Origin of the sequence: Bordetella sp. (assembly GCF_051960075.1) — a bacterium.
Taxonomy (GTDB): Bacteria; Pseudomonadota; Gammaproteobacteria; order Burkholderiales; family Burkholderiaceae_B; genus Bordetella.
This window is the reverse complement of record NZ_JBQCER010000023.1, coordinates 1-49,241: the sequence shown is the minus strand read 5'-3', so window position 1 is coordinate 49,241 and position 49,241 is coordinate 1. Positions and strand designations below refer to the sequence as shown.

Genomic DNA, 49,241 nt, shown 5'->3' with positions numbered 1-49,241 from the left:
CCTTCCCTTCCCGAACAGGACCGTGAAACGAGACCGCGCCGATGATAGTGGATGTACATCTGTGAAAGTAGGTCATCGTCAGGCTCTTATCCCTCAAAGCCCCTCAAACTCTACGTTTGAGGGGCTTTGTTCTTTGTGCGGTAAGATCACCACGTTCTACATCATTATGGAGCCGCTACCGTGAGCGATCAGAACACTTCCACACCCTCCGCTGGGCCTGATCTGCGTTTGTTGACGCAGGCGGCTTATGGACTGTTTGCGTTGGGCTTCCTGACCAGTGGCTTCCTTGGCGTGGCCACCTTGGCGGCGGTCGTACTGATTTATATCAAAAGAGCCGACGCGGCCGGCACGCTCTACGCCCGGCATTTCGACTGGCTGCTACGCACTTTTTGGTGGTCAATACTGTGGCTGTGCCTGAGCGCCGTGCTGACGCTGATCTTCATCGGCTGGCTGGGCGTATTGGCCACGATCGTTTGGGCCTTGTATCGCCTGATCAAGGGCTGGCTGGCATTCTTACAGGGAACAGATCCCTCTGCCTATGCGTGAGCCGTGCTAGCGTCGGGCCGCCTTAGGCCGAAAGCCCGACATGCCAAACAAAAAAGCCGCGTTCAACGCGGCTTTTTTGTTCTGAATCGAGGAGTCGTCGCGGGGCGGTTGAAAGCGTCCGCTCGATCCTTGCCTGATTACTTCAGATGCGCATTGACCAACTTGGTCAGTTCGAACATCGTGACCTGGTCTTTGCCGAAGATGGGACGCAGCTTGGCATCGGCGTTGATATTGCGCTTATTGGCAGGGTCTTGCAGGTTATGTTGCTTGATGTAGTCCCAGATCTTCTTGGTGACTTCGGTGCGCGGCACTGCTTGAGCGCCGATAACGGCGGCCAGCTCGGGGCTCGGGGTCAGGGGCTTCATGAACGCGGCGTTGGGTTTGCGCGCGGTCGCGGTCTTGGAGGTAGTGGCCATGATTCCGGCTCTCCTTCTGCTAGTTGGAAAATTTGTCCTGCGGGCCGCAGCATAACGTGTATACCCTCTAAAGACAAAGCCATTTATCCTCTGTAGCAACTAAAATAAGGGGTCGTTCTCCCTCTCAATCGTTGCCGACCCATCTCTCAACATGTACGCGCGCACAGCTCTTGAATCCATTCGACTCTTCCATGACGAACTCACCGCGCTGCGGCGCGACCTGCATGCGCACCCTGAATTGGGATTCGAGGAGGTTCGCACGTCCGGCATCGTCGCAGGCGCTCTGGAGGCGCTGGGCATCGAGGTTCATCGAGGCATAGGCAAGACAGGTGTGGTGGGCGTGATCCGCGGCAAGCATTGCGACAGCGGTCGAATGATAGGGCTGCGTGCCGATATGGATGCGCTTCCCATGGGCGAGGACAACACGTTTGCCCACAAATCGAGCAAATCCGGTCTTATGCACGCCTGTGGCCACGATGGCCACACCACAGTGCTGATCGGCGCGGCCCGTTATTTATCGCAGTCGCGCAATTTCAACGGTACGGCGGTGCTGATCTTCCAGCCGGCAGAAGAGGGCACGGGCGGCGCGCAGGCGATGATGGACGACGGCTTGTTCGAAATGTTTCCCTGCGATGCGATTTATGCGTTGCATAACTGGCCCGGCCTGAAGCCGGGGATGATCGGTGTGAATCCCGGCCCCATGATGGCCGCAGCCGACCGGTTCGAAATCGTGATCGAAGGGCGCGGGGGACATGGTGCGCACCCCTATCAGACCATAGATCCGGTTACGGTGACGGGACATCTGATCACCGCGCTGCAGAGCATCGTGTCGCGCAATGTGAACCCACTGGACTCCGCTGTGGTATCGATAGGCGCAATGCAGGCCGGCAATCCGGATGCCATGAGCGTTATCCCCGGCACAGCCAGGCTGGTGGGCACGGTGCGCACCTTCCGCAAAACGGTGCAGGAACTGATCGAGTCGCGCATGAACCAGCTGGCCACATCGATCGCGGGTGCCTTTGGCGCCAAGGCCACGATCAAGTACGAGCGACTGTTTCCGGCCACGATCAACACGCCGCAGCATGCCAACCTGGTGGCGGACATTGCCACCGAGCTGATCGGCAAGGAAAACGTGGTGCGCGACCTGACACCGTCCATGGGATCGGAAGATTTCTCCGTGATGCTGCAGCAAAAACCCGGCGCCTATTTCCGTCTCGGGCAGGGTGGCGCCGAGGAAGGCTGCGTACTGCACAATCCACGCTTCGATTTCAACGACGCCGTGATTCCGCTGGGCAGCGCCATGTTCTGCGCGCTGGCCGAGCGCGGCATGCCGTTGAACGAGTGATCATCCCAACAGCACGCGCCATCCAACTACCAAACGACAGATATCCGGATATCCCATGCCTGCTGCTTCGACCCTGACTCTCACTCGTCCTGATGATTGGCATTTGCATCTGCGCGACGGCGCGGCGCTGGAAGCGGTGGTCGGCGACAGCGCACGCCAGTTCGCGCGCGCCATCATCATGCCGAATCTGAAGCCGCCGGTGACCACGACGACGCAGGCGCTGGAATACCGCGAACGCATCGTGCAGGCGCTGACAAAGGCAGGCGTCGCGCCTGGCACGTTCACGCCGTTGATGACGCTCTATCTGACCGACAACACATCGGCGGACGAGATCGCGCACGCGCACGCATCCGGCATGGTGCATGCCGTAAAGTTGTATCCGGCGGGTGCCACGACCAATTCGGATGCCGGCGTGACTGATTTGCTGGGCAAATGCGGGCCTGCACTGCAGGCGTTGGAAAAACTCGGGATGCCCCTGCTGGTTCACGGCGAGGTGACCGACGCCACGATCGATGTGTTCGACCGCGAGGCAGTGTTCATCGACCGCGTAATGATCCCGTTGCGCCAGGCCTATCCGGGCTTGAAAGTGGTGTTCGAGCACATTACGACTCTGGAAGGCGCACATTATGTGCGTGATGCCGACGGCCCTATCGCGGCGACGATTACACCTCAGCATCTGCTGTACAACCGCAATGCGATATTCCAGGGCGGCGTGCGGCCGCATTGGTATTGCTTGCCCATTCTCAAGCGCGAGAAGCACCGGCAGGCGCTGATTGCCGCCGCGACCAGCGGTAGTTCGCGGTTTTTTCTGGGAACCGACAGTGCGCCGCATGCGCGCGGCACCAAGGAAAATGCGTGTGGATGCGCAGGATGCTACACCGGGCTGCATGCGATGGAGCTTTATGCCACGGCGTTCGACGGTGTGGGCAAGTTGGACAGGCTCGAGGGTTTTTCCAGTTTCTACGGACCGGATTTCTATGGTCTGCCGCGCAATGCCGGCACCATGACGCTGGAGCGCGGAGAGTATGCGATTCCCGCGGAAGTGGCGTTCGGGGATGGGACGCTGGTGCCGTTGGCAGCGGGGGAGTCGCTAAAGTGGCGGGTGGTTTCGGGTGTCTAAGTCTCATTGGTTGAGTTCTTGAGACACCGAGGCTGCCCTGCGCAATTTCGCAGTCTTGGCGCCGACGGCTCAAGAACGCAAACTCAATGCGACGACAAGGCTCACGACGCTTCGCGCTTGGCTTCCAGCATTTCCCAACGAGCGAACTTCTCTTCCAGCTCGCCGTGCAGCGTTTCCAGTTCCGCATTGATGCGGGCGGCTTCTTCGGGCGCCTGGTGGTAGAGACTGCCATCGGCAAGCCTGTCCGATAGTGCGGTCTGCTTGGCTTCGATCGCCGCAATGGCGTCGGGCAGTTCGTTCAACTCCCGTTCTTCCCAGGAGCTCAGGCGAGCCGAGCGAACAGATTTGGCGCGCGGTTCCGTCTTGCGTGCGGAATCCGGCTTGTCGATGACGATCTTGGCATTGTCGTCGACGCGTGCCGGCCGCTGCGCGATCCACTCGTCGTAGCCACCCACGTAATCGCGCCACTCGCCATCGCCTTCGCTGGCGATCGTCTGCGTGACCACGTTGTTGAGAAACGCGCGATCGTGGCTGACAAGCAGTACGGTGCCGGTGTACTCCTGCAGCAGTTCTTCCAGCAGTTCCAGTGTCTCGATGTCGAGATCATTGGTAGGCTCGTCCAGAACCAGCACGTTTGCGGGGCGGGCAAAAAGTCGGGCGAGCAGGAGGCGGGCGCGTTCGCCTCCCGACAGGCTTTTGACGGGGGAGCCGGCGCGCGCGGGTGAAAACAGGAAATCGCCCAGATAGCTCATGATGTGCTTGCGTGTTCCGCCGATTTCCACCCATTCGCTGCCGGGGCTGATGACGTCGGCCAGGACGGCGTTTTCGTCTAGCTGGTCGCGCATCTGGTCGAAATAGGCGACCGAAATGTTGGTGCCGAGTTTTACCGTGCCGCTATCGGGCTCGAGCAGGCCCAGGATGATGCGCAGCAACGTCGTCTTGCCAGCGCCGTTGGGGCCGACCAGGCCGATGCGATCGCCGCGCAGAATGGTGGTGGAGTAGTCGTGGACGATGCGGCGATCGCCATAGAATTTGGAGACGTGCTTGAGCTCGGCCACCAGTTTGCCCGAGCGCTGCCCCTGGGCCAGGGCGAGGTTGACATTGCCGACGCGTTCGCGGCGTTCGGCGCGCTCGACGCGCAGCTGTTCCAGGCGGCGTACGCGGCCTTCGTTGCGGGTGCGGCGCGCTTCGATGCCTTTGCGTATCCAGACCTCTTCCTGGGCCAGGAGCTTGTCGAAGCGGGCCTGTTCGAGCCGCTCGGATTCCAGCCACTGCGCCTTGCGTTCCTGCCATTGCGAAAAATTGCCGGGAAAGCTCAGCAATTTGCCCCGGTCGAGTTCGACGATGCGGGTGGCGACAGCGTCGAGAAAGCGCCGATCGTGCGTGATGATGACGGCTGCACCTTTCCAATTTCGCAGCAGAGTTTCGAGCCAGGCAATGCCGTCGAAGTCCAGATGGTTGGTCGGTTCGTCGAGCAGAAGCAGATCGGGATCGTCGGCAAGCGCGCGTGCCAGGGCCACGCGCTTGCGCATACCGCCCGAAAGGCCTGAGACGACAAGCTCGCCGGGCAGGCCCAAACGCTCGAGCGTGGCGCGCACACGTGCCGGCCTGGACCAGTCTTCGGCATAGGTCTCGGGTTCGCAGACTGCGTCGTAGATCGTGGCGTCTTCGTCAAGATCGGGCTCCTGCTCGACCGTGGCGACGCGCAAGCCCGAACTGCGGGCCAGGTCGCCGTCGTCGGGTTGCGTGCGGCCGTCGAGCAGTTTCAGCAACGAGGATTTGCCGGCGCCGTTGCGGCCGATGAGACCGATGCGCTCACCTTGCTGGATGGCAAAGTCGGCATGATCGAGCAGCGGATGGTGACCATAGGCCAGTTGGACGTCGGTGAGGGTGATGAGGGTTGCGGCTGCCATGTCGTAAGTCGAGTTGTTCAGCCCCTGGCTGTCTCCGGGCTTAGACCCTGTCGGGGCAGCAAACCGTAGGCATGGCGTGGGGCGTGTGAGGCGCTATTGTAAAATCTCTCCCGCAGAACAGATCGGGCAATCGCGGTAGGGCAACCTATCGAGGAAGGTCCGGACTCCTCAGGGCGGGATAGCGGCTAACGGCCGTCCGTTCGGTTTAGGCCGTACGAGGAATAGGGCCACAGAGACGAGTCTGCGAAGCGGGCGCGCATGCCATGCATGTGCGCACCGGCACGGCCATCTCCGTGCTGCGCCGACCGGCAACGGGCGGCGGCATTGCAGGGTGAAACGCGGCAACCTCTATCCGGAGCAACATCAAATAGGCATGCGCACGGTTTCGGCCGGAAAGGGCGGCTCGCTCGAGCATGCGGGTAGATGGCTAGAGCCAGCCAGCAATGGCTGGCGCAGAGGAATGATTGCCCGCCGGGGAAACCCGACGTACAGAATCCGGCCTATAGATCTGTTCTGCTTTTTCGAAACACGCCGCTGACGCGGCGTTTTTTCTGAGTTGCCATTTTCTTTATGCGGTGCGGCGAGGCCGCAGGTGGTCGGCGATGCGCACCATGGCCAGCCATTGTTGCCCCAATACTCCCTTGCCATAGGAACGCCCTTTGCCTTGGGGCGCGGGCAGTTCTTCGCGGATGCCCGTAGGGTCTGTGCCGTGAGTCCAGTCGGCCGAACCGAAGATCATGTCCCACCAAGGGAAGAGGATGCCGAAATTCCATCCGCCTTTTTTTCCCAGAGGAATGTCCAGGGCATGGTGGCGGCGATGGAATGACGGGCTGACCAGTACGCGCTCCAATGCCCGACCGAAAGGCAGGCGGGTGTTGGCGTGCTGCACGCTTTGCAGGAAGTTGCCCACGGCCACCAGGACCACGTATTGTCCGGGCTCCACGCCGATGAACAGCGCGATTGCGGCAAAGAAAGTCGCCTGCAGAATGCTGTCGAGGAAGTGGTTGCGGTCGTCGCTCCACAATGAGAGCTGCCGCTGGCTGTGATGCACCGCGTGCAGCTCCCACCATACGCCGATGCCGTGCTGCAGCCGGTGGTACCAGTAACCCGCGAAATCCAGCGCAACCAGGTAGATCAGGAAGGCGACAAGCGGCTGGTCGGTGATGCCGGGCCAGAGTCGGTCCAGTTCGACATTAGGTATGTTGTAGACCGAAACCATGCTTTGCAGATGGTTGAACAGGGGCTGCAGCATGAAGAAGAACACGATCTTGAGCAGGCCCAGCTTGGCGATCCAGGTGTAGAGAATGTCGGAGCGGGTCTGTGTGCGATCGCGCCAGGTTTCGAGCGGACGCCAGGCTTCCAGGGGACGCAGCAGGGCGTAGCTTGCCAGGACTTGAAACACATTGACGATGACCCAGTAGAGCGCGTCATAGGTATCTTCGTCGTAACCCATGAACCCGAACTTGTACATGACCGGCTGCACCAGGTCGACGAACGTCCAGGTCTGTACCGCGCCGACGGCGTCATCGAGCAGGGAGATCAGGCTGTGCATGCGCGTGCAGGTTCGATCAATTGGCGTTCGGGCTCAGGAACGGGGCTTGATTGTCAAAATAGATACCGTGGGGGGAACGCCCGACCTTGATGGTGGCGATCAGCTTGCGCGTACTCAGGTCGATCACGCCCACGTGGCGGGAGAATCGGAAGGTGACCCAAAGATAGCGTTTGTCAGCCGAAAGCGCCATGTCGTCCGGACCGGGCATGAGGCCAGTAATGTCGCCGGTCTTGGTGAGCGTGTTGTAGTCGATGATGCTGATGGTGTTGGATACCCGGTTGCTGACGGCAACATGCTGGCCGTCGTCCAGCCAGCGGAAGTTGTGCGCGGCACGTCCGGTTTGGATGCGTTTGACGATTTTTTGATTGCGCCAGTCGACCACGACGACGTCGTCCTCGCCGGTCATGCCCACTAGCAGATATTTGTCGCCCGGCGTCATCCAGACGCCGGCCGGCGCTTTGCCCAGCTGCATGCGCCATTTCACCGTCTGGGTGGGCAGATCGATGGCCGCGAGTTCTCCCGAGTCTTGCAGAGTGACGAACACATAGCGCGAGTCTGAGCTGAAGGTCAGGTGGCTCGGGGTCTTGCTCAGGGGAATGCGCTTGGCGATAGTGAAGTTTTTGCCGTCGTAGTGATAAATGTCGACGCGATTAAGGCGCAATGCCGCGGTGGCGAACCATTTGCGGTCCGGCGAGAAACCCAGCTGATAGGGATCGTCGATGCCTTCCAGCGTGCCCTGCAGCTTGCCGGTACGCGGATCGAGGAACATCAAGCTGTTGGAAACCGAATTGGCCACGATCAGGGACTTGTGGTCCGGCGTGATCATGAGGTGGTGAGGTTCCTTGCCAGTGGGCAGGGTGCTCACGACCTGGCGCGTGTTCTGATCGATGAGGGTGAGTTGAGCCTCGGCCGAGTCCAGAATAATGACGGGGTTTTCGATTGCCTGGGCCGTCGCGTGATACGACAGCGTTCCCAGCAGCAGGCCGGCCAGCAGATATTTGGCGGCTCGGGAAGAAATGAAGCGCATGATGGGCGCGTTTGACCAAAAAAATGAAGCAGTCAAGATTTTAGTTCCGTTCGATGCGGGATGGCCCCGCGTTTTTGCGGTTTTGCCGCGCTATGGGTGCGACAAAATGTCGCGCAGGCGCGCCAAAGGCACGACTTTGGCCATGGCGGCATAGCCCGCATCGCTGGGATGTATGCCGTCGCCGCTGTCATAGGCCGGCAGCAATTGGTTGGGGCGCCGCGGATCGCGCAGCGCCGCGTCGAAATCAACGACGCCGTCGAACCCCCCACCGCGGCGTATCCATTGGTTGACCGTTTCGCGCAAGGCTTCCCGCTCGGGAGGCAGCGCAGCGGGCGTCAGCGTGCCGCCGAAGATGCGCAGTCCGCGCCGATGCGCGTCCGCAATGATCCGCTTGTAGCCCATGATCAGGTCGTTTGCGGTGACTCGCGTATGCGGCGCATCGCAATCGAGACCGCGGCGCGCCGGCGTGGCCGCAAAGTTGATGTCATTGATGCCGATCAGCAGGATGACGGCGCGTACGCCGGGCAGCTCTGCCGCGTCATGGTCGAATCGGCCCGCAAGGCGCTCGCCATAGCAGGGCGAGTCGGACAAGAGGCGGTTGCCGCTGATGCCGGCGTTCAGGACGGCCACGGGCGGCTGGCCGTCGGCGGCGGCGCGCCTGGCCAGATCTTCAGGCCAGCCGTGCCTGGCGCCGAAGGTCGAGCGCAGTCCGTCGGTAATGGAATCGCCGATTGCGACCAAACTGCCTGCTGCGGTACCGGGAACCGAGAGCTGCGTGATCCAGGCGTAATGCGTGGTGCGTGCGCGAAAGTCGGCCGACGAAGCCGTCGCGGCGTGTTCGCCCGGGGTTGAGATGAAATTGACGCGATTGGCGATTCGGTGCCAGGCCTGCATGGTCTGACGCGTACCCAGGGTCAGGCTGACGGCCAGCGCCTGCCCGTGCACGATGGGGAAGGCGATGGCGTCGCTGTCGGCCTCTGCACCTGGCGGCAGGGTCAGGCTGGCGTGGCCGCCAAAGGTAACGGCCGCGACCTTGCCCGTGGCCAGGCCGGCGGCCCCGTCAGATCGTGCGAGGGTGGCGCGTTCGACGACCAGCGGCTGGGAGCCGTAGCGGTTGCTGACGCGCAGGCGCGCTTCGCTACCGTCCAGATCGGAATGAATGATCTGCCTGAACGTACGTCCGGCCACCTCGGGTCTGGCGTAGAGACCGGGAGGATTGGCCAGATCGGGAACGGATTGCAGCGAGGTGGCCCAAGCGGCCTGCCAGACCGCCGCGGCCTGGGCCGATGGGGTGACGGACAGCGCAGCCGCGACGGTCAGGGCGGCGGAGAGGGCAGGAAGGATCTTCATGGGGAACACGCTGTGCACTTGAGCGGCGCAGGCTGAGATGATCGCGCCGAGGATGGTAGCCCGGGGCGTTAAAGGATGCCAAATATATTTTAGGAAGGACTTTTAGTTATTGCCACAACTCGCTGATTTTTCAGAGAGTTTTTTCCCTGGGTTGAGTTCAAGATACTCACAGAAAGCTGTCTAAGTCCTTGTTGTAATTGAAAAAAATACAACCTGACACTTGACCGGTCATGGTCATTCCCGTAGAGTGGGAAAAAGTAGAATTTTGTGCAATTAAGTGGGTTGGAGCGGTGTCATGACGCTCCATCGAGCGGCGAAACCAGGGGTAGGGCTAAGGGTGTTTCAGGGAAGCAGCGCACTCACGTTGGATGCCAAGGGGCGGATTTCGATTCCGACCCGGTATCGCGACGCGCTCGCCGAGCAGGCAGGCGGCAGCCTGACGCTCACCCGGCACCCCGACGGCTGTCTGCTGGTCTACCCCAGGCCCGAATGGGAGAAGAAGCGCGAGCAGATCGCGGCCTTTCCTATGACGGCCCGCGCCCTGCAACGCTTGTTGCTGGGCAATGCCCAGGATGTCGAAATCGACGGCTCCGGTCGGGCATTGATCGCTCCCGAGCTGCGTACTGCCGCCAATATGACGCGCGACGTGATGCTGCTCGGTATGGGCGCTCACTTCGAACTCTGGGATGCCGCAGCCCTGGCCCGCCGCGAGGCGCAGGATCTGGCGCAGGGCATGCCGGAAGTGTTGAACCAGTTTTCGTTCTGAAACCCCTATGGAATTCGAACATCGGCCCGTGCTGCTGGAGCCGACTGTGAACGCGTTGGTGCAAGCCGATTTCGGCGGCCGTGGCGCGGCGCGGCCGGCGAGCGGGGCCGACGACGCTGCTGGCGCAGCGCATGCTGCCGCGGCGCGTCTGCAGAAGGGCATCTATGTGGACTGCACCTTCGGTCGCGGCGGTCACAGCCGCGAGTTGTTGCGCCGCTTGGGGCCGCAGGCGCGCCTGGTGGTGTTCGATAAAGATCCGCTGGCCATTGCGGCGGCGCGCGATCTGGCGGCCGGCGACGGCCGCGTGAGCGTAGTGCACGGGGGCTTTGCTTCCGTGGGCGAGGAGTTGGCGGCGATGGGCATTGCGCACGTCGACGGAATGATGATGGATCTGGGCGTGTCCTCGCCCCAGATAGATGATGCAGGACGTGGTTTTTCGTTCATGCGGGAAGGTCCGCTGGACATGCGGATGGATACCAGCCGCGGTGTCACGGCGGAACAATGGTTGGCGCAAGCCAGTGTCGAGGAAATGCGGGAGGTCATAGCAGATTATGGCGAAGAACGGTTTGCTTTTCAGGTTGCAAAGGCGATTGCTGCTCGCCGCGCAGCAGGGCCGCTGCGCACCACGCTCGAACTTGCCGAGTGCGTCGCCGGCGCCGTCCGCACGCGCGAAAAGGGGCAACATCCGGCCACACGTACCTTTCAGGCTTTACGGATTTACCTCAATCGGGAACTCGAAGAGCTCGCTCGCGCCCTCGCGTCAGCTCTAGCGTTGCTGGCCCCGGGGGGGAGGTTGGCCGTGATCAGTTTCCATTCGCTCGAAGACCGTATGGTCAAGCAGTACATTGCCGCCGCGGCCAAGCCAGGCGCGGCGCAGGCGCGGCTGCCTCTGCGCGAGAGCGAAATGCCGCAGCCCTTGCTGCGCCCGCTGGGGCGCGTGCTGGCCGACGATGAAGAAATCGCCGCCAATCCGAGGTCGCGTTCGGCGGTGCTGCGCGCGGCCGAGCGCACGACGACGGCGCTCACTGTCGACGCGGCTTCTTTCGTGCCCGCGCTGCCCGGCGCGCATCGCGCCAGTCGGGCCGCGTCTCACGGTGGCAAAGCGCGGCGCGCCAAAGGAGCGCGCTGATGGGCCGGCTGAGTTTCCTTATGGCTATCGCGCTGATGGCCTCGGCGGTATCGCTGGTGACCAGCCGCTATCAGGCCCGGCAGTTGTTCATCGAATTGGACCGCGGTCAATCCCAAACGCATCAGCTGGACAATGAGTGGCGGCAGTTGCAGCTCGATCGGGCGGAGCTGGCGCGCAATGCGCGAGTAGACCGCACGGCGCGCGATGTGCTCAAGATGATCTCCATCTCGCCCGACCGCACGATCTACCTGAATCAGGCGCAGGCGGCCGACGCGGCGGGGGGCGCGCAATGAAGCGCCTGCCGTTCTTCGACAACCCGGTGCTGCGCGGGCAGTTGCCGATGTGGCGTGCGCGTCTGGTGCTGATCCTTGTTTTTATCGGGTTTGCTGCGCTGGCCGGGCGCGCTCTGTTCCTGCAGGGCATCTCCACGCATTTCCTGCAGCAGCAGGGCGAGCGGCGCTACGAGCGCACCTTGGTCCTGACGGCCACTCGCGGCAAGATTCTGGACCGCAATGGCGTGGTGCTGGCTTCCAGCGTGCCGGCGCGCGCGATCTGGGCCATCCCGGACGACATCAAGCAGGCCGGTGCGCAGCAGATCACGGCCCTGGCCGGTCTGCTCGAAATACCCGAAGCCGATCTGCGGCGTCGCCTGAACGACGACCGCAACTTCGTCTATCTCAAGCACCAGGTGCCGATGGACGTGGCCGACAAGATCAAGGATCTCAAGATTCCCGGCGTGCATCAGCAGCCCGAGACCATGCGCTACTACCCCGAGGGGGACGTGACGGCGCATATCGTCGGGTTCGATAACATCGAGGACCAAGGCCAGGAAGGCGTCGAACTGACTTTCAACAAGCAGTTGTCCGGCAGGGACGGCAGCCGCCGCGTGATCAAAGACCGGCTGGGGCGGGTGATCGAAGACGTGCAGGCGGTGAACCCTCCGGTCAACGGCCGCGACCTGACGTTGTCCATCGACACGCGCATACAGTATTTAGTCTACAAGGCGTTGCAGGATGCAATGGCCCGGCACCAGGCGCGTGCGGCTTCGGGCGTAGTCGTGGACGCGAAGACGGGCGAGATCCTGGCCATGGCGAGTCTGCCTACGTTCGATCCGAACCATCGGGAGACGTTGCCGATGGACGCATTGCGTAACCGGACTGTCACGGATACCTTCGAACCCGGCTCTATCATGAAGCCCTTTACGGCGGCGCTGGCCTTGGACCTGGGCCGCATCACCACAAGCACGATGTTCGCGACGGGCAATGGCAGGTTCCAGTATCAGGGCAACACGATTACAGACGTCGAACACGGCGGCAATGGCACGATCAACGTGGCGGATGTGTTGCGCTTTTCCAGCAATATCGGCATGACGCTGATATCTGAAAAGCTGGAACCGCACGAAATGTGGGATTGCTTTACCGCGCTGGGCCTGGGCCAGGCGCCACAGATCGGCTTTCCGGGCGCCGCGCCGGGCCGGCTGCGTCCCTGGGCGCGCTGGCGCCTGATCGAGAAAGCCACCATGGCCTACGGCTATGGACTGTCCGTGTCGCTGCTGCAGGCTGCGCATGCCTACACGGTTTTTGCGCGAGACGGCGACATGGTTTCGCTGTCGCTGGTCAAGCGCGACAGCGCGCCGACCAGCATGCGCGTCTACTCGTCCAGAACGGCCGCGCTGATCCGCTCGATGCTGGAGGCGGCCGCGGGCCCGGGCGGCTCCAAGATTTCGGTGCCTGGATATCGTATCGCGGGCAAGAGCGGCACGGCCCGCATGATCGTCAACGGCCGCTACAGCCTGCAGAGCTACCGCAGTTCGTTCGTGGGCTTTGCCCCGGTTTCCGATCCGCGCATCATCGTGGCGGTATCTGTCGAAGACCCCAAAGTTGGCGGCTATTACGGAGCCGTCGTATCGGGCCCCGTATTTGCACGTGTAGTCGGCGGAACTTTGCGCATGCTGGGCGTGCAGCCCGACGCGCCGCTTGATTCGACCGTCGCGATGGTCAACTCGGAGACGGTGCGATGACCGACCGCCGGACCAACATGCCTAAGCCCGCGACCGATGCGGTGCAGGTGCTGGCCTGGTTGCATGCGCAGGCGGCGGCCGGCGCGCATTTGCGCCTGGATTCGCGAGAGATCCAGCCCGGCGATGTGTTCGTGGCCTGCGCCGGCTTGCGCGGCGACGGGAGGCATTACATTGCCCAGGCCCTGGTTCGAGGCGCCGGCGCCGTGATCTACGAAGCCGAAGGCGCGCCGGCGGGCGAAATGCCTGAGGCCGCATTGCCCGTGCTGGGTCTTCGCGCCATGCTCGGAGATGTGGGCGACCAGTGGTACGGGCGGCCTTCCGCGACGCTGAGCGTGGTAGCCGTCACGGGCACCAACGGCAAGACGTCATGTGTGCAATGGATCGCGAGTGCGTTGACGCGCCTGGGCCGGCCTTGCGGCACTCTGGGCACCCTGGGCGCGATGTTGCCCGATGGGCGGCTGTTGGGCGGCACCTTGACTACCCCCGACGTGCTATCCGTGCACCGCGTACTGGCGGCGATGCGCGATGCCGGCGCCGCCGCCGTTGCGCTCGAGGCCTCGTCTATCGGTCTGGAGCAGGGCCGTCTGGACGGAGTTCGCATCCAGGTGGCCGGATTCACCAACCTGACCCGCGATCATCTCGATTATCACGGCACCATGGAACGCTATGAGGCGTCCAAGGCCTTGCTGTTTCGCCACGAAGGCCTGAAGACCGCGATCATCAATATCGACGATGAGGCGGGTCGCAGAATCAGCTCAGGCTTGCCCGCGAGTATCGTGCGCACCTATGCGTTGGATGACGGCCAGGCAGATATCCGTGCCAAGGATCTGCACACGGTCGCGCAAGGCCAGGTATTTGCGCTCGCCATGCCGCACGGCGAGGCGCAGATCATTACGCGGCTTCTGGGCCGGCACAACGTCTACAACCTGCTGCTGGTGGCCGGCGTGCTCTCCGCCTTGGGTTTCCTGTTGGCGCAGATATCCCGCCAGTTGATCGAATCCGCGCCGGTGGACGGCCGCATGCAGATCGTCGAGGCCTTGCCTTTGCTCAAGCCGGCGGCGAGCCCCATGGTCGTGGTCGACTATTCACACACGCCCGATTCGCTCGAGCGCGTGCTCGCCGCGCTGCGGCCGGTGGTTCAGGCGCGCGGCGGCAAGCTGGTGTGCGTGTTCGGTTGCGGCGGCGATCGCGACGCGGGCAAGCGGCCGCAGATGGGCCGTATCGCCGCGGTCGGCGCCGACCGCGTCATCGTCACCAGCGACAATCCGCGCAGCGAGGCGCCACACGCCATCATTCAAGAGATCATGCTGGGCGTGCCCGTCGGCAGCGCGGTCTCGACTCAGGTCGATCGCGCCCAGGCCATTCTGCATGCGATCTGGTCCAGCGCCGTTGAAGACGTGGTGCTGCTGGCCGGCAAGGGGCATGAAACCTATCAGGAGATCGAAGGCCGAAAGCTGCCTTTCGACGATCGCGAGTGGGCGCGGTTGGCCATGCTCCTGCCGAGCGTGCCGGCCTTGTCGACGGATACGCGGCGCATCGGCCGGGGCGAATTGTTCCTGGCCTTGTCCGGAGATAATTTCGACGGCCATGCTTATCTGGCGCAGGCACAAAGCGCCGGCGCGTGTGCCGCGGTGGTGGCGCACCCCGTAGCCGGATGCGATCTGCCGCAGCTGGTGCTGGGCGATACGCGCCTGGCGTTGGGTCGTATTGGCGCCGCATGGCGAGCGCGATTCAGGCTGCCGGTAGTCGTGGTAACGGGCAGCAACGGCAAGACCACCACCAAGGAAATGGTTTCCGCCATTTTGGCCGCGTGGCAAGGCGAAGAAAATCGCCTGGCGACGGCAGGCAATTTCAACAACGACATCGGTGTGCCGCTGACGCTGTTGCGTCTTAACCCGCGGCATCGCGCGGCGGTGTTCGAGTTGGGCATGAATCATCCCGGCGAGATCGGCTATCTGGCCGAGATGGCCGCGGCCGACGTGGCACTGGTAAACAATGCTCAGCGCGAGCACCAGGAATTCATGCATGGCGTCGAGGCCGTGGCGCGCGAGAATGGCGCGGCGATCGCCGCCTTGCCGCCCGACGGCGTGGCGATCTATCCGGGTGACGACGCTTACACCCGAGTGTGGGACGAGTTGGCCGGCGCACGTCGCAAGCTGCGCTTCGGCCTGACCCCGGGTGTCGAGATCTACGCACAAGAGATCGAGACCGATGCTTCGGGTTCGCGCTGCGAGCTTGCGACGCCGCTGGGCCGGATCCCGCTGACGCTGGCTGTGCCGGGTTTGCACAATTTGCGCAATGCGCTGGCCGCTCTGGCCTGCGGCCTGGCGGCAGGGGCGCCGCTCGAAGTCGCTGCGCGTGCATTGTCCTCGTTCAACGCGGTCAACGGCCGCATGCAGCGCAAGGCCATGGACGGCGGAGTGGTGCTCATCGACGATACCTACAACGCCAACCCCGATTCGGTGCGTGCCGCCATCGATGTGCTGGCGGCCCTGAACGGGCCGCGGGCGCTGGTGTTGGGCGACATGGGCGAGGTGGGCGAAAACGGCCCGGCCATGCATCGCGAAGTGGGTGAATATGCCCGACGCTGCGGCATCGAATCGCTGTTTACGTTGGGCGACGCTACGCGCCTGAGCGCCGAGTCCTTTGGGCAAGGTGCGCAGGCATGCGGCACGGTGGATGAAATTTTGGCGGGGCTGCGCAATCGGGCCTACGCCAGCATTCTGGTCAAGGGTTCGCGCTTTATGCGCATGGAGCGAGTGGTGCAGAGTTTGACTGCCCAGGGGCAAGACGCGGGAGGCGCGCATGCTGCTTGAGATTTTTCGTCTCTTGTCCGAGAAGTTGCGCTTCCTCGCGGTATTCGAGTACATCACTCTGCGCGCGGTGCTGGCCTGTGCGACGTCGCTGCTGATCGGCCTGATCGCCGGGCCTCACGTGATCCGCAAGCTCACCGAACTGAAGATAGGCCAGGCGGTGCGCAGCTACGGTCCTCAGACGCACCAGGTCAAGAATGGCACGCCCACCATGGGCGGATCGCTGATCCTGATTTCGATCGCCATCAGCACATTGCTTTGGGCGGATTGGACCAACCGCTTCGTCTGGGTGGTCCTGCTGGTCACATTCGGCTTTGGCTGGATCGGCTGGGCCGATGACTATCGCAAGGTCGTGCATCGCGACCCCGAGGGCATGCCGGCCCGGAAAAAGTTTTTCTGGCAGGCGCTTATCGGCGTCGTGGCTGCGGTGTATCTGGCTTTCGCCGTGTCGGCGCCTGCCAACACCGAACTTTGGCCTTTGTTCAGGGCCTGGGTGGAAAGCGGCTTCAGTATGGCGCTGCCCACGCGCGCCGACTTGATCGTGCCGTTTTTCAAGAGCGTGAGCTATCCGCTGGGTGTGCTGGGTTTCGTGTTGCTGACCTGGTTCGTCATCGTCGGCACCAGCAATGCGGTCAACCTGACCGACGGTCTGGACGGCCTGGCCATCATGCCGACGGTAATGATCGGTTCCGCATTGGGCATCTTTGCCTATGTGGTCGGGCGCGTCGATTATTCGCGCTATCTGTTCTTTCCCTATATTCCCGGCGCGTCCGAGTTGATGGTGCTGTGCGCGGCAATAGGCGGAGCGGGTCTGGCTTTTCTATGGTTCAACACGTACCCGGCGCAGGTGTTCATGGGCGACGTGGGGGCGTTGGCCCTGGGCGGAGCGCTCGGCACCATCGCCGTGATCGTACGCCAGGAGATCGTGTTCTTCATCATGGGCGGCGTGTTCGTGGTCGAAACGCTGTCGGTAATGATGCAGGTGACCTGGTTCAAGTACACCAAGCGGCGCTATGGCGAGGGCCGGCGGATCTTCCGCATGGCGCCGCTGCACCATCATTTCGAAGTCGGCGGCTGGAAGGAAACTCAGGTCGTCGTGCGGTTCTGGATCATCACCATGATGCTGGTGCTGATCGGTCTTTCCACCTTGAAACTGCGTTGATCGCTGTAATGAACGAAATTCAAAACGCCCGTGACGACGCGCCGCTTGTCCTGATCCTCGGATTGGGCGAGACGGGTGTGGCCGCCGCGCGCTGGCTCGCTCGCGAGGGCGCCAGTTTGCGCGTGGCGGACACGCGCGCCGAGCCGGGCGGGTTGGCCGAACTGCGTGCGGCCCTGGAGAGCGGCGGTCACGATGTCGAATACCGGCTGAACTGCGGCTCGGCGTTCGATGCGACGCTGCTGGACGGCGTGAGTCAGTTGGTGCTCAGTCCGGGCCTGGTTCCCGGCGAGGAACCCACGCGATCCCTTTTGGCTGCTGCGCGCGAGCGCGAGGTCGAAATCGTAGGTGAGATCGAACTGTTCGCACGCGCGCTGGCGATGCTGGCGCAGACGCGCGAATACCGCCCCAAGCTGCTGGCCGTGACCGGCACCAACGGCAAGACGACAGTGACTTCGCTGACCCGGTATTTGGTTCAAGCCGCCGGTCTGTCGGCGCGCGTAGCGGGCAATATCAGTCCGGCTGCCCTGACGGCGTTGCTGGAAGCGATTGACGGCGACGATCTGCCGCAAGTGTGGGTCATCGAGCTGTCGAGCTTCCAGCTCGAAACAACGCGCTCGCTCCTCGCCGATGCGGCCGTGGTGCTCAATGTGACGCAAGACCACCTGGACTGGCATGGCAGCATGGAGGCTTATGCGCAGGCCAAGGCACGCCTTTTGGGCATGGCCCGCGTGGCCATTGTGAATCGCGCCGACCCCCTCACTACGGCCATGGTGTCTTCGTTGCAGGGGCGGGCGGTGCGCAGCTTCGGCAGCGATCTGCCTGAACTGGTGGGCGATATGGGCTTGGACCTGGGGCAGGGCGTAGCCTGGCTGGCCAGCTGCGAAGCCAACGATTTCGACGAGCCGGCCGCCGCGCCGGCGCGCCGCAAGAAGGATGCGCCCGAGCCGGTACGTGCGCCCGGACGGCTGAACCGACTGATGCCGATGGACGCGCTGCGCATCCGGGGTCTGCATAACGCCATGAATGCCCTGGCCGCGCTGCAATTGGCGCGCGAATTGGGTCTGGGATGGGGCGCCATGCTTCGCGCCTTGCGCGATTACGCCGGAGAGCCGCATCGTGCCGCTTTCGTGCGCAATGTCGGGGGCGTGGACTATATCAACGATAGCAAGGGCACCAACGTGGGCGCTACGGTTGCCGCGCTGGAAGGCCTGGGGCAACCCGTGGTGCTGATCGCCGGCGGTCTGGGCAAGGGGCAGGATTTCTCGCCGCTGCTGGCTCCGGTGTCACGTCACGCTCGCGCCGTTGTGCTCATTGGCGAAGACGGCCCGGAAATCGGCCGGATTCTTGCCGCGAGCGGCGTGTCTTGCGTCGTTGCGAACTCCATGCATGACGCCGTGCGCCGCGCAGCCGAATTGGCGCAGCCTGGCGATGCCGTGCTGCTGTCGCCGGCCTGCGCCAGCTTCGACATGTTCCGAGGCTATCCGCATCGCGGCCAGGCGTTCGCGGCCGAGGTGGAGGAGTTAGCCTTGGATCGGGGAGAGGTATAGCGATGAGCACAGCGCCTTATACCGGCCCTGCCGCCAGCGTGAATGCCGTGCGCCCCGGGCGCACGCACATGCGCAATTTCGATCTGCCGCTTGTGCTGGCGACGACCGCGCTGCTGATGCTGGGCCTGCTGATGGTGTATTCGGCCTCGATCGCGCTGGGCGACGGACCGCGCTATTCGGTGTACGGCCACTATTACTTCATCGCTAGGCATGCCATTTTCATGTGCGTCGGCCTGGTCGCTGCGCTCGTGGCTTTGACGATTCCCGTCCAGACCTGGGAAAAATGGGCCGTGCCGCTCTTCGTCGCAGCGCTGCTGCTGATGGTGGTCGTACTGATTCCCGGCATCGGTCGGGAGGTCAACGGCTCGCGCCGCTGGATCGCGCTGGGACCGATCAACTTCCAGCCGTCCGAGCTGATGAAGCTCGCAGCCGTGGTCTATGCCGCCAATTACACAGTGCGCAAGCAGGAGCATATGCAGGCTTTTCTGCGAGGTTTCATGCCCATGGCTTTCGCGCTGGGCGCCGTGGGGCTGCTGTCGCTGATCGAGCCCGACTTGGGCGCATTCATGGTGATCGTGGCCATCTCCATTGGCGTACTGTTCATGGGCGGCATCAACGGCAAGTATTTCAGCAGCCTTCTGGGCGTGTTGCTGAGCTTGTTCCTGTTGCTGATCTGGGCGTCGCCGTGGCGCCGGGCGCGCCTGTTCGCCTACCTGGATCCCTGGAACCAGGCCAATGCCTACGGCAGCGCCTATCAGCTGTCGCACTCGCTGATCGCCTTCGGGCGCGGCGCGTGGTTCGGGGTAGGGCTGGGCGACAGCGTCGAGAAGCTGCACTATCTGCCGGAAGCGCACACGGACTTCCTGATGGCCGTAGTCGGGGAAGAGCTGGGATTCGTCGGGGTGCTGAGCGTGATCGTGCTGTTTGGCATCGTCGTGCAACGCGGTTTCGACATCGGCCGGCAAGCCATCGCCATGGAGCGTACATTCGCCGGTCTGGCTGCGCACGGCGTGGCGCTGTGGTTCGGCGTACAGGCCTTCATCAATATGGGCGTCTGTCTGGGGTTGCTGCCGACCAAAGGCCTGACCCTGCCGCTGATGAGCTACGGCGGTTCGGGCATTGTCATGAACTTGTGCGCGTTGGCGCTGCTGCTGCGCGTCGACATAGAGAATCGGATATTGATGCGCGGGGGGCGGGTATGAATACCCTCGGCACGCCGAGCCGCCCCAAGCGCGCCCCCTTCCGCGCGGAAACGGTGCGCAGCGCTGCAGGAATACAAACTCGTCGCCTCGAAGACAAGACGCCTGGCGCCAGGGGGGCTGCATGAGTCAACGCACCATCCTTATCATGGCCGGCGGCACCGGCGGTCACATCAGGCCCGGCCTGGCAGTGGCCGACGTGCTGCGTTCGCGTGGCTGGCGCGTTCTGTGGCTGGGAAATCCCGACAAGATGGAAGGCAAACTGGTGCCGGCGCGCGGATTCGATCTGGTGCCGTTGCGATTTGCCGGCGTGCGCGGCCGCGGCCTGGGCGCACTGCTGCGTTTGCCGCTGACGTTGGGGCGTGCGCTGGGTCAGGCCTGGTCGCGTTTATCGCAGGCGCGTCCCGACGTGGTGCTGGGCATGGGTGGTTACGTGGCCTTTCCGGGAGGCGTGATTGCCGCGCTGCGCGGCATGCCGCTGGTGGTGCACGAGCAGAATGCCGTGGCTGGTACGGCCAATCGCTGGTTGGCGCGCATGGCGCGCCGCGTGTTGAGTGGCTTCCCGAATGTGCTGCCGCGCGGCGAGGCGCTGGGCAATCCGGTGCGCGCCGATCTCTGCGCGCAGCCCGCGCCGGCGCAGCGCTATGCGGGTCGCACCGGCCCGCTGCGTCTGCTGGTGGTGGGCGGCAGTCTGGGCGCCCAAGCGCTCAACGAAACACTGCCCAAGGCGCTGGCGCAACTGCCGACTCGGTCCCGCCCCATCGTGACACATCAGGCGGGCGAACAACACATCCAGGCGCTGCGGCAGGCTTATGCCGATGCGGACGTGCAGGCCGATTGCCGCGCCTTCATCGACGACATGGCCGGTGCCATGAGCCAGGCCGATCTGCTGGTCTGCCGTTCCGGCGCCATGACCGTGGCCGAAGTGGCGGCAGTGGGAGCGGCAGCGCTGTTCGTGCCTTTCCCTCACGCCATCGACGATCATCAGACCGCCAACGCAAAGTATTTGAGCGATGCCCGGGCCGCCTGGTTGCAGCCGCAATCGTCCCTGACGCCCGAGTGGCTCGCCGATTGGCTGAGTCAGCGCTCGCGCGCGGAACTCGAAGCCGTCGCCGAGCGCGCGCGCGGGCTTGCCCGACCGCAAGCGGCAATCGATATCGCCAACGTATGTGAGCGGGTGGCGAAAAAATGATGACATACCCACTCACGACGTTCATTCCTCCTCTGGGGGGGCTCGACCTCCTTCGGTTGGTCGGGCGGAGGCTGACATGAAACATCGTATTCAACATATTCATTTCGTCGGCGTAGGCGGCTCCGGCATGAGCGGCATCGCCGAGGTGCTGCTCAACCTGGGTTACCAAGTCAGCGGTTCCGATCTCAACGAGTCCGCCGTGACGCGCCGCCTGTCCGATCTGGGCATGCGCGTGGCCGTCGGCCATGCCGCGGAGAACGTCGCAGGCGCCGATGCCATCGTCACGTCGACGGCCGTGGCCGGCGACAACCCCGAGGTGCTGGCTGCCCGCGCGGCGCGCATTCCGGTGGTGCCGCGCGCGGTGATGCTGGCCGAGCTGATGCGATTGAAGCGCGGCATCGCCATCGCCGGCACGCACGGCAAAACCACGACCACCAGCCTGGTGGCCAGCGTGCTGGCCGCCGGCGGCATGGATCCCACCTTCGTCATAGGCGGGCGTCTGAATTCGGCGGGCGCCAACGCGCAGCTTGGCCAAGGCGAATACATCGTGGTCGAAGCGGACGAGTCGGACGCATCGTTCCTCAATCTGTTGCCGGTAATGGCCATCGTGACCAATATCGATGCCGATCACATGGACACCTATGGGCACGATGTGGCGCGCTTGAAGAGCGCTTTTATCGAGTTCACGCAGCGTCTGCCCTTTTATGGCAGCGCGGTGCTGTGCGTAGATGACGCCAATGTGCGCGAGATCATGCCTTTCGTGTCGCGGCCCATCACAACCTACGGCCTGAACGCCGAGGCGCAGGTGCGCGCAGAAGACGTGCGCGCAGAAGGCACCCGTATGCATTTTCGTGTGCAGCGCCGTCTGCGCGACGCCGATCTGCCCGCGCTGCAGATCGAACTGAACCTGCCCGGTTTGCACAATGTGCGCAATGCCTTGGCAGCCATCGCCGTTGCAACCGAACTGGGCGTAGCCGATGTTGCGATCGCCCAGGCGCTCGCGTCGTTCAAGGGAGTGGGGCGGCGTTTCACGCAATGGGGCGAGATACCCGTTCCGGCCGAACATGGCGGCGGTACCTTCGCGCTGGTCGACGACTATGGCCATCACCCCGTCGAAATGGCCGCGACGCTGGCCGCCGCGCGCGGCGCCTGGCCCGACCGACGTATCGTGCTGGCCTTCCAGCCGCACCGCTATACCCGCACCCGCGATTGCTTCGAGGATTTCGTGCGGGTGTTGGGTTCGGCCGACGCCGTGTTGCTGACCGAGGTGTATTCGGCGGGCGAAGCGCCGCTGGTGGCCGCCGATGGTCGTTCGCTGATGCGCGCGCTGCGCGTGGCCGGCAAGGTCGAACCGGTTTTTGTGGAAGACGTGGCGGAACTGCCGCAGGCCGTCCGCGATTTCGCCCGCGATGGCGATGTCGTGATCGTGATGGGCGCAGGTTCGATCAGCCGCGTACCGGCTCAGTTGGGAGAGCGGGCATGAAGAATTTCGGCAAAGTAGGTGTGCTTTACGGCGGCCGATCCGCCGAACGCGAAGTGTCGCTGATGTCGGGCAAGGGCGTATGCGACGCACTGTTGAGCAAGGGTGTCGATGCGCACCTGTTCGACACCGGCGAGCACGATCTGACCGAGCTTGCGCAGGCGGGCTTCGATCGCGTGTTCATCGCGCTGCATGGCCGCTATGGCGAAGACGGTGCGCTGCAGGGCGCTCTCGAGTTGCTGAATCTGCCCTATACCGGCAGCGGCACCATGGCTTCCAGTCTGGCTATGGACAAGATCATGACCAAGCGGGTGTGGCTGCAGCACGGCCTGCCCACGCCGGCCTTCGAGGTGCTGGAAGCCGGCGCGGAACTGCGGCAGGTGCCCGATCGCCTGGGTCTGCCGCTGATCCTCAAGCCGCCGCACGAGGGTTCGACCGTGGGTATCGCCAAGGTGTCGGGTTACTCCGACATGGCCGAGGCCTTCGCCACGGCGTCCCGATACGACAGCGACGTGTTGGCCGAGGCTTTCGTCGCCGGCCGAGAGCTGACGGTGGCCGTGCTGGGCTCGGGCGTCTCGGCTCGCGCCTTGCCCATCATCGAGATCGTGGCGCCGGGCGGCAACTACGACTACGAGCACAAATATTTCTCCGACGAGACGCAATACCTCTGTCCTGCGGATTTGCCCGAGAATCTGACTCGGGAAATCCAGGACATCGTCGTGCGCGCCTACCGAGCGTTGGGCTGCGAGGGCTGGGGGCGCGCCGACCTCATCCTGGATCGCGCCAACAGGCCCTGGCTTCTGGAAATGAATACCTCGCCAGGCATGACCGGGCATTCGCTGGTGCCGATGGCCGCACGCGCCACGGGCATGAGCTATGCCGATCTGTGCGTGGCTATTCTGTCCGAGGCTTCGTGCAAATTGCGCAGCCCGGCGCGCGCGAGTTGAGCAGGAGTCATACGTGTGGAACGACGCTCGCACCATCAACGTAATCGCCAACACGCTGGCCGTGCTGGCGGTGGCGGCCATGCTGGCCGCCGGCGTCGTATGGGTGTCGCACCGACCGTATTTCGTCCTGCGCAGCATCGACCTGACGCCTGCGCCGAACAGCTCGCTGCATTATGTGTCGGCGGGCGCGGTGCGCTCGCACATCGCCGGGCGCGTGAAGGGCGATTTCTTTACGGTCAACCTCAACCAGGTGCGCTCGCTGTTCGAATCTGTGCCCTGGGTGCGGCGCGCGTCGGTGCGGCGCATATGGCCCGACGCCTTGCGTGTCAGTATCGAAGAGCAGCAGCCCCTGGCGCTGTGGAACGAGAACCAGATGATCAACACCTGGGGCGAAGCGTTCACGGCCAATACGGGCGAGCTGGACGACGACACCAAGCTGCCTCAGTTCTCAGGGCCCGACGGCAGCCAGGAGCTGGTCGTGCAGCGCTACGCGGAGCTGGCGCGCTGGTTCGCGCCGCTCAACCTGCATGTGACCCAATTGGATTTGAGCCCGCGCTATGCCTGGCGCGTAACGCTGTCCAACGGGCTGGTGCTGGAGCTTGGCCGCGATCCCGCTGCCGATGCCGTCGATCCGCTGGGTATTCCCGGCGCGATGTCGTTCTCCGCACGCATACAGCGTTTCGTGCAGGCCTGGCCGGCGCTGCAGGGCAAGCTGAACGGCCGCGAGGTGACGCAAGCAGATTTGCGCTACCCGAACGGCTTCGCGCTGGCGCTTGCGCCGCTGACCGCGAACCAAACGCCCGAATTCAAATCCAAATCCTCCATCAAGAAGCGATAACACCATGACCCGTGATATCAAGGACCTCATCGTCGCCCTCGACATCGGCACCAGCAAGGTGGTCGCCGTCGTGGCCGAGATCTTGCCGGAGGGACGGTTCGAAGTGCTGGGCCTGGGCCAGCACGAATCGCGCGGCATGCGCAAGGGCGTGGTCGTCAACATCGAAAGCACCGTCAACTCGATCCAGCGCGCGTTGGAGGAAGCCGAGCTGATGGCCGACTGCAAGATCCGCGACGTCTACACCGGCATCGCCGGCAGCCACATCCGCAGCTTCAATTCCAGTGGCATGGTGGCCGTCAAGGACAAGGAAGTTACCGCCACCGACGTAGCCCGCGTGATCGAGACGGCCAAGGCGGTGAACATACCCACCGACCAGCAAGTGCTGCACGTGCTCACGCAGGAGTTCATCGTCGACGGCCAGGAAGACATCCGCGAGCCCATCGGCATGAGCGGCCTGCGCCTGGAAGTGCGCGTGCACATCGTTACCGGCGCGGTGAGTGCCGCACAGAACATCGTCAAGTGCGTGCGCCGCTGCGGCCTGGAAGTGCAGGATCTGATTCTGCAGCCTCTGGCTTCCAGTCTGGCCTGTCTGACGTCGGACGAGAAGGAGCTGGGCGTGGTGCTGGTCGACATCGGCGGCGGCACGACCGACGTGGCGATCTTCACCGGCGGCGCCATTCGCCACACCGCGGTCATTCCGATCGCCGGCGACCAGATCACCAACGACATCGCAGCCATGCTGCGCACGCCGACGCCGGACGCGGAAGAAATCAAGCTGCGTTATGGCGTGGCCAAGCAAGTGCTGGCGAGCCCCGAGGAAACCGTCGAGGTGCCCGGCCTGGGCGATCGCGGCCCGCGCCAGGTCAAGCGCCAGGCGCTGGGCGCGGTAATCGAGCCGCGCGTCGAAGAGCTCTTTAACCTCGTGCAACAAGTCGTGCGCGAATCCGGTTATGAAGATCTGCTGGCGTCGGGCGTGGTGCTCACCGGCGGCACCGCACAGTTGCCGGGCATGATCGAGCTGGCCGAAGACGTGTTTCTCAAGCCCGTGCGCGTGGCCGTGCCTGAGTATGAAGGCAGCCTGGCCGATGTGATGCACAACCCGCGTTTTTCCACCGTGATGGGCCTGCTGCAGGAGGCTCGCATGCAGCGTCTGCGCGGTCGCAAGGTGGCACACCAGGCCGGCAATTTCAAGTCGGTGCTGGGGCGCATGAAGGAATGGTTCATGAATTAAGCAGGAACGGCGGGATACCTAGTACCGCCGGGAGCGAGGCCGGGCCTAACGGCGCGGGACGGACTCCGAAGAGGCGCTTCAAAACCGGTGCGGATCGACGATCGGCACCTGCTTTGAGGCGATTCACAGCTAGTTGGGGACTTTAGTGATTTGCCTTTAGGAACGAGGGAGTAGTGATCATGATGAATTTCGAAATGCTTGAGAGCAGCACCAAGGGCACCGTCATCAAGGTGGTCGGCGTGGGCGGCGCGGGCGGAAACGCCGTATCGCACATGATCCGCAGCGGCGTGAACGGCGTGGACTTCATCTGCGCCAACACCGATGCGCAAGCGCTGGCAGCGACCAACGCGCCGGTTCAGATTCGCCTGGGCCGCACCGGCCTGGGCGCAGGCGCCAAGCCGGAGCAGGGCCGCTCCGCCGCCGAAACCGCCCGCGAGGAAATCCGCGCGGCGCTCAACGGCGCGCACATGGTGTTCATCACCGCCGGCATGGGCGGCGGCACCGGCACGGGCGCCGGCCCCGTGGTGGCCGAGGTGGCCAAGGAGCTAGGCATTCTGACGGTGGGCGTGGTGACTAAGCCCTTCACGTTCGAGGGCAACAAGCGCATGAAGATGGCCGAAGAGGGCATCAGCGAACTGGCCAAGCACGTGCATTCCCTCATCGTGGTGCTCAACGAAAATCTGTACGAGCTGATGGATGAGGACGCCACGCAGGAAGACTGCTTCAAGTCGGCCGACGACATTCTGCACAACGCCTGCGCCGGCATTGCCGAAATCATCAACGTCGAGGGCAACGTCAACGTCGACTTCGAAGACGTCAAGACCATCATGGGCGAGCAGGGCCAGGCCATGATGGGCACGGCCGGCGCCAGCGGCGCCGACCGCGCCCGCAACGCCGCCGAGAAGGCGATCGCCTGCCCGCTGCTGGAAGGCGTGGACCTGAACGGCGCTCGCGGCGTGCTGGTCAACATCACCGCCAGCCGCTCGCTGAAGATGCGCGAAACCCGCGAAATCATGGAAACCATCCGCAGCTACGCTTCGGACGACGCCACTGTGATCTTCGGCACGGCCTACGATGAGTCCATGGGTGAGAACCTGCGCGTCACCGTGGTCGCCACCGGCCTGGGCAAGGCTGCAGCCCGCCCGCAACTGGTTCAGACTGTGGCTGCCGAGCTGCGCACCGGCACCGACAACATGGCCTATGCCGTGGCGCCGCAAGGCGACTACCGCGGCATGGACGTGCCCTCGGTGATGCGCAATCCTCGCAGCCAGGCTTCGGCTCAGGTGCGCGCGTTGGAAAGCTCGGGCATGGATCACTTCGATATCCCGGCTTTCCTGCGCAAGCAGGCCGATTAAGCCGACCGCCCGGGCCGACCGGGCGCGCAGTACCTCCCTCAACCGCGGTCCGCCTCCCCCAGGGTGGGCCGCGGCGGAGCGTCCACCGGGGTTTCAGACCGATCGACCCAGTGGTAATGAGATGAAGTAACTGACGGTCAAAGAGGGACGTATTGGTAGCGCAAGAGGCACTGCCCAGGCTACAATGCGACCTTACAAGGTAGCACCACTCCGTATTTCAGCCATGTTCCGCCAGCGCAGCATCCAGAATCTCGTCCGTACGACCGGCGTGGGCGTCCACTCCGGGCGCAGGGTCGAACTCGTCCTGCGTCCAGCCGAAGCGAATACCGGCATCGTGTTTCACCGCACCGACCTGCCCGAGGTCGTCGACCTGCCTGCCCGCGCGGACGGTGTGGGCGACACCCGCATGGCTTCGGTGCTGCAGAAGGGCAATGTGCGCGTTTCAACTGTCGAACACCTGATGTCGGCGCTGGCCGGCCTGGGCATCGACAATCTGCACATCGACATCACCGCTGAAGAAGTCCCCATCATGGACGGCAGCGCGGCGACCTTCGTATATCTGTTGCGCTCTGCCGGCATCGTCGAGCAGAACGCTCCCAAGCACTTCATCCGGGTCAAGAAACCCGTCGAGGTTCGCGAGGGCGACGGCCCCAGCGCCAAATGGGCACGCCTGGAGCCGCACGAGGGCTTCGTGCTGGCCTTCTCCATCGACTTCCAGCATCCGGCCATCGACTCCACGGCCAACTTTGCCGAAGTCGACTTCGCCACCCATTCCTACACCCGCGAAATCGCCCGTGCCCGCACCTTCGGCTTCGTCAACGAAGTCGAGGCCTTGCGCTCCATGGGCCTGGCACGCGGCGGCAGCCTGGACAACGCCATCGTCATGGACGAGTACCGCGTACTCAACAACGACGGGTTGCGCTACGACGATGAGTTCGTCAAGCACAAGATTCTGGACGCCATCGGCGACCTGTATCTGCTCGGCAAGCCGCTGGTGGCCCGCTATGTGGCCAACAAATCGGGTCATGCGCTCAACAATCAGTTGTCGCGCATGTTGATGGCCGATCAAAGCGCCTGGGAAATCGTTACCTACGAATCCCAGGCCGAAGCCCCTGCCGCCTTCCGCGGCTGGAAGCTGGCGCAGGCCTGAGCGTTGCCGGCCAATAAAAAACGCCGCACTGCGGCGTTTTTTATTTAACGCGACATCTCGACGTATCGCGAAAGCATCATGAACGACGATGCCCATGATGCGCCAACAGCCGCGCAATCGCATCCGCCAAAGGTCCAGGCCTTACTTCTTTTCCCAATTGGTCGAAAGCCTCCAACGCCCGCTCTCCCAGAGGTTGCGCCGATTTCGCCGGCCGCGGCGCGCGGCTGCCCGGCCGCGGCATTCCCGCCTGCACTCGCACCGCGATTTCATCGAGGAGCCAGCCGCGCGCGGTCAGCGCCTGGGCCAGGCTAGGGGCCATCTGCCGTAGTTTCGCGGCATAGGCGGGGCCCGGCACCGCCAGCTCCAGGCGCCGATGGTCCAGCTTGATGACCGCGCAAACCTCGCCCACACCCGGCGGAAGCAGCGCGGCCAGCGCCTGCTGGATCTGCAGATGGCGCTGCGCCGTGGCCAGCACCCCGGCGCCGCGGGCATCATGGCCCAGCCAGGACAGGGCGGTTTCCCGACCTCGGCCTGTCCTGGCGCGTGGAGAAAAAGGTTTGTTCATGCGTATAAAAGGCTTGATGAACGTGATTATGCCCTTACATACCCCGGGGTGACCCCAACGGCCTCACGACCCGGGTGCGCTACACTTGTCCGTTTCCCTTCGTGCCGTACCGAGACGCATGATTTCCCTGCTCAAAAAACTCATAGGCAGCCGCAACGACCGGCTGCTCAAGCAATATCGCAAGCTTGTCGGCCAGATCAACGCGCTCGAGCCGCAGTTCGCCGCATTGTCCGACGAGGCCTTGTCCGCCAAGACGCAGGAATACCGCGCGCGCATCGACCAGGGCGCCACGCTCGACTCGCTGCTGCCCGAAGCCTTCGCCACGGTGCGCGAAGGCGCCAAGCGCGTGTTCGCCATGCGGCACTTCGACGTGCAACTGCTGGGCGGCATCGCCCTGCATAAAGGCAAGATCGCCGAAATGCGCACGGGCGAAGGCAAGACGCTGATGGCGACCTTGCCGGTCTACCTGAATGCGCTGGCCGGCAAGGGCGTGCATGTCGTCACGGTCAACGACTACCTGGCCCGCCGCGACGCGGAAACCATGGGCCGGCTTTACCGCTTCCTGGGCCTTTCCACCGGCGTGGTCGTGCCCCAGCAGGAAAACGAGGAAAAGATCGCGGCCTATCGCGCCGACATCACCTACGGCACGAACAACGAATTCGGCTTCGACTACCTGCGCGACAACATGGAGTACCGGGTCGAGGACCGCCGCCAGCGCTCGCTTTTCTACGCCATCGTCGACGAAGTGGACTCGATCCTGATCGACGAGGCGCGCACGCCGCTCATCATCTCGGGTCAGGCCGAAGACCACACCGATCTGTACGTGCGCATGAACTCGGTGCCGCCCCTGCTCACGCGCATGGCCGTCGAGCCCAAGCCGCAGGAACCCGAACCCGAAGGCGACTACTGGGTCGACGAAAAGAGCCAGCAGGTTTATTTGTCCGAGGCCGGTCACGAGCACGCCGAAGAAATCCTGTCCAAGAACGGCATGCTGCCCGCCGGCGAGTCGCTTTACGATCCGCGCCACATTGCGCTGATGCATCACCTGATGGTCGCCCTGCGCGCCCACTCCCTGTTTTTCCGCGACCAGCAGTATGTGGTGCAGAACGGCGAAGTCGTCATCGTCGACGAATTCACCGGCCGCCTGATGGTGGGCCGCCGCTGGTCCGACGGCCTGCATCAGGCCGTCGAAGCCAAAGAAGGCGTCAAGATCGAGAACGAGAACCAGACCCTGGCCTCGATCACTTTCCAGAACTACTTCCGCATGTACGACAAGCTGGCGGGCATGACGGGCACGGCCGACACCGAGGCCTACGAATTCCAGGAAATCTACAGCCTGGAAACCGTCATCATCCCGACCAACAAGCCCATGATCCGCAAGAATCAGAACGACCAGGTCTTCAAGACCGGCCAGGAAAAGTACAACGCCATTCTCGAAGACATCCGCGACTGCCATGCGCGCGGCCAGCCGGTGCTGGTGGGTACCACCAGCATCGAGAACTCCGAACTGCTGTCGGGTATGTTGCGCCAGGCCAAACTGCCTCACGAAGTGCTTAACGCCAAGCAGCACGCCCGCGAAGCCGAGATCGTGGCGCAGGCGGGCAAGCCAGGACACATCACTATCGCCACCAATATGGCGGGCCGCGGCACCGACATCGTGCTGGGCGGCAGCGTCGAGAAGCAGATCGATCTGCTGCACGCCGACGAATCTATGTCCGAAGCCGATCGCAATGCGCGCATCGAACAGATCCGCGCCGCCTGGAAACCCGACAACGAGCGGGTCAAGGCCGCCGGCGGTTTGCGCATCATCGGCACCGAGCGCCACGAATCGCGCCGCATCGACAATCAGCTGCGCGGCCGCGCAGGCCGCCAGGGCGACCCGGGCTCCTCGCGCTTCTATCTGTCGCTGGAAGATCCGCTGATGCGAATTTTTGCGGGCGACCGCGTGCGCGCCATCATGGAACGCCTGAAGCTGCCCGAGGGCGAGCCCATCGAGGCCGGCATGGTGACGCGTTCGATCGAGACCGCGCAGCGCAAGGTCGAAGGCCGCAACTTCGACATTCGCAAGCAACTGCTCGAATACGACGACGTCTCCAACGACCAGCGCAAAGTGCTGTATGCCCAGCGCAACGAGGTCCTGGAGGCGACCTCGGTCAGCGAGACCGTCGCCGGCCTGACCGAAGGGGTCATGACCGATCTGTTCCATGCCTATGTGCCCCCCGAGTCGATCGAAGATCAATGGGACGTGCCGGGTCTGCAGCAGGCGCTGACCAGCGATTGGCAATTGCCGTTGCCGCTGACCCAGATGCTGGAAGAAGAGTCCGACCTGGACGAAGAAGGCCTGCGCGAGCGCGTGCTGGCCGCGGCGCGCGAAGCCTACAAGGACAAGGTCGCGCTGGTCGGGGAGGAGTCCTGGTCGCAATTCGAGCGTTCGATCATGCTGCAGGCCATGGATTCCCACTGGCGCGAGCATCTGTCGTCGCTGGATTATCTGCGCCAGGGCATCCATCTGCGCGGTTATGCGCAGCGCGATCCCAAGCAGGAATACAAGCGCGAGGCTTTCGAACTATTCTCCAGCCTGCTCGACCGAATTCGCAACGACGTGGTGCGCGTGCTGTTGACGGTGCGCGTGCAGTCGGCCGAACAGCTGGAAGAGGCCGAGGGCGTCGAGCCGTTGCACAATCTGCAATTTCAGCATACGGACCCGACCGCGGAACTGGCCGAGGCGGCGGCGCCCGGCAGCGCGCCTGTCATGCCGAGCGGGGCCGTGCCGCGCGTGGGGCGCAACGATCCCTGCCCGTGCGGCAGCGGGAAAAAATACAAGCAGTGCCATGGGAAGCTTGTGTAATTTCTCGCTGGCGTCTTGCTGATGGCATGAATGGCCGGGGCTTTATGTGCCGGCCATTTTTATTGTGCCTTTGCGGCGTTTAAGACGCCGAGTCTTCGGTTTTGCGCTTACTGCAGCCGCGGCTGCGGTGGCAGCAGGTTTACGCCAGTAGAAATATGTTCTTCGGCGACGCCGTAGACGTGCAGGGTGATGGCCACATCGTTGCCGTTGTTGCCCAGGCGGTGCGTCTGTTGCAGGCCCGGGATGGCAGTGAAGATGTCACCGGGTTTGCGAGTGATTTCGCCGTTGACCGACAGAATCTGGGTGGCCGGATTCCAGTGGTAGAGCGTTTCGGACAGTTCGCCTTGCAGCACGCGATAGGCGCACCAGGTTTTGTGGCCATGCACGGGGCTGTGCTGGCCCGGGCGCCATACCAGGTAAACGACGGTAAAGCGGCCGCTCGGGTCGGCGTAGGCGATGTGGCGGCAGTAGCTGTCGGGCGAGCCGGTGCGCAGTTCCTGCGGCAGGGCGTCCAGCAGATTGTCGGCCTGTCTCAAGTGCGCAGCCATCTGCAGCAGCAGGGTCGAGGCGGCGGTCTGCTCGGCTTGATCGGTGGCGGCGCACAGGGCCTGCAGCGCGGCGTTCGGGGCGATGTCGGAGTCGGTGGCGGTCAGCATGACGGGTCGTCGCGTGAAATGGGCATCCATCTATCCTAAAGCGCCGTCCATGGAATAAATTTGCCTAATTCGGGCCGGATAGCGCCCGCAGTGAAAAAAATTTCTCCGGCGCAAAGGAACCCCCATGGATCAGACGGATTTCAAGATTCTCGGGCTTATGCAGAAGAATGCCGATCTATCGGTGGCCGAGATTGCCGAGCAGGTAAATCTCTCCGTAACACCGTGCTGGCGGCGCATCCAGAAGCTCAGGGAAGACGGAATCATCGAGCGCAACGCGGTGGTGCTCAATCCGCAGGCGCTGGGACTCAATCTCACGGTTTTCGTGTCCATCCGCACCAGCCAGCACAACGCGAAATGGACGCAGAGTCTCGTGAGCGCCGTGATGGCATTGCCCAATGTGGTGGAGTTTCACCGCATGGCGGGCGACGTGGATTATTTGCTGAAGGTGGTGGTCGAAGACATGGCGGCCTACGACCGTTTCTATCGGCGGCTGATCGCGATGGTGGATCTGCTGGACGTGAGCGCCAGTTTTTCCATGGAAGTCATCAAAAGCACCATGGAGCTGCCCCTGGGGGTGGAGTGATGCACCCGGAGCCAAGCGCGACCGATAGGGTTGCCTGAGCTTTACAGCGGAGGCAGGGGGCGGCTGCGGCGCGCGTTGTCGGTGGCTACGTAGGTCAGCGTCGCCTCGGTGACCTTGACGATCTCGGCATCCAGGCGCTGGCGCTGGGCGTAGACGTCCACCTCGACGGTGATCGAGGTATTGCCGGTCTTGACGATCCTGGCGTAGAAGCTGAGCAGATCGCCAACGAATACCGGCTGCTTGAAGACGATGGCGTTCACCGCGACGGTGGCTACTCGGCCGTCGGCGCGGCGTGCGGCCGGGACGGCGCCCGCGATGTCGAGTTGCGCCATGATCCACCCGCCGAACACGTCGCCGTGGACGTTCGAGTCGGCCGGCATGGGCATGACGCGCAGCACGGGTTGGTCGTCGGGCAAATTGACGTTGGCGGGGGGCTTGGGCATGGTCGAACTCCGATGGGATACTGCGGATTTACTTGGCCAGCCGCTTGAGCGCCAGCTGAACCCAGTAGGTCGCGCCCAGCGGCAGCAGCGCGTCGTTAAAGTCGTAGCTGCCGTTGTGCAGCATGCAAGGACCCATGCCGTGGCCTTGCGCGCGATGCTCGCCGTCGCCGTTGCCGATCCAGACGTAGCAGCCGGGCTTTTGCAGCAGCATATAGGAAAAGTCTTCGGCGCCCATGGTCGGAGTGACGTGGTCGTCGACATTGGCCTCGCCCACGATGCCGCGCATGACTTCGGCGCAAAAGGCGGTCTCTTCGGGGTCGTTGATGGTGGGCGGATAGTTGCGGGCGAAGACGAACTCGATCTGGCAGTTCATCGCGGCGGCCGTGTGTTCGGCGATCTCGCGCATGCGCCGCTCGATGAGATCGGTCATTTCGACGGTGAAGGTGCGCACTGTGCCGCGCAGCTCCGCTTCGGTGGGTATGACGTTGTCGGCGCTGCCGGCGTGGATCTGCGTGATGCTGAGCACTGCGGATTCGGCCGGATTGCGGTTGCGCGAGACGATGGTTTGCATGGATACGGCCATTTGCGCGGCCGCCATGATGGGGTCGTGGCCCAGGTGCGGCATGCCGCCGTGCGCGCCCTTGCCCTTGATGACGATAGAGAATTCGTTGGCCGCGGCCATAATGGGACCGGCCGTCACGCCGAACTGTCCCACCTTGAAGCCGGGCCAGTTGTGCATGCCGAACACCGCTTCCATGGGGAATTTGGTGAACAGGCCGTCGTCGATCATGCGCTGGGCGCCGGCGCCGCCCTCTTCGGCGGGCTGGAAGATCACATAGACCGTGCCGGCGAAATCGCGATGCTGGGCCAGATAGCGCGCCGCGCCGAGCAGCATGGCGGTATGCCCGTCGTGACCGCAGGCGTGCATCTTGCCGTCATGTCGGCTGCGATGCTCGAAGGCGTTCAGCTCCTGCATGGGCAGGGCGTCCATGTCGGCGCGCAGGCCGACGGCGCGCGGCTTGCCGGAGGCTTGCCGCAGCTTGCCTTCGATGATGCCGACCACGCCGGTGCCGCCCAGGCCGCGGTCGATGGGGATGCCCCATTCCTGCAGTTTGGCGGCGACGACGTCGGCGGTGCGGAATTCTTCGTAGGACAGTTCGGGATGCGCGTGCAGATCTCGTCGGACGCGGGCGATTTCATCCTGCCAGGCGACGATGGGTTCGATTAGCTTCATGATAGGGACGGCGTTGAAACGCGTGAAAAAGATGTCCCTTAAAGCGTAGCATCAACGGCCGGATTCGTCGCCTTGCCCGGAGCGCGCCGCATGCAGGCGGTGCGGGCGCGTAATCTGCTCAGGCTTTCCGGGGTTTGAGATGCGGCGCGATCATGGCTTCCAGCGCTTTGTGGACCTGTGGGTTGCCCGCGACCACGTCGCCGCCCTTGGGCCAGGGATCGGTGCCGTGCATGTCGGTGCAGACGCCTCCCGCTTCGCGCAGGATCAGCGTGCCCGCCGCCACGTCCCAGGGCGCCAGCCCCATTTCCCAATAGCCGTCGTAGCGGCCGCAGGCCGTCCAGGCCAGATCCAGCGCCGCCGCGCCCATGCGGCGCACGCCGCGCGTGGTATGGATGGCGTCGTGCAGCATGGGCATGTATTGCTCGGCGAAAGAGAAATCGCGGAACGGGAAACCCGTGGCCACGACGGATTCGGCCAGGCTGCCCGTACGCGAGCAGGCGATGCGCCTGCCGTTGAGCCAAGAGCCTACGCCGTAGACGCTGGTGAACAGTTCTTCGCGGCAGGGATCGTAGACGACGCCGATTACGGGCGTGTCGACCTCGATCGGCTCGTTTATCGCCATCGGCGTGCCAGGGTGCGCGATCAGCGCGATGGACACCGCGTAGTGCGGGATGCCACTGAGGTAGTTGGTCGTGCCGTCCAGCGGATCGATGTACCAGGTGGCCGGGCCGTGGGGCACGCCGCCGGTTTCTTCCGCCACGATGCCCAGGCCTGGCATGCGGGAGTGCAGCGCTTCGATGACGGCGGTTTCGGCCTCGCGGTCGGCCTGGGAGACCAGATCGTTGCGCGCTTTATGGTCGATGATCAGGTCGGCTCGATGGTGCGCGTACGATTGCAGCACGGCTGCGCCGGTGTGCGCGGCGGTCACGGCGGCGTCGATGGCCGCGCGCAGATCGAGCAATGAATGCTTGGGGTGGCTGATGTTCTGCATGCTTCCAGTGTAAGCCTGCCCTTCGTGCAGAACCGCGTCGACGCGGCGTTTGCGCGGCATGCGTGGCGCATTGCCAACGGGTTCTGATATGTTGACGCCGCTTTTTGCAACTTACTATGACTTCTTCCTACATACCCTTGCAACCCGCGGACCTGTCGCTCGACGAGGCAGGGCGCCCCTACAGCGCCGCATACGGGGATGTCTATCACTCGCGCACGGACGCGCTGGCGCAGGCCGAACAGGTGTTTCTGCGCGGCAACGATCTGCCGCGGCGCTGGCAAGGGCGCGATCGGTTTACGGTGTGCGAGACCGGTTTCGGGTTGGGGCTGAACTTTCTGGCGCTTTGGCGAGCCTGGCGCGCCGATCCGCGGCGTGCGACGCGCCTGCACGTCGTGTCGATCGAGGGGCATCCGCTCGAACGCGAGGTCTTGCGCATGGCGTGGGACCGTCATTTGCCGCAGGCACTGCGCCCATGGGCCGAGGCCTTGATCGCGCAATGGCCGCCGCGTTTGCCTGGCCTTCATCGATTGGAATTCGAGCAGGGCGCTGTCACGCTAACCCTAGCCTTCGGCGAGGCCGCGACGATCGCGCCGCGTTTGTCCGCGCGCGTGGATGCCTATTTTTTCGATGGCTTCGCACCCAGACGCAATCCGGCGATGTGGTCTCAGGACGTGCTGGGCGTCCTGGCACGCCTGGCCGCGCCCGATGCCACGCTGGCGACTTGGGCCAGCGCGGGCTATGTGCGGCGCACGCTGGTCGAGGCCGGTTTCGACGTGCGACGCGAACAGGGCTATGGCAAGCTGCACATGAGTGTGGGGACGCGCTCGGCGCGGGCCGGCGCCGGTTCCGGCCCGCCTGGCGGCGATGCAGCGTCGGCGCTGGTGGTCGGCGCAGGTCTGGCCGGCGCCGGCGTGGCCCAGGCGCTGGCGCTGCGCGGCCTTGCGGTGACGGTGCTGGCGCCGGAGAGCGATGCGGGCGCGCACCGCGGGCATTTGGCGGCCGCAATGACGCCGGTGATCGCGCGCGACGACAATTCGCGGGCACGTCTGTCGCGCGCCGGCAGCCTGCGGGCACTGCGGCGCTGGACCGGCCTGGACGCAGCGGTTCTCCGCTGCGGCACCTTGCAGCTCGAGCGCGATGCCGGGCGGGCCACAGCCTTGGCCCAGGCTTTATCCGAACTGGCTTTTCCTGCGGAGTGGGCGAGAGCGGTCGACGCCGACGAAGCAGGTCGGCTGGCGGGCCTGCCCGTGGCGCGCGGCGGCGTGTATTTTCGCGACGGCCTGCTGGTTCGGCCGGACAGGCTGGTCTCGGCGTTGCTGTCCATGCCGGGGATACGTCGCCGGACTGGCACGGTGGCCAGCATCCGCCAGGCCGGATCCCTGTGGCAGATTTGCGACCCGCAGGGCGTTGTGCTGGCCGAAACCGGGAATCTAGTGCTGGCCTGCGCCGCTCAGGCGCCGGTGGTGCTGCGCGCCTCGGGCCTGCTCGACCCATTGCCTAGGCTGGCGCAGATGCATGCCCTGGCCGGCGAGGTGACGCAGGCGCCCTCGTCCGCCCTGTGGGGCGGACCGCGTTGCATCGTGGGCGGGGAGGGCTATCTGCTGCCCGAGATCGAGGGCTGGTGCGTGGCGGGCAGCACATACGTGCACGGAGCCCAGGAATCCAGGGTGGGTGCAGCAGGGCAGCGCGTCAATCTGGACAAGGCGGCCGGGTTGCTGGGCGAGGAGGCGGGCCGGGCTCTGCGAGGCCTGCCGGCGGGCGATCTGCCGGGCTGGGCGGGCTGGCGGGCGGTGCTGCCTGGGCGGTTGCCGGCCATCGGGCCGCTGGCTCATGCGCCCGGAGTCTGGCTGGCGACCGGCTATGCCTCGCGAGGCTTGAGCTGGTCGGCGCTGGGGGGCGATTTGATCGCCGCCTGGCTATGCGGCGAGCCCTTGCCTCTGGAAACCGACCTGATCGACCAGATTTTGCCGCGTTGATCAGGAGGACGATCGAAATACGGCGTACGGATTCAGCTTGCAGGCGTGGCCGGAGAGTCCAAAAGGCATGAAAAAGGGCCTTGCCGGCCCGATTTTATGTCTGCTCGGCTCTTTCCGACCCCGATTCAGGGGGCGCCGAGTTTATTTCAAAAGCCAAATCCGTCAAAATAGAGGCTTTTAGCCTTCTGGCCCAGAACCCGAGGTCTTGCCGTGCCGCCTAAGTCCAGCTTAGTCCAACTTACCCCGCTTGAAAACGCCCAGCTGTCGACGAGCCGTCCCAGCCGCTTCGATTTCGACCTGGGGGATGGCTTATTACTGGCGGTGGAGGCCCACGCGCCGGGCGTATTCCGCCTTCGCTGCGGCGACCCGGCCCTTTTGAACGATGAGAAGGCTAGCCCGCGCATGCGTGCGTTGGCCGAAATGCTGCTGGCTCGCCAGGAGGCCGTGGGCGAAGCGACCGTGGCGCCGCGCGCGGGAGGGTGGCGCATCGAGCAGGGCGACGTGACGCTCGACCTGCAGACAGCGCCCTTGCGCATCACCTTGTCGCGCGGCGGCCACGCCGTGCTGTCGTCTGCCGGCAGCAACGCTTTCGCTCATCAGGCTCTGGGTAGCCCCGAAGACGCCTTCTGGACGGCGAGCTTCGCACTCAAGGCAGGCGAGCGCATCTACGGTCTGGGCGAAACCCCAGGCGATCTGAACCGCCGCGGCGAGGCTGTCGTGTCGGACGATCCCGCGCATCGCGCCTTGCCGCTGGCCTGGAGTCCACGCGGCTGGGGCGTCTATGCCAATACGCTGCATCGCGTCGAGCACGACCCAGGTGTCGCGCCGGCGAGTTCGACCTATCTTTTGACGATAGCCGACCCGGTGCTGGATCTTTTCCTTTTCGCTGGCGAACCCGGCGAGATCCTCAATCAATACACGGCGCTGACGGGCCGCGCCGGCCAGCCGGTGCTGTGGGCCATGGGCGCCTGGCTGCAGCAGGCGCAGGGCGAGACGCCCGAGCAGACGGCCGCCCTGGTCGAGCGCCTGCGCACCGAGCAGATTCCGCTGGATGTGGTGTCGCTCGCGTTGCCGGCGGCCTGGGGCTTTCAGTCCGACAAGTCCGCGCTCGAGTGGGATGCTCAACGTTTCCCCGATCCCAAGCAGATGTTGGCGCTGTTTCAGAAGCATCATGTGCACGTTTCCGCATCGTGTCTGCCGGCCGTGATCCAGGGCAGCATTCTGTTCGAAGAACTGGAAGACCGCGGCTGGCTGCTGGCCAAAGACGAGGGTGGCGCGCAGGTATTCGACGGATGCGCCGCCACGGGCGGCCGTGCTTACGGCCTGCTCGACCTGACGCATCGCGACGCCTACAACCTGTGGGTAGACCGCCATCGCCAGCTCATGGAAGACGGCCTGGGCGCGCCGGCCTGCAGCACGCAGATCGACATTCCCGACGGCGTGAGCGCCCGCAGCGGCGAAAGCGGCGCTGCCTTGCGTACGCAGTATCCGTTCCTGGCACGCCGCGCCCTGTTCGACGCCGTGGCGGGCCACAAGGTGCCGCCGGAAGGCGTGATTCCCAGCACCGACCTGTTCCCGGCCGCTCAGCGCCTGCCCTGGCAGACCGGGCCGCAGGTGCCCAATACCTGGGATGGCCTTGAGTACAGCCTGCGCACGTCGCTGTCCATCGGCGCCAGCGGCGTGCCGGTGCAGACGCACCATATCGGCTCGGCGACTGCCTCGCGCGAAGGCATGGACGCCGAGCTCTATGTGCGCTGGCTTGCCATGGGCGTGTTTTCCGCCAACTTCAGCTTCCAGGGGGTCGACGACCTGATGCCCTGGGCATTCGGCGCGCAGACGCTGGGGCATGCACGCACCTGGATGAACTGGCGTTACCGCCTCATTCCCTACGTGCTCGGCGCCATCGAAGACGCCGCGCGCACCGGTCTGCCGGTGCAGCGCTCCATGGCCATGTCCTTCCCCAACGACCCCGACGCACATGCCTGGGACCTGCAATATCTGCTCGGTCCTGCCCTGCTGGTGGCTCCGATCACCAAACCGGGCAGCGAGGCCAAGGTCTACCTGCCCAAGGGCGAAGCCTGGTGGGATCTGAACACGGGCCACCGCTACGAAGGCGGCACGGTCTGGACGCTGACCTGCAGCCCCGAGCAGTATCCGGTCTTCGGCCGTGAAGGCCATATGCTCTGCCTGGGTCCGCTGGCGCAGCATGCCGGCGAGTTCAACTCGGCGCGCATCCTGGACGAAGTCTGGATGTTCGGGATGCCGATGCACAACCCCGTCGTGATGCGCAACAAGATCCGGGTGATGCAGATGCAGGGATCCAGCTATATCAAAGGGCTGGAAGGCTTGCGTATCCTGCCGTCCGAAGGGCTCGAAGTTAAGCGGCGCGGTGCGGAAGTGCGGATCTCTCACGCGCGTTGATGCCGCGATCCGTCGATAGGGCGAGCATCGGAACCCCGTAGTCCTGTCGCCGGCGGTTCAAGAACCCAAAAAGCCGACGATCACATCCGCCACCCAAGGTTGAAGAAAATCGACGACCCGGGCGTGCTATAGCCTTCGACCAGCGTGTACTGCTTGTTGAACACGTTGTTCCAACGCATGCTCAGTTCGACGTTGGACGTAAGGTCGTAAGCCGCGGTGAGATTCATCAACCCATAACCGCCTACATTGCTGCCGTCGCTTTGCCGGCGTTTGCCCGACAGCACCCATTCGGCGCCCACGCGCCAGCCATCGTCGAAGCGCTTTTCGCCCGACAATCGCAGCAGGCGTCGCGTGCGCAGCGGCAGTACCTGTCCGGTTGCGTTGTTGCGCGGATCGCTCAGGTCAAGACTGGTTTTGAGCCTGACGGTGCCGAATCGTCGAGCGGCCGTCAGCGTGACGCCGGTCAGCGTTGCGCTGCCCACATTGACGGGCATATACGTGCTGTAGGGGTTGGACGTGTCTGAGAGCTGATCGACGATCAGGTTGCTGACCCGGTTGCGGTAGTACGTGATGCTGGCTTCGGTCGAGCCTTGCAGATAGCGCAGCCTGGCTTCGAAATTATGCGAACGCTCGGGCTGCAACGCGGTATTGCCGACATAGCCGCTGCCCGTGCCCGAGTTGGGCCAATACAACTCGGCCAGCGTGGGCGCCCGAAAGCCCGTGCTGCCCGTCAGCGATCCGCGTATCGACGGCGTGAAGTCATAGCCGTAGCTGATCGCGCCGGTCGTCTGGCTGCCGAAATCCGATGGCCGATCGCGGCGCAGGCTGGCCTGCAGATGGTGGGCGCCGAAAGAGCCCAAGTAGCCCAGATAATAGGCGTCGGTGGTGCGGCTCTCGCCGGGATATCCGACGAGGCTCGCAGGCGACGTGGCGCCGTCGACCACGGCGCCCGACGCCGATTGGTACAGATGATCGTAGCCGGCGGTCAGCGTCTGGTTTTGTGCCAAGGTGAAATCGTTCTGCCAGGAAAGCTGGTTTTCCCAGGTATTGAAGAAGCTCGTGCCGGGCGCGTTTTGCCACAGCGTGTCGTTCGTCGAGCGGCCCAGGCGCAACGTGCTTTTCCAGTAATCGGCCAGTTGGTTGGCGCTGACTATTGAATATCCCTGTAGCGTTTGCGTACGCTGATCGCCGAACCACGGCTGGCCCGCGTCGTAGTCGCCGTAGAGGCGAGAACGGTAGTACTGGAATTGCAGCGTCTGGCCGGGCTGCCACGCGTAGCCCAGCGAGCCGGAGAAGTCGTGTTGCGTAAAGCCGTCCTTGTCCGGGTTGTAGTTGGGATTGCCCGGCCTGTCGGCGTTGAAGCCCGTACTTTTCGCGCGGCCTATTGCCAGCGTGTAGACCCAGCCGTTGTCGTCGATGCCCGAAACGCCTGCGCTATAGCGCGTGGTGCCCCGGCTGCCCACGCCGAAATTGGTCCAGGCCGATGCGGTCTTGGGCGTATCGGGCTGGGTGATGAGATTGACGACCCCACCGATCGCGTCCGAACCATAGAGACTGCTGGCCGGGCCGCGCAGGATTTCCACGCGCTGCAGGCTGTCGGGCGGGATGGCGGCGAGCGCATTGCTGTCGATGCGCACGCCGTTTAGCAGCACCAGCGTGTCGTTGCCGCCTGCGCCGCGCATGAAGAGTCGCGTGGACGTCTGCGGCCCGCCCAACTCGATGGCGTCGATGCCGGGTTCGAGCGAGAGCAGCTCGGCCAGGCTCGCCTGCCCGGCATGGGTCAAGGGTGAAGCGGTGACGACGGATACGTCGCCGAGCACGTTGCCGGGGGCCTGTAGCGTGCGGCTGGCGATCGTCACCGCCGAAGGGTCCTGCAGCGCAGTGGTGCGCAGTATCGGCCCCTGGATCTGTTGCCGCACGACTGTGGGCGGCAGCTCGGACAGCGACGGCACCTGATTCAGCATGGACGTCGTCGGAGACGTCGCCGCCGGCGGAGCGGTCAAGAGTTGCGCGCCGGCCAGTGCGGGAAACATGCCCGCCAACAGGCCTGCGTGACGCCCGATGCGACGCAGCAACCGCATTCAGGCGACGTTCTGGATGACGCCTTTGAGCGAATCCGAGATCGACTTGATGATGGTGCTCTGGATCTGCACCAGCATGCTCCATTGGTTGATCTGCTGCTGCAACTGAAGCATCTGGGCTTGCGAGACGGTGCCGTTGTTGCTGCTGCTGCTGATGGTCTGCATCGTCTGGTTCAGCTGCGTTTCCTGCGTCTGAATAGCCGAGTAGACCGTGTTGTTGACGTTGTTGAAATTCAGCGACGCCGAAGTGGAAAGTCCGTTGAGCATGGCGAGACTCCTCAGGGGTAGGTGAACGAAGCGGGCGCCATGTCGGGCGCCTGGAGATCGACGGGTTCGGCTACGCGCTGCATGGCCAGGATTTCGCGCGCTGCGGCGGCAGCCTCGGCGGTCATGAACCAGTCGGGAAATTCTTCGCGCGACAGGCCGGCCGCGATGCGCGTGCGCAGGCGCAGTTCGAGCGCATCGACGCGCTCGAGCAGTTCGTCGCGCAGGGTCGCGCCTTGTGGCTGGGCCAGGCGGACCTTGAGATCGGTGAGGGCGGGCGTATCCATGACAAAGTGAGAATCAGCGTAGCACGATGGCCGGCCGCGGGCCGTCGAAAACCAGCCGCGTGGGCTCTACGGCGATCAGCCGGTAGCGCTTGTAGGTGCCGCCCACCAGCAGTTTATTGCCGTTGTCGAGCACGATGAAAGGCTGGGGGCCGCTGACCACCATGCGTATGCCGAAAGGAACGCTGTCGGCAAAAGGCATGTCCGTGACGGAAGGCTTGCCCAACACGGCCACGCCGAAGTGCGTGGCGTTGAACTGTTCGACGACCCCGCGCAGGGTATCGACCTGGTCGTCCGTCAGCGCGGACGTGCTGGCTTGAAGCTGATTGTCTTTCCAGGTCAGCCCCACGCTGGCGATGCCGGCGGCGGTGATGCGGCCGGCCAGATCGTCCAGCACATCGGGCGCCAGCATGACGTCGTTGCCCAGGATGGTGATGCCGGGCAGCTGCGCGTTGAGAGCGGCTATCGCTGCGCCACGCTCTTTCGCGTCGGGGGCGATGCCGCGGACGGTGAGACGGCCGTTGCCGTCGTAGCGGGCCGCATATTTCACCGGGAAGGACCGCAGCACGTCGGCGGCGGTCGCGGCGATGGTCTGTGCGACGCTCACGCGCATGGCTGGCATGGGCCAGATCTGGGTCAGCGCGGCAGACAGGGCGTCCTGCTCGGCATTGTTGCGGACCCAGCCGGAGACCTGCACCGAGCCGTCGGGCAGCAGTTCGGCGCGCAGGCGATCGGACAGGCCCAGGCGGGCAATGGCCGCGTTGACGGTGGGCAGCGTGTCCTGCGCCGTCGGCCGCGCGTTCTCGCGTGCGGCCTGTCTGGGCGCGGTGGGCAGCATCCAGGCCATGGAAATGGCCACGACCACGGCCAGCACCACGGCAGCCAGGCCCAGCAGCAAAGGCCACGCGGCGCGCTTGTCGGGTTTGGATCCCGTGGCGGCGGGGGCGGCACGCCAGGGGAGCGGCCCGGTATTCGAGGTCGTGGATCGGGCCGCGGATGCGGCGTCCCGCGCTTCGGATGCCGCCTGCGGTTCGGCAGGCTGGGCTACGCCCGCCTCGGGAACGGCGCCATCGTTGGCGGCATCGGGCAGTTTGGTCCAGGCGTCGCCGCTACGTGCCACGGTGACCCAGACCGGACCTAGCGGCAAAGCCTGATTGAAGGGCGTACGCGGTTCGCCGGTAGGCGCGCCGTCCTGGGGGGCGATATCCCAACCGTTGGGGCCGATGCGCAGCCGCGCTGCGCGCGGTCCTACGCCGGCGTCGGCCAGCACGATGTCGCAGTCCGGGTCGGCGCCCACCACCGCGCCGTCCTGAGCCGGGCAGCTCGCTTCCCGGTGCAGGCCGGAGAGCACGCGCAATTCCAGCGCGTCGGCATCGGTGCGTTGAACGGGCGTGACGGACGTGTTCACGCGGACTCCCTGGGCCGGCGGATGTGGTCGGTCATAGATCGACTCGCGCCAGCGGCTGCACGTTGATTTCCTGCGTCAACTCTTGATAGGAAAGCACGGGTAGTTCGTAAAGATCCTGCTCGATCATCTTGCGCAGATAACGCCGGATGTCCATGGAGGTGAGCAGCACGGGCTTGCGGGCCGCGGCGCTCAGGTCTCCCACGGCTTTCTTGATGTTCTCGACCAGCTTCTTGCTGGCATTGGGGTCCAGCGCGAGGTAGCTGCCGGCCGAGGTCTGGCGGATGGCGCCCCGGACGGTTTCCTCGACGTTGGGCGCCAGCAGATAGGCGGGAAGGATGTTCTGGCCGCTGGAATACTTGTAGCTGATGTGGCGCTTGAGCGAGACGCGCACGTATTCGGTGAGCAGCACCGAGTCTTTTTCTTTCTGGCCCCATTCGATCAGGGATTCGAGCACCGCGCGCAGATTGCGCACCGAGATGTCTTCCGACACCAGGCGTTGCAGGATCTCGGCGATTTTCTGCACGGGCATGACGCGCAGCGCCTCCTTGACCAGGTCGGGGTAGCGGTCTTCCATGGCGGTGAGCAAGAACCGGGTCTCCTGGATGCCGATGAAGTCCGAGGAATACTTCTTGAGAACGAAGGCCAGATGCCAGGTCAGCACCTGGTTGGCATCCATGCTGGGAATGCCGGCGCCGTCCAGCGTGGGCTTGTGCGCGAGCCCGACCCAGATCGTGGGCACGTCGGGCAGGAAACGCTTGTCGGTTTCGAAAGGAACCTGCAGGGCCTCGAGGTTCTGCTCGGAATCGCGCGCCAGCACATAGCCGGGGCGCAACCGGCCTTGCGATACAGGCACTTCGGAAAGCAGGATCCCGTAGCTTTCTTCGGGCAGGCCTTCGTTGAAACGCAGCTGGATGCCGGGGAAAGGCACGCCCAGATCGAAATACAGGGCGCGGCGGATCTTGATGAGCTCTTCGTTGAGCTGGTCGGCGTCGAAGTGTTGCTGCAGCCCCGCGGCCACGTCGATCATCAGCGGCAGGGTAGGGGCGAACTCGGCGCTGCCGTCGGTTCGGGCCTTGGGCTTGGCGGGCTGGCCGTCGGCGGCCAGTGCGGGAATCTCGGTGATGGCGCCGGTCTTCTCGTCAACCACTTTGCGCGTGCCGCGCAGCAGCACGAAGCCGATCGTGCCGACGATCAGGGCCAGCGCGAAGAAGGTCACCGTCGGCATGCCCGGGATCAGGCCCATGCCGGCAGCCACGGCGGCGGCGATCAGCAGGGCGCGCGGCTGGGCCAGCACCTGCGCGCCGATGTCCTTGCCGACGTTGGACGGGCCGCCCTCGCCCGTCTGCACGCGCGTGACGATGATGCCGGCACAGATGGCGATGAACAGCGCCGGGATCTGCGAGATCAGGCCGTCGCCGATGGTCAGGATGGAATACGTCTGCACCGCCTCGCCGGCCGTCATGCTGCGTTGCATGGTGCCGATGAGGATGCCGCCCAGCATGTTGACCGCGACGATGATCAACCCTGCGATGGCGTCGCCCTTGACGAACTTCATGGCGCCGTCCATGGCGCCGTATAGCTGACTCTCTTTTTCGACAGTGGTGCGGCGCTTGCGCGCCTCGTCCATGTCGATGGTGCCGGCGCGAAGATCGGCGTCGATCGACATCTGCTTGCCCGGCATGGCATCCAGAGAGAAGCGCGCCGCTACCTCGGCCACGCGCTCGGCGCCCTTGGTGATGACCACGAACTGCACGATGGTCAGGATCAGGAACACCACCAGGCCGACGATCAGGTTGCCGCCCACCACGAAGTTGCCGAAGGTCTGGATGATGTGGCCGGCATCGCCCTGCAGCAGGATCAGGCGCGTGGTGGCGATCGCGATGCCCAGGCGAAAGAGCGTGGTGACCAGCAGCACTGCGGGGAAGGACGAGAACGCCAAGGGCGAGGGCAGGTACATCGCCACCATCAGCAGCACGGCCGAGAGCGTCATATTGGTGCCGATGAGCACGTCCACCAGGGGCGTGGGCAGCGGCAGGATCATCATGAAGATGATGGAGACGATCACGCAAGCCAGGACGATGTCGTTGCGGCTGGTGACGGCGGCGACTGCGCGGTTGAGGACTCGTTGCATCGAAGGGCGTCAGCGGGTGGCCGGTTGTCCGGCGGCGTCGGTGGGAGCGGCTGCGGCGCGCAGGGCGACGTAGGCGCGCATGGCGGCGGCGGCTTCGGCGCGGCGGTCGAGCGCCAGCAGGGCCTGGGCGCGCACCAGGTGAAAAGGGGCGTCGACTTCGCCGCGCAGGGCTGCGCGTTCCAGCGTGGCGGCGGCGCTTTCCGGCTTGCCCGAGCGCAACTGGGCGAGCGCCAGCGACAGGCGGTGACGCGAGTCGGCCGCGCCCAGCGTTTCCAGGGCGGACAGCAGCACGGCCGCCTTTTCGGGGCGGTTGTTTTCCAGGTAGACATAAGCCAGCAATCCCAGCAGCTCGATGCTGTCGGGACTCAGGGCGGTGCGGTCGGCGGCGGCTGAAGTCATAGGCCCCATTTGGCGCTACGCGCCGTCTCTCCGAGGGGGAGGTTTTGTACCCCTGCAGCGCACATCAGGCGGCTCGGTCTGCTCATTCCCGGTGCTCATCCTTGATACAGGGCGCTGCGGTACATGGAAACCAGTTCGCGCAGGCCGGCTTCTTCCTTGAGCAGGCGCAGGGCGCGGTTCAGCGGCTTGGCGTCTTCGCCGGCGTTCTCCGCCGCGGCGGTCAACCCGGAGACGGCGTCGGAAAGCGCCTGAGAAAAACGCGCAGGCATGAGCAGCTCGCGGTTGCCGATCTGGGGCTTGAGCGCCGCGTCGAGAAACTGCTCGGTGTTGGGTTTTTCGAGGAGCTCGGCCAGCTGCGCCTTGACGCCGTCTGACGACGGCGGCAGATCCTGACGCTGAGGCAGGTGGCGTTCGCCGACTTCTTCCTTGCGGGCATAGACGATGCCGTTGATGCCGTGGTCGAAGGACAGGCTGCTGCTGACGCTGTTGCTGACGTTCAGATCCGGCATGGATGTCTCCTGGGCGCTGCGCTATTACTCAATTGCATGGCATCGGGTCACGCATCCTGGCGTATCTCGTCGAGCCAGCTCGACAGGTATTCCAGCGCCTGGCGCAGCCGCAGCGGCGTGAACTCGGGCTCCGTCACGCGGGTCAGCGCCAGCAATCGCTGGCCGCCGTCGGGCTGCTCGCGCAGCGCCGCCTGAACCGGCCATTCGCCCTGGCGGCCATGGTGCGCGCGTTTCCACGCGCGCTGCATCCACGCGCCCGCATCATAATCCAGCGGCAGGGAAACGTAGACCAGGATTTCCCTTTCAGCCAGTTCGACGCCGATCAGGCGGCCCGATTCGGTGCGCAGCACGGCCTGGCCGCGCGCATCGAAGGTGAGGTTGGGAATGCCGGCGTCTTCGCCGAACTGGCGCAGGGTGAGTTCCGGGCCGCTCATGGTGTGTTATTCCTCTTCCGCCTCGATGGCGGTGTCCAGGGCGCCCTGCAGGGCGTTCAGCAGGTTCTGCCGCGTGTCGGCGTCGGGATAAATCTGCACCGGCAGGTCGCGCAGCATGCCGCGCGTGCCGTTCAGAAAGGCGATGGTCCCCGTGGGCGACGCGAGGCCGTGATCCTGCGCCAGCTTGGTAAAACGCGACTCGGAGACCCATTTTTCGTTGGTCAGCCCGACCATGTCGCGCATCAGTCTGGTGGAATCGAGCGGCTTTTCGCCCTGTTCGGCGAGCTTGTCCGACAGTTCGCCGCAGGTCTCCAGCACGGTGGCGGCCACTTCGAGGTGGTACATGTCGGTCAGGAGCGACTGCAGACGATTGGCGTCGGAGGACGGCCTGGTAGCCGCGAGATCCTGGCCCAGGGCGCCGATCAGGGACTTCAGGCCCCGGCCCACGTCCTGCGAGCCGAAGCGCTGCAAGGCCAGGTCCAGCGTTTTGGCCAGCGAGGCCTCGCCCAGCACGATGTCGCGGTAGGTGGCCTGGAACTGTTCGACCCCGGCGGAATCGGAGGCGAATTCCCCGGCCGTCTTCAGGGTGTTCAGGCCGGCACGAATCTCTGGGCCGCTTTCGAGCTCCAGGTCGGCCAGCGCATCGCGGATGGCCTCCAGAATATCGGGATCGGCGCCGTCTTTCTCACCCTGGCGCAACGCGTATTGCAAGCCCAGGTATTGCCTGGCCGGATTGTTGCCGAAGGTTTTGCCGGCTTCCTGCCGCGGCGAGCCGCCCTCTTTGAGGAGCTTGTCGGCCAATTCGCGCAGCTTGTCCTGGGCATCGACGTCATGGGCATCGTCGAAAAACTCGACGATCTCGCCGGCATCCAGGGTTTCGAGCGCCTTTTCCGACTTGACCTTGCGCTCGGCGTGGTGCTTTTCCTCGGTCTTCTCGGCCATGTGCAGGCTGAGTTCTTCGGCCGAGTCGGTCAGGGAGACTTCGCCGGCCTGCATCCGCACGGCGCGTTCGCCCAGCATGGTGCCTTGCTGGAGCGCTTCGTCCAGCGAGTCGAAGCCTGTTTCGAGTTGCGCCGAGCCGCCGATGATGGCGCCGCTGCTGTTGATGCGAGTCATGGTCGTAACCGTAGTGCCTGGGCGCGAGGCCCGATTGCTGAAGTAGTAACGACATGCCGGGAAAAGGTTCCCCGACAGAGGGCAGGACACGGTGTGCGCGCTTCCGCCTCTTTTCGAACTAGGGAATACCCTTGGCTAATGGGCAAGAAACAGGGCGGCTAATCTTGGGGCGACCATCATGGAACCATCGGCAAGCCGGGCGTTACTTACGGGGCATGAGTCGCCGGCAACGACGGCGGCAACAAGTTCGACGGGCTGTTTTCAACACAAGTCTTCTGGAGCGAGATCATGAGCGGCATTCAAGGTTTGGGTAACATCGGCGGCATGAATCTGTCCGGCATGGACATCGAAACGGCAATGATGGCGGTGCAGTCGCAGCGCACGCAGTTGCTGGATTCGCAGCTGGCCGATCAGATCAAGGGAGTGCAGGGTCGCAACGACGCCATCTCCAAGCTCAATACGGCGATGGGCTCCGTAAGCGCCCTCCAGGGCAAGGTCAGCGGCACCGACGCGGGCAGCAAGGTGCCCGACAACGCCGAAAATAAAAAACTGATCCAGGATACCAAGAACGCATTGACCGCGGCGGGCCTGGATCCCTCCAAGTTCGATCTGACCACCAAGGGCGGTCTCGATGCGGCAGCGACCTCGATCAAGGGCACGATCGACACGCAGACCAACAGCCAGCAGATGGACATGCTGCGCCTGCAGAGCCTGTCGAACAAGCGCAACGAGGCGTTCGACGTGATGACCAACTTCGTCAAGAAGATGCAGGACAGCCGTTCGAGCATCATCGGCAACAT

At 64.2% G+C, this 49,241-nt stretch carries 42 protein-coding genes, 1 rRNA gene and 1 other RNA gene; 25 read left to right on the top strand and 19 right to left on the bottom strand.

Annotated elements, in window-relative coordinates:
* Window positions 1-84, top strand: a 5S ribosomal RNA gene (gene rrf / locus ACTHJ1_RS02955); the annotation flags it as partial.
* Window positions 85-180: 96 nt separating this feature from the next.
* Entirely contained in the window at window positions 181-546 is a 366-nt protein-coding gene (locus ACTHJ1_RS02950; protein WP_440187428.1) for a DUF4870 family protein, read from the top strand.
* A gap of 137 nt (window positions 547-683) precedes the next feature.
* On the opposite strand, the gene ACTHJ1_RS02945 is transcribed toward ACTHJ1_RS02950, so the two are convergent.
* Entirely contained in the window at window positions 684-962 is a 279-nt protein-coding gene (locus ACTHJ1_RS02945; protein ID WP_440187425.1) for an SWIB/MDM2 domain-containing protein, read from the bottom strand.
* Window positions 963-1,113: 151 nt separating this feature from the next.
* On the opposite strand from ACTHJ1_RS02945, the gene ACTHJ1_RS02940 reads away from it, so the two are divergent.
* Window positions 1,114-2,307, top strand: coding sequence for a M20 aminoacylase family protein (locus ACTHJ1_RS02940; protein WP_440187422.1), 1,194 nt, complete (start codon window positions 1,114-1,116; stop codon window positions 2,305-2,307).
* A 55-nt stretch (window positions 2,308-2,362) separates the two neighbouring features.
* Entirely contained in the window at window positions 2,363-3,427 is a 1,065-nt protein-coding gene (gene pyrC / locus ACTHJ1_RS02935; RefSeq protein ID WP_440187419.1) for a dihydroorotase, read from the top strand.
* Between the two features lie 101 nt (window positions 3,428-3,528).
* On the opposite strand, the gene ACTHJ1_RS02930 is transcribed toward pyrC, so the two are convergent.
* A complete protein-coding gene (locus ACTHJ1_RS02930; protein ID WP_440187416.1) occupies window positions 3,529-5,340 on the bottom strand; it encodes an ATP-binding cassette domain-containing protein in 1,812 nt (603 codons plus the stop codon).
* Window positions 5,341-5,454: 114 nt separating this feature from the next.
* Here ACTHJ1_RS02930 and rnpB point away from each other — a divergent pair.
* Window positions 5,455-5,859: RNase P RNA component class A (gene rnpB / locus ACTHJ1_RS02925), an RNA gene on the top strand.
* A gap of 49 nt (window positions 5,860-5,908) precedes the next feature.
* Here rnpB and ACTHJ1_RS02920 read toward each other — a convergent pair.
* The 3 genes from ACTHJ1_RS02920 to ACTHJ1_RS02910 form a co-directional block, all read right to left on the bottom strand.
* On the bottom strand, window positions 5,909-6,892 hold the full coding sequence (locus ACTHJ1_RS02920; protein WP_440187413.1) for a sterol desaturase family protein: 984 nt from the start codon (window positions 6,890-6,892) through the stop codon (window positions 5,909-5,911).
* 16 nt (window positions 6,893-6,908) lie between these two features.
* Window positions 6,909-7,919 (bottom strand): YncE family protein, encoded by a 1,011-nt coding sequence (locus tag ACTHJ1_RS02915; RefSeq protein WP_440187410.1) that lies wholly within the window; start codon window positions 7,917-7,919, stop codon window positions 6,909-6,911.
* Between the two features lie 90 nt (window positions 7,920-8,009).
* On the bottom strand, window positions 8,010-9,269 hold the full coding sequence (locus ACTHJ1_RS02910; protein ID WP_440187407.1) for an SGNH/GDSL hydrolase family protein: 1,260 nt from the start codon (window positions 9,267-9,269) through the stop codon (window positions 8,010-8,012).
* Between the two features lie 337 nt (window positions 9,270-9,606).
* Here ACTHJ1_RS02910 and mraZ point away from each other — a divergent pair, with 337 nt between their 5' ends.
* The 15 genes from mraZ to lpxC all read left to right on the top strand — a co-directional run bounded on the left by mraZ (window position 9,607) and on the right by lpxC (window position 28,098).
* Entirely contained in the window at window positions 9,607-10,035 is a 429-nt protein-coding gene (gene mraZ / locus ACTHJ1_RS02905; protein ID WP_330916017.1) for a division/cell wall cluster transcriptional repressor MraZ, read from the top strand.
* A 7-nt stretch (window positions 10,036-10,042) separates the two neighbouring features.
* Window positions 10,043-11,164, top strand: a complete 1,122-nt coding sequence (gene rsmH / locus ACTHJ1_RS02900) for a 16S rRNA (cytosine(1402)-N(4))-methyltransferase RsmH (protein ID WP_440187404.1) — start codon at window positions 10,043-10,045, stop codon at window positions 11,162-11,164.
* On the top strand, window positions 11,164-11,457 hold the full coding sequence (gene ftsL, locus ACTHJ1_RS02895) for a cell division protein FtsL (RefSeq protein ID WP_440187401.1): 294 nt from the start codon (window positions 11,164-11,166) through the stop codon (window positions 11,455-11,457). The genes rsmH and ftsL overlap by 1 nt, the downstream gene beginning before the upstream one ends.
* Window positions 11,454-13,184, top strand: a complete 1,731-nt coding sequence (locus ACTHJ1_RS02890) for a peptidoglycan D,D-transpeptidase FtsI family protein (protein ID WP_440187398.1) — start codon at window positions 11,454-11,456, stop codon at window positions 13,182-13,184. The genes ftsL and ACTHJ1_RS02890 overlap by 4 nt, the downstream gene beginning before the upstream one ends.
* Window positions 13,181-16,000 carry a bifunctional UDP-N-acetylmuramoyl-L-alanyl-D-glutamate--2,6-diaminopimelate ligase MurE/UDP-N-acetylmuramoyl-tripeptide--D-alanyl-D-alanine ligase MurF gene (murF, locus tag ACTHJ1_RS02885; RefSeq protein ID WP_440187395.1) on the top strand — a complete coding sequence of 940 codons (2,820 nt, stop codon included), beginning with the start codon at window positions 13,181-13,183 and terminating at the stop codon, window positions 15,998-16,000. The genes ACTHJ1_RS02890 and murF overlap by 4 nt, the downstream gene beginning before the upstream one ends.
* Window positions 15,990-17,159, top strand: coding sequence for a phospho-N-acetylmuramoyl-pentapeptide-transferase (mraY, locus tag ACTHJ1_RS02880; RefSeq protein WP_440187392.1), 1,170 nt, complete (start codon window positions 15,990-15,992; stop codon window positions 17,157-17,159). Before murF ends, mraY begins: the two co-directional genes overlap by 11 nt.
* Window positions 17,160-17,167: 8 nt before the next feature.
* A complete protein-coding gene (murD, locus tag ACTHJ1_RS02875; protein ID WP_440187389.1) occupies window positions 17,168-18,706 on the top strand; it encodes a UDP-N-acetylmuramoyl-L-alanine--D-glutamate ligase in 1,539 nt (512 codons plus the stop codon).
* A gap of 2 nt (window positions 18,707-18,708) precedes the next feature.
* Window positions 18,709-19,908, top strand: coding sequence for a putative lipid II flippase FtsW (gene ftsW / locus ACTHJ1_RS02870; protein ID WP_440187386.1), 1,200 nt, complete (start codon window positions 18,709-18,711; stop codon window positions 19,906-19,908).
* A gap of 121 nt (window positions 19,909-20,029) precedes the next feature.
* Window positions 20,030-21,097, top strand: coding sequence for an undecaprenyldiphospho-muramoylpentapeptide beta-N-acetylglucosaminyltransferase (gene murG / locus ACTHJ1_RS02865; protein WP_440187383.1), 1,068 nt, complete (start codon window positions 20,030-20,032; stop codon window positions 21,095-21,097).
* 76 nt (window positions 21,098-21,173) lie between these two features.
* Window positions 21,174-22,580 carry a UDP-N-acetylmuramate--L-alanine ligase gene (gene murC, locus ACTHJ1_RS02860; RefSeq protein ID WP_440187380.1) on the top strand — a complete coding sequence of 469 codons (1,407 nt, stop codon included), beginning with the start codon at window positions 21,174-21,176 and terminating at the stop codon, window positions 22,578-22,580.
* Window positions 22,577-23,524: a D-alanine--D-alanine ligase gene (locus ACTHJ1_RS02855; RefSeq protein WP_440187377.1), complete on the top strand. Its 948-nt coding sequence runs from the start codon at window positions 22,577-22,579 to the stop codon at window positions 23,522-23,524. Before murC ends, ACTHJ1_RS02855 begins: the two co-directional genes overlap by 4 nt.
* A gap of 13 nt (window positions 23,525-23,537) precedes the next feature.
* On the top strand, window positions 23,538-24,362 hold the full coding sequence (locus tag ACTHJ1_RS02850; protein WP_440187374.1) for a cell division protein FtsQ/DivIB: 825 nt from the start codon (window positions 23,538-23,540) through the stop codon (window positions 24,360-24,362).
* Window positions 24,363-24,366: 4 nt separating this feature from the next.
* Window positions 24,367-25,593, top strand: a complete 1,227-nt coding sequence (gene ftsA / locus ACTHJ1_RS02845) for a cell division protein FtsA (RefSeq protein WP_330916028.1) — start codon at window positions 24,367-24,369, stop codon at window positions 25,591-25,593.
* A gap of 179 nt (window positions 25,594-25,772) precedes the next feature.
* Window positions 25,773-26,948, top strand: coding sequence for a cell division protein FtsZ (ftsZ, locus tag ACTHJ1_RS02840; RefSeq protein ID WP_440187371.1), 1,176 nt, complete (start codon window positions 25,773-25,775; stop codon window positions 26,946-26,948).
* A 223-nt stretch (window positions 26,949-27,171) separates the two neighbouring features.
* Complete coding sequence (gene lpxC, locus ACTHJ1_RS02835) at window positions 27,172-28,098, top strand: UDP-3-O-acyl-N-acetylglucosamine deacetylase (RefSeq protein ID WP_440187369.1); 927 nt, start codon at window positions 27,172-27,174, stop codon at window positions 28,096-28,098.
* 76 nt (window positions 28,099-28,174) lie between these two features.
* On the opposite strand, the gene ACTHJ1_RS02830 is transcribed toward lpxC, so the two are convergent.
* On the bottom strand, window positions 28,175-28,663 hold the full coding sequence (locus ACTHJ1_RS02830; RefSeq protein ID WP_440187366.1) for a DciA family protein: 489 nt from the start codon (window positions 28,661-28,663) through the stop codon (window positions 28,175-28,177).
* Window positions 28,664-28,781: 118 nt separating this feature from the next.
* Here ACTHJ1_RS02830 and secA point away from each other — a divergent pair, with 118 nt between their 5' ends.
* Window positions 28,782-31,511 carry a preprotein translocase subunit SecA gene (secA, locus tag ACTHJ1_RS02825; RefSeq protein ID WP_440187363.1) on the top strand — a complete coding sequence of 910 codons (2,730 nt, stop codon included), beginning with the start codon at window positions 28,782-28,784 and terminating at the stop codon, window positions 31,509-31,511.
* 107 nt (window positions 31,512-31,618) lie between these two features.
* On the opposite strand, the gene ACTHJ1_RS02820 is transcribed toward secA, so the two are convergent.
* On the bottom strand, window positions 31,619-32,167 hold the full coding sequence (locus ACTHJ1_RS02820; RefSeq protein WP_440187360.1) for a cysteine dioxygenase: 549 nt from the start codon (window positions 32,165-32,167) through the stop codon (window positions 31,619-31,621).
* 124 nt (window positions 32,168-32,291) lie between these two features.
* Here ACTHJ1_RS02820 and ACTHJ1_RS02815 point away from each other — a divergent pair, with 124 nt between their 5' ends.
* Window positions 32,292-32,750 carry an Lrp/AsnC family transcriptional regulator gene (locus tag ACTHJ1_RS02815; protein WP_440187357.1) on the top strand — a complete coding sequence of 153 codons (459 nt, stop codon included), beginning with the start codon at window positions 32,292-32,294 and terminating at the stop codon, window positions 32,748-32,750.
* Window positions 32,751-32,791: 41 nt separating this feature from the next.
* Here ACTHJ1_RS02815 and ACTHJ1_RS02810 read toward each other — a convergent pair whose 3' ends face one another.
* The 3 genes from ACTHJ1_RS02810 to ACTHJ1_RS02800 form a co-directional block, all read right to left on the bottom strand.
* Entirely contained in the window at window positions 32,792-33,193 is a 402-nt protein-coding gene (locus tag ACTHJ1_RS02810) for an acyl-CoA thioesterase (RefSeq protein ID WP_440187354.1), read from the bottom strand.
* Window positions 33,194-33,221: 28 nt separating this feature from the next.
* Window positions 33,222-34,427 carry a M20 aminoacylase family protein gene (locus ACTHJ1_RS02805; protein WP_440187351.1) on the bottom strand — a complete coding sequence of 402 codons (1,206 nt, stop codon included), beginning with the start codon at window positions 34,425-34,427 and terminating at the stop codon, window positions 33,222-33,224.
* A 118-nt stretch (window positions 34,428-34,545) separates the two neighbouring features.
* Entirely contained in the window at window positions 34,546-35,418 is an 873-nt protein-coding gene (locus ACTHJ1_RS02800) for an inositol monophosphatase family protein (protein ID WP_440187431.1), read from the bottom strand.
* A 116-nt stretch (window positions 35,419-35,534) separates the two neighbouring features.
* Between ACTHJ1_RS02800 and mnmC the strand changes: the two genes are divergently transcribed.
* Window positions 35,535-37,394: an FAD-dependent 5-carboxymethylaminomethyl-2-thiouridine(34) oxidoreductase MnmC gene (gene mnmC, locus ACTHJ1_RS02795; protein WP_440187348.1), complete on the top strand. Its 1,860-nt coding sequence runs from the start codon at window positions 35,535-35,537 to the stop codon at window positions 37,392-37,394.
* Window positions 37,395-37,604: 210 nt separating this feature from the next.
* Window positions 37,605-39,815, top strand: a complete 2,211-nt coding sequence (locus tag ACTHJ1_RS02790; RefSeq protein ID WP_440187345.1) for a glycoside hydrolase family 31 protein — start codon at window positions 37,605-37,607, stop codon at window positions 39,813-39,815.
* An 80-nt stretch (window positions 39,816-39,895) separates the two neighbouring features.
* On the opposite strand, the gene ACTHJ1_RS02785 is transcribed toward ACTHJ1_RS02790, so the two are convergent.
* The 9 genes from ACTHJ1_RS02785 to sctW all read right to left on the bottom strand — a co-directional run bounded on the left by ACTHJ1_RS02785 (window position 39,896) and on the right by sctW (window position 48,441).
* Window positions 39,896-41,896: a TonB-dependent receptor domain-containing protein gene (locus ACTHJ1_RS02785; protein ID WP_440187342.1), complete on the bottom strand. Its 2,001-nt coding sequence runs from the start codon at window positions 41,894-41,896 to the stop codon at window positions 39,896-39,898.
* Window positions 41,897-42,163 (bottom strand): EscF/YscF/HrpA family type III secretion system needle major subunit, encoded by a 267-nt coding sequence (locus ACTHJ1_RS02780; RefSeq protein WP_330917246.1) that lies wholly within the window; start codon window positions 42,161-42,163, stop codon window positions 41,897-41,899. It lies immediately after the preceding gene.
* A gap of 11 nt (window positions 42,164-42,174) precedes the next feature.
* Window positions 42,175-42,447: a hypothetical protein gene (locus ACTHJ1_RS02775; protein WP_440187339.1), complete on the bottom strand. Its 273-nt coding sequence runs from the start codon at window positions 42,445-42,447 to the stop codon at window positions 42,175-42,177.
* A gap of 13 nt (window positions 42,448-42,460) precedes the next feature.
* Window positions 42,461-43,852, bottom strand: a complete 1,392-nt coding sequence (gene sctD / locus ACTHJ1_RS02770; RefSeq protein ID WP_440187336.1) for a type III secretion system inner membrane ring subunit SctD — start codon at window positions 43,850-43,852, stop codon at window positions 42,461-42,463.
* A gap of 31 nt (window positions 43,853-43,883) precedes the next feature.
* Window positions 43,884-45,983, bottom strand: a complete 2,100-nt coding sequence (sctV, locus tag ACTHJ1_RS02765; protein ID WP_440187333.1) for a type III secretion system export apparatus subunit SctV — start codon at window positions 45,981-45,983, stop codon at window positions 43,884-43,886.
* Between the two features lie 9 nt (window positions 45,984-45,992).
* Entirely contained in the window at window positions 45,993-46,382 is a 390-nt protein-coding gene (locus ACTHJ1_RS02760; protein ID WP_440187330.1) for a tetratricopeptide repeat protein, read from the bottom strand.
* 95 nt (window positions 46,383-46,477) lie between these two features.
* Complete coding sequence (locus tag ACTHJ1_RS02755; protein ID WP_440187328.1) at window positions 46,478-46,891, bottom strand: hypothetical protein; 414 nt, start codon at window positions 46,889-46,891, stop codon at window positions 46,478-46,480.
* A 47-nt stretch (window positions 46,892-46,938) separates the two neighbouring features.
* A complete protein-coding gene (locus ACTHJ1_RS02750; protein ID WP_440187325.1) occupies window positions 46,939-47,325 on the bottom strand; it encodes a hypothetical protein in 387 nt (128 codons plus the stop codon).
* A gap of 6 nt (window positions 47,326-47,331) precedes the next feature.
* Window positions 47,332-48,441 (bottom strand): type III secretion system gatekeeper subunit SctW, encoded by a 1,110-nt coding sequence (gene sctW / locus ACTHJ1_RS02745; protein ID WP_440187322.1) that lies wholly within the window; start codon window positions 48,439-48,441, stop codon window positions 47,332-47,334.
* 288 nt (window positions 48,442-48,729) lie between these two features.
* On the opposite strand from sctW, the gene ACTHJ1_RS02740 reads away from it, so the two are divergent.
* On the top strand, window positions 48,730-49,241 hold a 512-nt coding region (locus ACTHJ1_RS02740), incomplete at its 3' end, for a hypothetical protein (RefSeq protein ID WP_440187319.1).

Bases quoted from the DNA above. Each gene is read 5' to 3' on its own strand.
- ACTHJ1_RS02820 (WP_440187360.1), bottom strand. From the start codon at position 32,167: ATGCTGACCGCCACCGACTCCGACATCGCCCCGAACGCCGCGCTGCAG.
- ACTHJ1_RS02800 (WP_440187431.1), bottom strand. From the start codon at position 35,418: ATGCAGAACATCAGCCACCCCAAGCATTCATTGCTCGATCTGCGCGCG.
- ACTHJ1_RS02750 (WP_440187325.1), bottom strand. From the start codon at position 47,325: ATGAGCGGCCCGGAACTCACCCTGCGCCAGTTCGGCGAAGACGCCGGC.
- ACTHJ1_RS02760 (WP_440187330.1), bottom strand. From the start codon at position 46,382: ATGACTTCAGCCGCCGCCGACCGCACCGCCCTGAGTCCCGACAGCATC.
- ACTHJ1_RS02890 (WP_440187398.1), top strand. From the start codon at position 11,454: ATGAAGCGCCTGCCGTTCTTCGACAACCCGGTGCTGCGCGGGCAGTTG.
- ACTHJ1_RS02940 (WP_440187422.1), top strand. From the start codon at position 1,114: ATGTACGCGCGCACAGCTCTTGAATCCATTCGACTCTTCCATGACGAA.
- mraY (WP_440187392.1), top strand. From the start codon at position 15,990: ATGCTGCTTGAGATTTTTCGTCTCTTGTCCGAGAAGTTGCGCTTCCTC.
- ftsL (WP_440187401.1), top strand. From the start codon at position 11,164: ATGGGCCGGCTGAGTTTCCTTATGGCTATCGCGCTGATGGCCTCGGCG.
- ACTHJ1_RS02780 (WP_330917246.1), bottom strand. From the start codon at position 42,163: ATGCTCAACGGACTTTCCACTTCGGCGTCGCTGAATTTCAACAACGTC.
- ACTHJ1_RS02755 (WP_440187328.1), bottom strand. From the start codon at position 46,891: ATGCCGGATCTGAACGTCAGCAACAGCGTCAGCAGCAGCCTGTCCTTC.
- ACTHJ1_RS02775 (WP_440187339.1), bottom strand. From the start codon at position 42,447: ATGGATACGCCCGCCCTCACCGATCTCAAGGTCCGCCTGGCCCAGCCA.
- ACTHJ1_RS02915 (WP_440187410.1), bottom strand. From the start codon at position 7,919: ATGCGCTTCATTTCTTCCCGAGCCGCCAAATATCTGCTGGCCGGCCTG.
- ACTHJ1_RS02810 (WP_440187354.1), bottom strand. From the start codon at position 33,193: ATGCCCAAGCCCCCCGCCAACGTCAATTTGCCCGACGACCAACCCGTG.
- ACTHJ1_RS02805 (WP_440187351.1), bottom strand. From the start codon at position 34,427: ATGAAGCTAATCGAACCCATCGTCGCCTGGCAGGATGAAATCGCCCGC.
- sctV (WP_440187333.1), bottom strand. From the start codon at position 45,983: ATGCAACGAGTCCTCAACCGCGCAGTCGCCGCCGTCACCAGCCGCAAC.
- lpxC (WP_440187369.1), top strand. From the start codon at position 27,172: ATGTTCCGCCAGCGCAGCATCCAGAATCTCGTCCGTACGACCGGCGTG.
- mnmC (WP_440187348.1), top strand. From the start codon at position 35,535: ATGACTTCTTCCTACATACCCTTGCAACCCGCGGACCTGTCGCTCGAC.
- murD (WP_440187389.1), top strand. From the start codon at position 17,168: ATGAACGAAATTCAAAACGCCCGTGACGACGCGCCGCTTGTCCTGATC.
- ftsA (WP_330916028.1), top strand. From the start codon at position 24,367: ATGACCCGTGATATCAAGGACCTCATCGTCGCCCTCGACATCGGCACC.
- ACTHJ1_RS02815 (WP_440187357.1), top strand. From the start codon at position 32,292: ATGGATCAGACGGATTTCAAGATTCTCGGGCTTATGCAGAAGAATGCC.
- rsmH (WP_440187404.1), top strand. From the start codon at position 10,043: ATGGAATTCGAACATCGGCCCGTGCTGCTGGAGCCGACTGTGAACGCG.
- pyrC (WP_440187419.1), top strand. From the start codon at position 2,363: ATGCCTGCTGCTTCGACCCTGACTCTCACTCGTCCTGATGATTGGCAT.
- ACTHJ1_RS02785 (WP_440187342.1), bottom strand. From the start codon at position 41,896: ATGCGGTTGCTGCGTCGCATCGGGCGTCACGCAGGCCTGTTGGCGGGC.
- ACTHJ1_RS02945 (WP_440187425.1), bottom strand. From the start codon at position 962: ATGGCCACTACCTCCAAGACCGCGACCGCGCGCAAACCCAACGCCGCG.
- ACTHJ1_RS02920 (WP_440187413.1), bottom strand. From the start codon at position 6,892: ATGCACAGCCTGATCTCCCTGCTCGATGACGCCGTCGGCGCGGTACAG.
- ACTHJ1_RS02910 (WP_440187407.1), bottom strand. From the start codon at position 9,269: ATGAAGATCCTTCCTGCCCTCTCCGCCGCCCTGACCGTCGCGGCTGCG.
- ACTHJ1_RS02930 (WP_440187416.1), bottom strand. From the start codon at position 5,340: ATGGCAGCCGCAACCCTCATCACCCTCACCGACGTCCAACTGGCCTAT.
- murC (WP_440187380.1), top strand. From the start codon at position 21,174: ATGAAACATCGTATTCAACATATTCATTTCGTCGGCGTAGGCGGCTCC.
- ftsZ (WP_440187371.1), top strand. From the start codon at position 25,773: ATGATGAATTTCGAAATGCTTGAGAGCAGCACCAAGGGCACCGTCATC.
- murF (WP_440187395.1), top strand. From the start codon at position 13,181: ATGACCGACCGCCGGACCAACATGCCTAAGCCCGCGACCGATGCGGTG.
- ftsW (WP_440187386.1), top strand. From the start codon at position 18,709: ATGAGCACAGCGCCTTATACCGGCCCTGCCGCCAGCGTGAATGCCGTG.
- murG (WP_440187383.1), top strand. From the start codon at position 20,030: ATGAGTCAACGCACCATCCTTATCATGGCCGGCGGCACCGGCGGTCAC.
- ACTHJ1_RS02855 (WP_440187377.1), top strand. From the start codon at position 22,577: ATGAAGAATTTCGGCAAAGTAGGTGTGCTTTACGGCGGCCGATCCGCC.
- secA (WP_440187363.1), top strand. From the start codon at position 28,782: ATGATTTCCCTGCTCAAAAAACTCATAGGCAGCCGCAACGACCGGCTG.
- ACTHJ1_RS02830 (WP_440187366.1), bottom strand. From the start codon at position 28,663: ATGAACAAACCTTTTTCTCCACGCGCCAGGACAGGCCGAGGTCGGGAA.
- sctW (WP_440187322.1), bottom strand. From the start codon at position 48,441: ATGACTCGCATCAACAGCAGCGGCGCCATCATCGGCGGCTCGGCGCAA.